The sequence below is a fragment of the Sinomicrobium endophyticum genome, assembly GCF_052983315.1.
Genome location: NZ_JBRKIS010000021.1, coordinates 57,672 through 103,622, shown reverse-complemented (window position 1 = coordinate 103,622; position 45,951 = coordinate 57,672). Strand labels below are relative to the sequence as shown.

General features: G+C 44.2%; 44 protein-coding genes (1 of these 44 cut by a window edge). 17 read left to right on the top strand and 27 right to left on the bottom strand.

Annotated elements, in window-relative coordinates; genetic code table 11:
• Together ACVBDU_RS07145 and ACVBDU_RS07140 are read left to right on the top strand one after the other, a co-directional pair.
• Positions 1-781: IS3 family transposase (locus ACVBDU_RS07145; protein WP_447178419.1), on the top strand; the 781-nt coding region annotated here is incomplete at its 5' end.
• Between the two features lie 270 nt (positions 782-1,051).
• Positions 1,052-1,390 carry a tRNA-binding protein gene (locus tag ACVBDU_RS07140; RefSeq protein ID WP_447179078.1) on the top strand — a complete coding sequence of 113 codons (339 nt, stop codon included), beginning with the start codon at positions 1,052-1,054 and terminating at the stop codon, positions 1,388-1,390.
• A gap of 42 nt (positions 1,391-1,432) precedes the next feature.
• On the opposite strand, the gene ACVBDU_RS07135 is transcribed toward ACVBDU_RS07140, so the two are convergent.
• The 3 genes from ACVBDU_RS07135 to ACVBDU_RS07125 form a co-directional block, all read right to left on the bottom strand.
• Complete coding sequence (locus tag ACVBDU_RS07135) at positions 1,433-3,943, bottom strand: M14 family zinc carboxypeptidase (RefSeq protein ID WP_447179077.1); 2,511 nt, start codon at positions 3,941-3,943, stop codon at positions 1,433-1,435.
• 98 nt (positions 3,944-4,041) lie between these two features.
• A complete protein-coding gene (locus ACVBDU_RS07130; RefSeq protein WP_447179076.1) occupies positions 4,042-4,413 on the bottom strand; it encodes a PUR family DNA/RNA-binding protein in 372 nt (123 codons plus the stop codon).
• Positions 4,414-4,495: 82 nt separating this feature from the next.
• Positions 4,496-6,253, bottom strand: a complete 1,758-nt coding sequence (locus ACVBDU_RS07125; protein WP_447179075.1) for an ABC transporter ATP-binding protein — start codon at positions 6,251-6,253, stop codon at positions 4,496-4,498.
• A 139-nt stretch (positions 6,254-6,392) separates the two neighbouring features.
• On the opposite strand from ACVBDU_RS07125, the gene ACVBDU_RS07120 reads away from it, so the two are divergent.
• The 4 genes from ACVBDU_RS07120 to yajC all read left to right on the top strand — a co-directional run bounded on the left by ACVBDU_RS07120 (position 6,393) and on the right by yajC (position 9,426).
• Positions 6,393-7,496 (top strand): Glu/Leu/Phe/Val family dehydrogenase, encoded by a 1,104-nt coding sequence (locus ACVBDU_RS07120; RefSeq protein WP_447179074.1) that lies wholly within the window; start codon positions 6,393-6,395, stop codon positions 7,494-7,496.
• A gap of 136 nt (positions 7,497-7,632) precedes the next feature.
• Positions 7,633-8,577, top strand: a complete 945-nt coding sequence (nusB, locus tag ACVBDU_RS07115) for a transcription antitermination factor NusB (protein ID WP_447179073.1) — start codon at positions 7,633-7,635, stop codon at positions 8,575-8,577.
• A gap of 65 nt (positions 8,578-8,642) precedes the next feature.
• A complete protein-coding gene (locus ACVBDU_RS07110) occupies positions 8,643-9,092 on the top strand; it encodes a DUF1573 domain-containing protein (protein WP_447179072.1) in 450 nt (149 codons plus the stop codon).
• A 19-nt stretch (positions 9,093-9,111) separates the two neighbouring features.
• Positions 9,112-9,426, top strand: coding sequence for a preprotein translocase subunit YajC (gene yajC, locus ACVBDU_RS07105; RefSeq protein ID WP_447179071.1), 315 nt, complete (start codon positions 9,112-9,114; stop codon positions 9,424-9,426).
• A gap of 206 nt (positions 9,427-9,632) precedes the next feature.
• Here the strand turns inward: yajC and pepT are convergent, their stop codons facing one another.
• On the bottom strand, positions 9,633-10,865 hold the full coding sequence (pepT, locus tag ACVBDU_RS07100; protein ID WP_447179070.1) for a peptidase T: 1,233 nt from the start codon (positions 10,863-10,865) through the stop codon (positions 9,633-9,635).
• A 228-nt stretch (positions 10,866-11,093) separates the two neighbouring features.
• Positions 11,094-11,252 carry a hypothetical protein gene (locus ACVBDU_RS07095; protein WP_447179069.1) on the bottom strand — a complete coding sequence of 53 codons (159 nt, stop codon included), beginning with the start codon at positions 11,250-11,252 and terminating at the stop codon, positions 11,094-11,096.
• A gap of 48 nt (positions 11,253-11,300) precedes the next feature.
• On the opposite strand from ACVBDU_RS07095, the gene ACVBDU_RS07090 reads away from it, so the two are divergent.
• Positions 11,301-11,921: an NUDIX hydrolase gene (locus ACVBDU_RS07090; protein WP_447179068.1), complete on the top strand. Its 621-nt coding sequence runs from the start codon at positions 11,301-11,303 to the stop codon at positions 11,919-11,921.
• A gap of 222 nt (positions 11,922-12,143) precedes the next feature.
• Here ACVBDU_RS07090 and ACVBDU_RS07085 read toward each other — a convergent pair whose 3' ends face one another.
• From ACVBDU_RS07085 to ACVBDU_RS07070, 4 genes are all read right to left on the bottom strand, one after another.
• Complete coding sequence (locus ACVBDU_RS07085; protein WP_447179067.1) at positions 12,144-14,546, bottom strand: TonB-dependent receptor; 2,403 nt, start codon at positions 14,544-14,546, stop codon at positions 12,144-12,146.
• Positions 14,547-14,951: 405 nt separating this feature from the next.
• Positions 14,952-15,536 carry a uracil-DNA glycosylase family protein gene (locus ACVBDU_RS07080; protein ID WP_447179066.1) on the bottom strand — a complete coding sequence of 195 codons (585 nt, stop codon included), beginning with the start codon at positions 15,534-15,536 and terminating at the stop codon, positions 14,952-14,954.
• Positions 15,537-15,545: 9 nt separating this feature from the next.
• Positions 15,546-16,055: a GNAT family N-acetyltransferase gene (locus ACVBDU_RS07075; protein ID WP_447179065.1), complete on the bottom strand. Its 510-nt coding sequence runs from the start codon at positions 16,053-16,055 to the stop codon at positions 15,546-15,548.
• Positions 16,052-16,564 (bottom strand): YdeI/OmpD-associated family protein, encoded by a 513-nt coding sequence (locus tag ACVBDU_RS07070; RefSeq protein ID WP_447179064.1) that lies wholly within the window; start codon positions 16,562-16,564, stop codon positions 16,052-16,054. The genes ACVBDU_RS07075 and ACVBDU_RS07070 overlap by 4 nt, the downstream gene beginning before the upstream one ends.
• A 288-nt stretch (positions 16,565-16,852) precedes the next feature.
• Here ACVBDU_RS07070 and ACVBDU_RS07065 point away from each other — a divergent pair, with 288 nt between their 5' ends.
• The 6 genes from ACVBDU_RS07065 (at position 16,853) to ACVBDU_RS07040 (ending at position 22,766) form a co-directional block, all read left to right on the top strand.
• Positions 16,853-17,278 carry an OsmC family protein gene (locus ACVBDU_RS07065; RefSeq protein WP_447179063.1) on the top strand — a complete coding sequence of 142 codons (426 nt, stop codon included), beginning with the start codon at positions 16,853-16,855 and terminating at the stop codon, positions 17,276-17,278.
• A gap of 182 nt (positions 17,279-17,460) precedes the next feature.
• On the top strand, positions 17,461-18,591 hold the full coding sequence (locus tag ACVBDU_RS07060) for an adenylate kinase (protein WP_447179062.1): 1,131 nt from the start codon (positions 17,461-17,463) through the stop codon (positions 18,589-18,591).
• Positions 18,592-18,741: 150 nt separating this feature from the next.
• Positions 18,742-19,752, top strand: a complete 1,011-nt coding sequence (gene obgE / locus ACVBDU_RS07055) for a GTPase ObgE (RefSeq protein WP_447179061.1) — start codon at positions 18,742-18,744, stop codon at positions 19,750-19,752.
• A 51-nt stretch (positions 19,753-19,803) separates the two neighbouring features.
• The gene (locus ACVBDU_RS07050) at positions 19,804-20,388 is read left to right on the top strand and encodes an ASCH domain-containing protein (protein ID WP_447179060.1); all 585 of its coding nucleotides are present in this window, start codon (positions 19,804-19,806) and stop codon (positions 20,386-20,388) included.
• Positions 20,389-20,710: 322 nt separating this feature from the next.
• On the top strand, positions 20,711-22,105 hold the full coding sequence (locus ACVBDU_RS07045; RefSeq protein WP_447179059.1) for a Gfo/Idh/MocA family oxidoreductase: 1,395 nt from the start codon (positions 20,711-20,713) through the stop codon (positions 22,103-22,105).
• Positions 22,106-22,241: 136 nt separating this feature from the next.
• On the top strand, positions 22,242-22,766 hold the full coding sequence (locus ACVBDU_RS07040; RefSeq protein ID WP_447179058.1) for a DUF4136 domain-containing protein: 525 nt from the start codon (positions 22,242-22,244) through the stop codon (positions 22,764-22,766).
• 148 nt (positions 22,767-22,914) lie between these two features.
• Here ACVBDU_RS07040 and ACVBDU_RS07035 read toward each other — a convergent pair whose 3' ends face one another.
• The 3 genes from ACVBDU_RS07035 to sucC form a co-directional block, all read right to left on the bottom strand.
• Positions 22,915-23,343, bottom strand: a complete 429-nt coding sequence (locus ACVBDU_RS07035) for an Hsp20/alpha crystallin family protein (RefSeq protein ID WP_447179057.1) — start codon at positions 23,341-23,343, stop codon at positions 22,915-22,917.
• A 158-nt stretch (positions 23,344-23,501) separates the two neighbouring features.
• Positions 23,502-23,903, bottom strand: a complete 402-nt coding sequence (locus tag ACVBDU_RS07030) for a TerB family tellurite resistance protein (RefSeq protein WP_447179056.1) — start codon at positions 23,901-23,903, stop codon at positions 23,502-23,504.
• Between the two features lie 240 nt (positions 23,904-24,143).
• Entirely contained in the window at positions 24,144-25,337 is a 1,194-nt protein-coding gene (sucC, locus tag ACVBDU_RS07025; protein ID WP_447179055.1) for an ADP-forming succinate--CoA ligase subunit beta, read from the bottom strand.
• Between the two features lie 410 nt (positions 25,338-25,747).
• On the opposite strand from sucC, the gene lysA reads away from it, so the two are divergent.
• Positions 25,748-27,004, top strand: coding sequence for a diaminopimelate decarboxylase (gene lysA / locus ACVBDU_RS07020; RefSeq protein WP_447179054.1), 1,257 nt, complete (start codon positions 25,748-25,750; stop codon positions 27,002-27,004).
• A 116-nt stretch (positions 27,005-27,120) separates the two neighbouring features.
• On the opposite strand, the gene ACVBDU_RS07015 is transcribed toward lysA, so the two are convergent.
• The 11 genes from ACVBDU_RS07015 to ACVBDU_RS06965 form a co-directional block, all read right to left on the bottom strand.
• The gene (locus ACVBDU_RS07015; RefSeq protein WP_447179053.1) at positions 27,121-28,200 is read right to left on the bottom strand and encodes a transporter family protein; all 1,080 of its coding nucleotides are present in this window, start codon (positions 28,198-28,200) and stop codon (positions 27,121-27,123) included.
• Positions 28,178-29,218: a cytochrome-c peroxidase gene (locus ACVBDU_RS07010; RefSeq protein ID WP_447179052.1), complete on the bottom strand. Its 1,041-nt coding sequence runs from the start codon at positions 29,216-29,218 to the stop codon at positions 28,178-28,180. The genes ACVBDU_RS07015 and ACVBDU_RS07010 overlap by 23 nt, the downstream gene beginning before the upstream one ends.
• 59 nt (positions 29,219-29,277) lie before the next feature.
• The gene (locus ACVBDU_RS07005; RefSeq protein WP_447179051.1) at positions 29,278-30,081 is read right to left on the bottom strand and encodes an MbnP family protein; all 804 of its coding nucleotides are present in this window, start codon (positions 30,079-30,081) and stop codon (positions 29,278-29,280) included.
• A gap of 84 nt (positions 30,082-30,165) precedes the next feature.
• Positions 30,166-30,543 (bottom strand): hypothetical protein, encoded by a 378-nt coding sequence (locus ACVBDU_RS07000; RefSeq protein ID WP_447179050.1) that lies wholly within the window; start codon positions 30,541-30,543, stop codon positions 30,166-30,168.
• A 22-nt stretch (positions 30,544-30,565) separates the two neighbouring features.
• Positions 30,566-31,000, bottom strand: coding sequence for a hypothetical protein (locus tag ACVBDU_RS06995; RefSeq protein ID WP_447179049.1), 435 nt, complete (start codon positions 30,998-31,000; stop codon positions 30,566-30,568).
• Positions 31,001-31,149: 149 nt separating this feature from the next.
• Positions 31,150-31,512, bottom strand: coding sequence for a hypothetical protein (locus tag ACVBDU_RS06990; protein WP_447179048.1), 363 nt, complete (start codon positions 31,510-31,512; stop codon positions 31,150-31,152).
• A gap of 75 nt (positions 31,513-31,587) precedes the next feature.
• Positions 31,588-32,115, bottom strand: a complete 528-nt coding sequence (locus ACVBDU_RS06985) for a TrmH family RNA methyltransferase (protein WP_447179047.1) — start codon at positions 32,113-32,115, stop codon at positions 31,588-31,590.
• Positions 32,099-32,740 carry a DUF4159 domain-containing protein gene (locus ACVBDU_RS06980; protein WP_447179046.1) on the bottom strand — a complete coding sequence of 214 codons (642 nt, stop codon included), beginning with the start codon at positions 32,738-32,740 and terminating at the stop codon, positions 32,099-32,101. Before ACVBDU_RS06980 ends, ACVBDU_RS06985 begins: the two co-directional genes overlap by 17 nt.
• Before the next feature lie 65 nt (positions 32,741-32,805).
• Positions 32,806-33,513: a 16S rRNA (uracil(1498)-N(3))-methyltransferase gene (locus ACVBDU_RS06975; protein ID WP_447179045.1), complete on the bottom strand. Its 708-nt coding sequence runs from the start codon at positions 33,511-33,513 to the stop codon at positions 32,806-32,808.
• Positions 33,514-33,948: 435 nt separating this feature from the next.
• Positions 33,949-34,470 (bottom strand): hypothetical protein, encoded by a 522-nt coding sequence (locus tag ACVBDU_RS06970; RefSeq protein WP_447179044.1) that lies wholly within the window; start codon positions 34,468-34,470, stop codon positions 33,949-33,951.
• 18 nt (positions 34,471-34,488) lie between these two features.
• Entirely contained in the window at positions 34,489-34,863 is a 375-nt protein-coding gene (locus ACVBDU_RS06965) for a DUF983 domain-containing protein (RefSeq protein ID WP_447179043.1), read from the bottom strand.
• Between the two features lie 135 nt (positions 34,864-34,998).
• Between ACVBDU_RS06965 and ACVBDU_RS06960 the strand changes: the two genes are divergently transcribed.
• The gene (locus ACVBDU_RS06960; protein ID WP_447179042.1) at positions 34,999-35,874 is read left to right on the top strand and encodes an AraC family transcriptional regulator; all 876 of its coding nucleotides are present in this window, start codon (positions 34,999-35,001) and stop codon (positions 35,872-35,874) included.
• A 102-nt stretch (positions 35,875-35,976) separates the two neighbouring features.
• Here ACVBDU_RS06960 and ACVBDU_RS06955 read toward each other — a convergent pair whose 3' ends face one another.
• Both ACVBDU_RS06955 and tsaD read right to left on the bottom strand, forming a co-directional pair.
• Positions 35,977-36,165 (bottom strand): hypothetical protein, encoded by a 189-nt coding sequence (locus ACVBDU_RS06955; RefSeq protein ID WP_447179041.1) that lies wholly within the window; start codon positions 36,163-36,165, stop codon positions 35,977-35,979.
• 251 nt (positions 36,166-36,416) lie between these two features.
• On the bottom strand, positions 36,417-37,439 hold the full coding sequence (gene tsaD / locus ACVBDU_RS06950) for a tRNA (adenosine(37)-N6)-threonylcarbamoyltransferase complex transferase subunit TsaD (RefSeq protein WP_447179079.1): 1,023 nt from the start codon (positions 37,437-37,439) through the stop codon (positions 36,417-36,419).
• Positions 37,440-37,602: 163 nt separating this feature from the next.
• Here tsaD and ACVBDU_RS06945 point away from each other — a divergent pair, with 163 nt between their 5' ends.
• Positions 37,603-42,039 carry a translocation/assembly module TamB domain-containing protein gene (locus ACVBDU_RS06945; protein WP_447179040.1) on the top strand — a complete coding sequence of 1,479 codons (4,437 nt, stop codon included), beginning with the start codon at positions 37,603-37,605 and terminating at the stop codon, positions 42,037-42,039.
• A 79-nt stretch (positions 42,040-42,118) separates the two neighbouring features.
• Here ACVBDU_RS06945 and ACVBDU_RS06940 read toward each other — a convergent pair whose 3' ends face one another.
• Both ACVBDU_RS06940 and ACVBDU_RS06935 read right to left on the bottom strand, forming a co-directional pair.
• Positions 42,119-43,951, bottom strand: a complete 1,833-nt coding sequence (locus ACVBDU_RS06940; RefSeq protein WP_447179039.1) for a sodium:solute symporter family protein — start codon at positions 43,949-43,951, stop codon at positions 42,119-42,121.
• Between the two features lie 172 nt (positions 43,952-44,123).
• Entirely contained in the window at positions 44,124-44,846 is a 723-nt protein-coding gene (locus ACVBDU_RS06935) for a LytR/AlgR family response regulator transcription factor (RefSeq protein WP_447179038.1), read from the bottom strand.
• A gap of 500 nt (positions 44,847-45,346) precedes the next feature.
• On the opposite strand from ACVBDU_RS06935, the gene nagB reads away from it, so the two are divergent.
• Positions 45,347-45,951: the beginning of a glucosamine-6-phosphate deaminase gene (gene nagB, locus ACVBDU_RS06930; RefSeq protein ID WP_447179037.1), read on the top strand. It continues 1,330 nt past the right edge of the window; only the first 605 of its 1,935 coding nucleotides appear in the window; it begins with the start codon at positions 45,347-45,349; its stop codon lies beyond the right edge, outside the window.

The window sequence follows — 45,951 nt, the reverse complement described above, 5'->3', positions numbered from 1 at the left end:
CCACCAGGAACAACTCCGGGTTAGGAATAGTGTTCTGGAAGGCGCAAGGGAGCTTCGTAAGGGCCATCCTCGGCTGGGTTGTAGGAAGCTCTATGCGGAGCTCAAGCCTACCGGGATGGGTCGGGACAAGACCGAGGCCTTATTGCTGAGTCATGGCTTTAGGTTAAAGCGCAAGCGCAACCGTTACCGTACCACTTATGGGGGGAAGCATTGGTATCCTAATCGGATCACTGATTTACAACTAACCGGGATCAACCAGCTTTGGGTGAGTGATATTACCTATATCGCTGTATCGGCTAAGAAGCCTTATTACCTGACCTTGATCCTGGATGTGTACAGTAGGAAAATCAAAGGCTGGAGTTTGTCAGCCACCCTGACCGCAGAGGATACTATAGTTGTAGCTTATAGGGAAGCCCTGGCCACGACTGCTAAAACCGAACGGAAACAACTCATATTTCATTCGGATAAAGGCAGCCAATACGTTTATAAGCGATTAGCTGAGTTACATACAGAAAATCAGGTACAGCCTAGCATGGGCGGTAAAGCCTGGGAGAATGCTCATGCAGAATCTTTAAACGGCATATTAAAAAATGAATATATCGATTTTGACCACTCCCATATCAGTTTAAAACAAGGGAGAATATTGATAAAAAAAATCGTAGAAAAGTACAATTATCAACGTCCACATGGTTCACTAAAAAATATGAAACCTGTAGAATTTGAAACCTTTGTTCAGGGGTTAACCCCTGAACAAAAACCGAGATTTAAGATTAATTATTAACCAGAAAAAAGGCAACCATATTCAGGCATGCCCAAACTTGTAACCTGTAACCTGCAACCTGTAACTAACAACCTGTAACCTGCAACCTGTAACAAAGAAACAATCCTTCCGGCTCCATCCCGATATCGGGATTCCTCAACCCCGAACCGCAAGACTGTTACCGCTCCTCTCATTGCTCATTTATAATGGTTTATCCTCCGGCGAGCGTTAAATCCTTTGGAATTGGGTATTTCTTGTATTAAGTTTGGTGTTTTTTAAAATACACTGACAATGGAAGAAATATCCTGGAATGATTTTGAAAAGGTAGAAATGCGGGTAGGGACTATCGTGGAAGTAAACGATTTTCCAAAAGCCCGGAGACCCGCGTATCAATTGGTCATAGACTTCGGAGAGACCATTGGCCGGAAAAAATCATCGGCACAGATCACCAGACGATATACAAAAGAAGAATTGCTGGACCGGCAGGTAATAGCCGTAGTTAATTTCCCCAAAAAACAGATTGCCAATTTTATGAGCGAGTGCCTTGTGATAGGCGCTGTCGGGGGAGAAGGGGACGTGGTATTGCTTGCACCCGATTTTAAAGTAGAGAACGGGCAGAGAATCGCCTGATGGTATTCCTCCGCCCGTAATAATTTTTTCGGAACCTTTCGTTTACATGAACTTATGGAAGTAAACAGCATTCATAAGTAATTTGTTGGTGCCAAACCAGAAAGCCCGGAAATTGGTGTTGTCGGTAAACAGTATGATTTTTCCTTTGCCCGACTGCTGTACTTTAAACGGCACCGAACCCTTCAGTTGCCCGAGGTTCTCTTCGGAGATATACCCGCTTACCAGGGGGGTATCTGTGTATTGTATAGGATTGTTATAGCTTTGCTTGTCCGGTTCCATAAAAATATTGGTGTTGCGGAACAGGGATATGCTGTTGTTTTTATACCCAAAATTTATAGGATGCGACCGGTCGGTATCCGCCTTGAATATAGCGCCGCCCGTCACCTGTGCCCCGCGAAAATCCCGTTGTTCCTCGTAGGAAACATTTTTGGCGGTGATATCTGTTTTTCGGAATTCGGCAGTTATAAATTCATTGCTTTTCAGCCAGTTTATAGCATTTCTGTAAGCGATAAGTGTACCGCCGTTTTTTACCCATTCCTGTAATTTTCCCTTAATGTTATTGTTCAGGCTGCCCCAGGTGTTAGTAAGGATAAAGACATTGTATTTATCCAGGTCTGCGCGGCTGAAATAACTTTCGTCTATTTTGGTGATGGGAATATCGTATCGCTGGTCGAACAGGTGCCATATTTCCCCCGCATCATAGGGAGAGATGCCATTACCGGTCAGGATAGCTACTTTAGGCATTTCCAGGGTGCCGAACTGCCCGCTGCCGAGATCTGTGCCTGTTGCGGAACCGGTAGATACCCCGTGGATATCTATATGCGACGCTTCGGCTACCTTCTGTAAAAACGTGTAGAGTTCATCGTTGCTTATATCCTGGTTGTGTACCGGGATCATAATGGTTCCGTAATCATATTCTTTACCTTCTATAGAAAAAATGCTTCTGCCCGCTTTTGCACGGATACCTTTCCGCAATATTTGATAAAGGGCTTTCGGGGTATAGTATTCGTGCCATTCGAACAGGTAAGCGTAATTGCTTTTGGCGGTAACACTGCCTTTTCGCAGGTGGAGATCGGTTACTTCTTCACCTCCGCGGGAAGCGTTTACTTCCGTATAATCCACATCAAATGCCAGGGGAAAGGTCCAGGATGAAATGTCGTAAAAGAGGCTGTCCGCAAATTCGGTGCGGGTCTCAAACATGGCATCTATGATCTTCATGTTCTTTTGGTTGCGGGGAACGACATAGCTGAACCCTTTTTTGTACGCTTTTCCTTTTTCCGTAAAATCTTCGGCTACATCATATACCCTGATCCGTTGTTTTTTAAGTATTTCCGCAAGGTGATAGGTCTTCGCCGCATCCTTTTCATTGCCGAAAACAATAGCTTTTCCTTTGCTTTTAGCTGCTTCTGCACGGGTATCCCCATAAAAATCGCGTTGGTAGTCCAGGAGTTTCTTTCGCATGTTTTGGGCGGCTTCCAGGGTAGAAAGGGCGGTGGTAAACTGGTTTCTTATGGTAAAGGGAAAGGTGAGGAGGCCATTGTCGCTTTCCTGTACATGACCCCGGGAACTGCCCTGCTCGAAGAGGATACCGATACTTCCGTTTATATCCGGGAAGGTAGAACCTTTTCCGTAATAAAAATCATCGTAGTTCTCTTCCGAAAAATAAAGGGACCCGATATTGTCTAATGCCTTCACATGGAATTGCGCGATTTCCCTGGTCAGTTCCTGGTTCATTTTCGGGGTTAAAGGATGTACCCTTGTCGGTTCTCCGGGCTGAAAGAAGAACGTGGAATTGGTTCCCATTTCATGATGGTCGGTAAGTATATTAGGCAGCCATCGGTGAAAGCTCTCTATCCGGGCACGGCTTTCCGGCAATTGTACGGGGAGCCAGTCGCGGTTCATATCAAACCAGTAGTGATTGGTCCTTCCTCCCGGCCATACTTCGTGGTATTCCCTTTCGTTATTGTCCGGGTTCAGGTTTTTGCTCCGGTTTGTATTGGCCCAGTAAGCAAAACGTTGTACCCCGTCCGGGTTGAGTGCGGGGTCCAGGAGTACTACGACATTGTTAAGCAGTTCATCCATTTCCGTTCCCTGTCCCGCCGCAAGATAGTAGGCCACCGCAAGTGCCGCATTGGAGCCGCTGGGTTCGTTGCCGTGTATGGAAAACCCCTGGTAGACCACTACAGGCATATTGTCCGTGTTGAGGTCTCCACTGCCTGCTTCCGTAAGTCTGATATGCTGTTGCCGTATGTTTTCGATGTTCCGGTGATTTTGCGGGGAGGTAATTATAAGGAGCGGAAGGGGCCGCCCTTCGTAAGTAGCTCCCCTGTCTTCCATAGTGATGCGATCGGAAGCCCGGGCGAGCGTTTTCATGTATTCGATGAGCTTGTCGTGAGTTACGTGCCATTCGCCTACCTCGTGCCCGATAACACTTTGCGGCGTAGGGATATCTGTATGATAAGAGATGTTTTGAGGTAGATAATAATCCAGGTTAACAGGTTGCTGCGCGTAGGCAAAATGCACAAGCAGGAAGAGTAGCGCTGATTTTTTCATGATTATTGTGGTTAGTTGGGAATAAACGAGTTCAATATAAAAAAAAACCGCTCCTTTTTGCGGGAACGGTTATAGATTTTAAAAAAAAGTTTTAACGTTTATATGTCGTCAAAACTAAGATCCGTAAAAGTTTCGTTGGCAGAAGCTTCTCCGTTGGACTCAACTTCTTCTTTTTTGAAGTCCTTTTGGTGACGTTCGGAAATTACTTCTTGTCCTTTTTCGTCTATAACGTAATCGGTCATTTCCCCAAGTATATCTCTAAAAGCATCGAAATCTTCCTTGTACAGATAAATTTTGTGCTTTTTGTAGTGGAAAGAACCATCGTCATGGGTGAATTTTTTACTCTCCGTAATGGTTAGGTAGTAATCTCCTGCTTTGGTCTCCCTTACATCAAAGAAATAAGTTCTCCTTCCGGCTCGTAATACTTTTGAGAATATTTCATCTTTCTCTAGTAAATCTTTTTCACTCATAATCCCTCTAATCTTAAAAATTAGTTGTATAGTTAAACAGAACCAAAAATGTGAAAAAAAATGAAATGAAGCAACAAAAAACTTACATTTCTTTTTCCGAAAGCTGGCTCAGGTACAGGTCTTTGTAATATCCTTCCGTATTTATAAGTTGATTATGAGTGCCTTGCTGAACAACCGAACCGTTCTCCAGAATAATGATTTTGTCGGCATTCCTGGCCGAGGAGATTCTATGGCTTACAATAATGGTTGTTTTTTGTCTTGAAACTTTGTGCAGGTGTTTCAAAATCTTTTCTTCGGTTTCGGTATCTACCGCCGAAAGGCAATCGTCAAACAAAAATATTTCCGGGTCTTTGATAAGTGCCCTGGCTATGGACACCCGCTGTTTTTGTCCGCCACTGAGTGTAATACCCCTTTCGCCCAGTACCGTATCGTATTTTTTGGCAAACTTTACAATGTTTTTATGTACCACCGCCCGTTTGGCGGCATCGATAACCTGCTCGTCGGTAGCATCTGCCTTACCGAACCTGATATTGTTTTTTATACTGTCCGAAAAGAGAAAAGCTTCCTGGGGTACGGCCCCGATGGATTTTCTCAGGTCGTACAGGTTGAGTTCCTTTATCGGGGTGTCGTCAATACGTATTTCTCCTTCGGGCACATCATACAATCTGCCGATGAGGTCCAGTATGGTCGATTTTCCGGAACCCGTTTTGCCGATAATGGCCAGGGTTTCTCCCCGGTCCAGCGTAAAGGACAGGTTGTTCAGTGCGGTTATATTGGTGTCTTCATAGGTAAAAGATACATTCCGGAATTCGATCTTTCCCCGGATAGGGGTAGGCTCCGGGTTGTTGTTTTGTATTTGAGGTTCCGTCTTCAGGAACTCGTTGATCCGTTTTTGAGAAGCTTCCGCCCGCTGTACCGTTGAGGTTACCCAGCCTACAATGGCCACCGGCCAGGTAAGCATGGCAATGTAAATGATAAACTCCGCGATGATCCCCACGGTTTCTATCTCCCCGTTTATGTACTGGTTGCCACCAACATATATGGCAATGGTACTGCTTATACCGATAAGGAGCGTCATCAGCGGCATAAACCATGCCTCTACTCCGGCCAGGTCCATACTTTTTTTCCTTCCGTCTTCAGCCAGGGTTTCGGATTCCCGGTTAATCCTGGGTTCTATGTTATACGCCTTTATTACAAAGATTCCCGAGAAAGTTTCCTGCGAAAATGTAGACAAGGTAGACAAGTATTGCTGTACTACGGTACTTTTCTTGTGAATAACCCTGCTGATCCTGTAAATAAGGAAGGAAAGAAAAGGGAGTGGTATCAGGCAGTAAAAAGCCATGGTTGGCGATTTGTAAAACATAATAGGGATCACACATACGAAGAGCGTCAGGGTCTGTATACTGTACATCACCGCCGGCCCTGCATACATACGTACCTGGTTGACATCTTCGCTGATACGGTTCATCAGGTCTCCCGTCCGGTTCTTTTTGTAAAAGTTGAGCGATAATTTTTCGTAATGCCGGAATATCTCGTTTTTCAGATCGTACTCGATATAACGGGATATGTTAATGATAGTCTGCCGCATCAGGAAAGTGAAAAAAGCCGATAACAATGTAGAACCTATAATGACGAGAATATAGGTAAACAAAGTAGATTGTAAGGCTGCTTTATCCGCATTTTCGACGGATAGAAAATCCTCCACAGCAGAGATGGATTTACTGATATAAGGTGGCATGACCAGTGAAAATATCCTGGCTATGATAGTGATTATGATGCCGATAAGGAGTTTTACCTTATATTTTTTAAAGTATTTGTTAATGTATTTTAATTCCTTCATAAAATAGCGAAAAGAACAGTTGTTTTATTAAATCGTCATTTTGAAACGGGTTTTTTTAAGATATTGTCAATTTATTCGTATTTTTGTGTATTGATTTTATCAAATATTCAAAAATAAAAAACTCTAATTCCAAAGAATAATGACGACAGATCTCTTACATCCCGATGAACTTAAAAAAGTTGACCCGGTTTTTGGTCAACTTTCTTTTGACGATCACGAACAGATCGTATTCTGTAATGACAAAGATACAGGATTAAAAGCAATTATCGGTATCCATAACACGGTATTGGGACCGGCGCTTGGCGGAACGCGGATGTGGAACTATAACACGGAGTGGGAAGCGTTGAATGATGTACTCCGTCTTTCCCGCGGCATGACGTTTAAATCTGCCGTTACCGGGTTAAACCTGGGGGGTGGAAAAGCGGTTATAATAGGAGATGCCAAAACACAGAAAACACCGGAACTGATGCGGAGGTTCGGTGAATTTGTGAACTCTCTCGGAGGTAAATATATTACCGCAGAAGATGTGGGCATGGAAACTTCCGATATGGACCTGGTAAGGGATGTAACTCCTTATGTGACCGGTGTATCCGAGTCCAGGGGAGGAGCGGGAAACCCTTCGCCGATCACGGCATACGGTGTTTATATGGGAATGAAAGCTGCCGCTGCATTCCAATTCGGTTCGGATAAGCTGGAGGGCAGGCAGGTCCTTGTACAAGGTATAGGGCATGTGGGAGAGTCTCTCGTAGAGCACCTGACCAAAGAAGGCGCTAAAGTATTTATAAGCGACATCAATGAAGACCGTTTGCAGGAAGTGAGCAAAAAATACGGGGCCGTAGTATATGCCGGAGATGACCTGTATACCGCCAATGTGGATATTTATGCGCCGTGTGCCCTCGGAGCAACCATAAATGACGATACCGTATATAAGATAAATGCTAAAGTTATAGCCGGTGCGGCCAACAACCAGCTGGCGGATGAGAACAGGCACGGCGCCATACTTCGGGAGAGAGGCATTGCCTACGCCCCCGACTTTCTTATCAATGCAGGCGGTATCATTAACGTTTACGCCGAACTGGAAGGGTACGGAAAAGAGGAGATCCGGAGAAAAACCGAGAATATCTATAATACCACAGGTGAAATTTTTGCACATTCCGATAAAAACGGATGTACGACACACCAGTCTGCGTTGCGTGTGGCACAGGCCAGAATAGACGCGAGAAAGCAGGAAAAAAACGCATAAATTCTATCACGCAAATCAAAATTCCAATATGGTAACATAAAAAACTTGGAATTTGCGAGCGGAAAACCTTATTTTTGCAGGGCGAAAGAATATTTCTTTCGCCTTAATTTTTTTAAAGGCAATAAGTTCTTTTCATATGTTAACAAGACGACATATTCGGGTTAAGGTAATGCAGTCCATTTACGCGCTGACCCAAGCCGAAAAAACCGACCTGGACAAGGAAGAAAAATTTCTGTCCATGAGCATGGAGAATATGTATAACCTTTACCTGGTGCTCCTGAGCCTTATGGTAGAAATGCAGAAAATGGGGGCTTACAGGTTAACTGCCTCCGGGAAAAAATACCTTGCCACGGAAGAAGAAAAAAATCCTAACCGGAAATTCGTAGACAATAAGGTGCTGAACCTTCTGGGGAACAATGTCCTACTTGCAGACGAGCTGAAAAACCGGAAGATCAATAACTGGTACCTGGACGAAGAATATGTGAAAGTACTGTTCAGGGAGATGGAAGAGAGCGATTTTTATGCGAAATACCTGTCTACCCGCACCTCTTCCTTTAAAGAAGACAAAGAATTTTTGCAGGATCTCTACAAAGAAGTAATAGCCCCCAACGATAAACTCTACGACTATATAGAAGATTTTAACCTTACCTGGGTTGACGATCTCCCGTTGGTGAATACCTTTATCCTGAAACTGATCCGCAAAGTAAAACCTGAGGATAGCGAAAGCTATTTTCTTCCCCGGCTTTATAAAGACCAGGAAGACCGCATGTTCTCCAGGGAACTTTTCCGTAAAACCGTACTCAATGAAGAAGTGCTTCAGAAGGAAATATCCGGTAAAACCCCCAACTGGGATACCGATCGGATCGCGGAAGTGGACGAGGTTTTACTGAAGATGGCTATCTGTGAATTCCTGAAATTTCCTTCCATTCCCATTAAAGTAACCATCAATGAATACCTGGAGATCGCTAAGGAATACTCCACTCCAAAAAGCAGTATCTTCATAAACGGAATACTGGATAAAATGGTTAAGGATTTCGAATCCAGGAATAAATTGAACAAAGTGGGGAGGGGATTAATGTAATAATCCTTATTTTTATGCCCGTAAACAAAAAAATAATTAGTTAATCCGAAAAATAACAGTGTGATATGAAAAAAGTTTTGTTGGCCATAGCACTTGTGGCAGCTGTTTTTACTTCCTGTAAACAAGATGCTGCCAGTAAAGTAAAAGCAGAAAACGTAGCTCAGGCAGCCGTAAGAGATAAAGCTGCAAGTAAACTCCCTGTTCTGGAATTCGATAAAAAAGAACACGATTTCGGTACTATTCAGCGTGGAACAGCCGTAGAAACCGTATTTAAACTTACCAATACCGGAGATGCACCCCTGGTGATAACCAATGCAACAAGCAGTTGCGGATGCACTATCCCGGAATATCCTAAAGACAAACCCATAGCACCGGGTGAAAGCGCGGAATTACTGGTTAAGTATAACGGTTCCGGTATCAACAAGGTAACCAAAACGGTTACTATAACCACCAATACCGAAAAAGGAAGCGAACAGGTAAGGATTATGGCTTTGGTAGAAGAGCCGGCAAAATAGGAAAATTTTAAATTTATATATGGAATCAATCAGTAGTCTGGCCCCCTTTTTATTAATGTTTGTGGTGATCTATTTTTTTATGATCCGTCCGCAGATGAAACGTCAGAAACAAGAAAAGAAATTTGCTGCAGAACTTAAAAAGGGAGACAAAGTAGTAACTAAAAGCGGTATGCACGGAAAAGTTGTTGAATTGAATGACAGCGATAATTCCTGTGTTGTAGAAACCCTGGCGGGAAAAATAAAATTTGAAAGATCAGCCATTTCCATGGAAATGAGTTCAAAACTGAATGCCCCGGTAGTGGACAAAAATACTGCTAAAGACAATAAGAAGTAAGCCTTAAGAGCTTTTATAACGTAAAAAGCCACTTTTTTTGAAGGTGGCTTTTTTTATTTCGGTAAAGTATCTGTTTTTGGGATGAGATTGAAGATTAAAACCCTGTAATTTTCCTGCGGTTATTTTGAGTTCTATAAATTTTCGCCACTGATACACGGATAATTTTTAGAAAACTAATCTTGTTATCAGTGTATCAGTGGCTATATCTATGCCCGGTATTTCTCCGATGTCAGTTCGGCAATCTTTACAATAACCTCCACGGCTTTCTGCATGCTTTGTACGGGAACGTATTCGTATTTACCGTGAAAATTGTGTCCGCCGGCAAATATGTTGGGGCAGGGAAGTCCCATATACGACAGTTGCGAACCGTCCGTACCGCCCCGTATCGGTTTTATAAAAGGCTCTATCCCCACATCTTTCATAGCCTGCTCCGCGATGTCCACGATGTGGAAAACAGGCTCTATCTTTTCCCGCATATTGTAGTACTGGTCTTTGATTTGCAGTGTTATGGCATTACCGTGTTTAAAGTTCAGCTCGTTGGCTATTTTTTGCAGAAGTTCCTTCCGTGCTTCGAACTTGTCAAAATCATGGTCCCTTACAATACCTTCCAGTACCGTGTTTTCCACATCGCCCTTTATGCTGTAGAAGTGGAAGAAGCCCTCCGTACCTTCCGTGCGTTGCGGCACCTCGTTGGGCGGTAGCATATTGGCAAACTTATTGGCAATAAGCAGGGAGTTTACCATCTTTCCCTTTGCATAACCGGGATGCACACTTTTTCCCTGTATCTTTATAGTAACCCCCGCAGCGTTAAAGTTTTCGTATTCCAGTTCTCCGATCTGGCTGCCATCCATGGTATAGGCCCATTCCGCCCCGAACTTTTCCACATCAAATTTGCTTGCTCCCCGGCCGATTTCCTCGTCGGGCGTGAAGCCTATGCGTATTTTTCCGTGTTTAATTTCCGGGTGGTTGACGAGGTATTCCATTGCCGTGACAATCTCCGTAATACCGGCTTTATCATCTGCCCCAAGCAAGGTAGTGCCATCCGTTACAATAAGGGTCTGCCCTTTGTATTGCAACAGGTCCTCAAAATAGCGGGGCGAGAGTACAATATTTTCCTCTTCGTTTAAGACAATATCCTTTCCGTTATATTTCTCTATCACCCGTGGCCTTACATTCGTACCGTTAAAATCCGGGGAAGTGTCCATATGGGAAATAAAACCGATCACAGGTACTTCATGGTCCGTATTGGAAGGAAGCGTAGCCATGACATAGCCGTTTTCGTCTACGGAAACATCCTGCATGCCGATGTCTTTGAGCTCTTCTGCAAGCTTGTTTGCCAGTATCCATTGCTTGGCCGTGCTGGGCGTGGTCTCCGATGTGGGGTCAGATTGCGTATCTATCGTGACATAGCTTATAAAGCGGTCTATAATGTTTTGCATGCGGAAATTTTTTACGAAAGTACTACGAATAGAGATAATTTTAAAATTTTGTTTTGCACCTTGCAGTACATTCGTTTAACGACAAATTTCCTTGGATGTTTTGTAGGAAATGGAGTATTTTTATGAAAAGGGATTTGAAATTTTTATAAAAAATCCCTTTTTTAGCTAAAGAGGCAAAAAGGTATGAGTCCCGGTATATATCGGGATGGAGTTGGAGGGATTTTTTTGTTACAGGTTACAAGTTGCAGGTTCATCAAAACAAAGTGAGGTGGCTGAGTGACAGCCGCAGGCTGTTGTATCGAAGCCACCGGGGTTATAGTTTTTTTTAATACGTTTGCCCTGTTTACCTATTTCACTTTTTAACTCCTTAACTGCTTTTTTTTGCATACACCGAAAAAATTAAATAAATCCGAATAGATAAAACCTCTGAAAAATATGCATCGTGACATTCTTAACCTTTTAAAAAGAATACAAGCTATTACAGATACCGGTCTTTTATACGCCAAAGATGCGTATGATATAGAACGATACGAAGAACTCCATGAAATTAATAAAGAGTTATGGCAGCAATACACCGGCCATACAGCCCAAGATCTCGGCATCATGTTTCCCGCGGTAAAAGATTATCCTACCGCCAAGGTAGACGTACGGGGATTGGCATTATCGCCCGAAAAGGAAATACTGCTGGTTCGGGAGAGTGCCGACGGTAAATGGGCGTTGCCCGGAGGGTGGGCGGACATCGGCTTTACGGCCTCGGAAACCATCGTAAAGGAATTTAAAGAAGAAACAGGCCTGAATGTGAAACCCGAAAGATTGCTGGCTGTCATGGACAAAAAAATGCACCCGCATCCCCCGCAGCCTTTTTATGTGTACAAAATGGTGTTCCACTGCAAAATACTGTCCGGGAAAATAACAAAGAGCTTTGATGTACTGGATGTAAACTATTTTAAAATAGATAAACTGCCGGAACTGTCGGAAGACCGGATACTGAAAAGCCAGATAGAAATGCTGTACACCAAAGTGACTTCCGGGGATCACGTGCCTTATTTTGATTGAGTGGGGGAATGGATGAGTTTTGGAGTAGGGGAGTTGTTTAGGTAGTGTGGAAACTGAGTTATTGGGGTAATGAGTTACTGAGTTATTTAGGCGGCGTGGGGACTTGGTTAAAAATCAACTTTATACATAACCTAATAACCTGTCCCATTACCCTAACCCCAAAAACAAAGGGCGCAACATGCTACGATGCTGCGCCCTTTGCGGTTAAAAAAAATCTGTCAACTACATAAGTCCTCCGCCTTCTTTGGTGTTGTCGTCCCTGTTCTTCCGTTGTATCTGCCTGTTCTTTCCGCTTCCGAAACGATAGGAGAGTCCCAGGTAAACCGAATTGCTTTCCCAGGTAAACTTTCCGGTTTGTACAAAAGGCCTTTCACTGTCAAAAGCAAACCGCATGGTGTTGAATATGTCATTGACGTTGAGACTAAGTGTTCCTTTGCCGTCTGCAAAGGCATAACGTGCACCTGTATTTACAAAATACATGGGCTTGGCATCAAATTGCAGCGACTTGTTCCTGCCCCGGTAGAACCCGAAGAGGGAAAGAGTGAGCTTTTTGGTTACCGTAAAGTTATTGTTCATCCTGAAGTTGTAAGCTGTATTGTCTACTTCCATATATTCCGTACCTACGTAGCCTTTTTGTGTCTGGGAGAACAGGTCGAAACTGGTGTTGAAGTTCCACCACTTTACAGGCTTGTAGTTTCCGGAGATTTCCAGTCCGTAAGATGAATTGTCATCAAAATTGTCATAAGTGAGGATAAGCCTGTTTTCATCCAACGGGTCCACATACAGTGCATGGTTTATTTCGTCTTCTATCCTGCGATAGAAAACCCCGGCGGTGATACTTCCTTCCTTCAATCGCCTGGTGTAATTGGCCTCTACGGAATTGGTAAACTGTGGCTCCAGGCTTTCGTTACCGAATTCTGATATTAACGGCGTACTCCATTTTCGTATAGGGTTCACCTGCCCTATACCCGGACGGTCCACCCTACGGCTGAAGCTCACCTGGTACTGGTTCTTTTCAGTTGGTGAATACGTTACATAAGCCGACGGATATAGTTGTGTGTATTTGTCCGTAAACGCTCTTACCGTATTGGTATCTGCTTTTACTTCTACATTTTCAATACGCGCGCCCACCTGGTAAGACCATTTATCGAAATTCTGCCCGAATGTAGCATAAGCAGAGTAGATGTCCATTCCATAGTCAAAAGCAGTACTGGGAGTAGGGATTAGTTCACCATCCGCATTAAAAGACATTCCGGTGGAATTGAAGTCCAGGTTGGTCTCAAATACCCTGGCCTCTGCACCAAGCTCCAGTTTGGATTTTTCCGACAAGGGGTTTATGTAGTCCAGGTTTATCGTTGTTTGTTCCCTCTCTGTGTCTGTATTGTCTATATAATCAGGGAATTGTGAAGGTCCTTGAAAACGGTTGTCAATGCTTCCGTCATTTGAAAAACGGTTGTAGTCCACTTCCAGTTCTATATTATGCCCTTCCTTGGCAAAGTCCCGTTTATAATCAAAATTGTATTGCTGGCTATGGTTGGAACTGTTATCGTTCAAGGATTGAAAAAGATTGTTTGCTTCGTCATCATGATAGAAAATATTCGTTGTTCCGGCTCCTTTACCGTCAAAAGTATTCTGGTTCGTAAAGAAAGAAATGGTGTTCTTGTCATTGAGGTAAAAATCCATTCCTACCTTGTAGAGATGCGATTTGTTATTGTTGCGAAAAGAGAACTTCTGCTCCAGGTTTTGTTCGTTTCGAAACAGCCTTCCTTTATTGTTGTACTTCCCTATATTGTTGCCATAACTACCGTATACATTGAATTTTCCGTTCCTGTAATTCAGGTCTACGGAAGAATTAAACTTGGCATCCTCCGCTTCGGTAAGCCCCAGGTTAACGTTTCCGTTAAACCCGATATTGGCGTTTTTGTGTAACACGATGTTGATAATCCCGCTCATACCTTCCGGGTTGTACTTGGCAGACGGATTGGTGATAAGTTCAATCTTTTTGATGGAAGTGGACGGAATTTGTTTCAGTAACTGGGCAATAGGTACGTTAGACAGTTTGCCGTCTACCATAACCCTTACGTTCTGGTTACCGCGGAGCGACAGGTTGCCGTCCTGGTCTACATTTACCGAAGGGATGTTGTTCATGATCTCCGAAGCCGTAGCCCCGGCCGTGGTCAGGTCTTTTCCTACATTAATGACCTTACGGTCTATTTTTTGTTCAATCGTAGAACGTTCGGCTACCACATCTACCCCTTCCAGTTCGGCCACATTTTCTTCGAGAGGAATGGTTCCCAGGTTTACTTTATGGCTGTCCGAAGGGATATTTACCTGTTTATGATACGTCTTGTAACCGATATACTGTACCTCGAAGATCATCTGCCCGTCCGGAAGCCCTTTCAGTTCAAAGGTCCCGTCATCCTGCGTAATGCCCCCGGTGAGTATTTCGTTGTCTGCGGCAGACCGCGCTACTACCGTTGCATACGGTATAGGCTCCTGCAGGCCCTCGTCTATGACCTTACCCGTAATGATCCCGGTTTTGGAAAAGGAGGTGGGAGTTGTGGATGCTTGTGCGGTGAGTGCATAGGAAATCAGTAATGCACACCAAGTGAATACGTGTCTCATTAGTAGTTTTAAGTTTTTTGATTGATGATGAATGTTACACCGTTTTTGCCTCCGGTGTGTGATAAAGAGACGAGGAAAGGGTAGATCTGTTACAAAGAGAGTGTGGTTTTAACAGTTTTTAACAGTGGGGGAGTTCTTTGAATGATCAGACAGCTTTTACACTGACACTTTGCGAACCTCCGTGCAAACTTTTGTGAATCCTCTGTGTAATAATATAATAGAAACAGGCTATTACACAAAGAGACACAGAGGAATACGCAGAGATACACAAAGTCAGGCTTGTTTTGAAATACCCAAACTGGTGCTCGTTTGCAACGAGTACCCATTGTCCCCGGCATTTGCGTATTGTTATAGTTCCGATAGCCCGGTAACCGGGTAAACCTGTGATGATGATGCCGATTCCCGTTACCCCGCGGATAGAATACCATAGCGGTTCAGTTCACGTCGTAACCTGGGAATAACCAGTTCATCAAACCAGGGATTTTTGGCCCTCCATATGTTGTTTCGCGGGGAGGGATGGGGTAGAACAAAGTACTTAGGAAGATATTCTTCGAAGTTTTTTACCGTTTCGGTCAGGGTCTTTTTTCTTTGTTCCTGCAGGTAATATTGCTGGGCATAGGTGCCGATAAGCAGGGTGAGTTTTACTTCCTTCATCTGTTCCCACAGGGCATGGTGCCATAAGGGGGCACATTCTTTTCGAGGGGGCAGGTCGCCGGACTTCCCTTTGCCGGGATAGCAGAATCCCATGGGGATAAGGGCTATTTCCTCCGGGTTGTAAAAAGTGTCGCGGCTTACCTGCATCCATTGGCGGAGGTTATCGCCGCTTTTATCGTCCCACGGAATACCGCTTTGGTGCACCACGGCGCCGGGAGCCTGGCCTATGACCATTATTTTACTGTCCGGATGTGCGGATACTACGGGATTGGTGCCGAATTCCAGGTGGGGAGCGCATACGTTGCAGTTTTTTATGTCCCGAAGCAGGTGTTTCATGTTATATTGTTATTCAGGCTTTCGCTTAGACAAGTGTTTCCCGGATGGAGACTTCTTTTTCACCGGGAATTCATAAACATCCAGAAAGCGCCTGGAAACTTTGCTCGGTTCCCGGCGGATTACCGAACCTCCCATTTTGTCGTAAAACCCTTTGGCATTGGGATCGGAGGAAAGGGATACCGATTTGCCGTTCTGTTGCTTTATGTGTTGGAGTATCTGCTCGAAGATCCGGGTGCCGTAGCCTTTCCGGATGTAATCGGGCAGCAGCCAGAAATGATCTACCTCCCAATGGTCATTGCCTTGGTGTACCAATCCGTAAAAACCTATAAATCCGTCCGGGTTTTCTACTTTAACCACTTCATTCCGGGTAATGTATTCCGGGGTAATGGTAAGGTCTTCCCGCCAGAGAGCCATAAGTCGGTCCGCATATCCCCAGTGTTTTTTAGAGCTCATGGCGGTGCGCGTAAGGAGTTCGTGGTCTGCCGGTGTGGCTTTTACGTATTTCAGTGTACGGGTCATGTAATACGATGTATGAGGTTGTCCATCATTTTTACGATCCTTTCCGCCCGGGCATCTTCTTGTTTGACTTCGTATATCCATTGCATCCATTGCCGTTTTCGGTCTTCCGGCAAATGTTGAAAGTTCCGGTAGGTTTCCGGGGGCTCGTTTTTGAAACAGTCCAGGATATCTTCCGGAATTTCCAGGGGAGTGCCTTCGGAAAACTCCGGGGTATTTTCTTGAGTTAAGGGTTCTTCCGGGTATAGCTTCAGGTATACGTAATCGCCTTCACCCTTACCGATAGTTTTACGGATGGTTGCATTTACAGGGAGGAACAACACGCCGTTTCCCTTTGGCATCAGGGTTTTTCCGCTGAGCGGGTGCCCGTCTATTTCGCCATACACCCGGAGCATCCCGAAATAACGGTCTCTCCGCTGGTTGATCTCGGGGATGGCGGCATAGGTCCACCCTCCTTTGCCCGGAAATTTTTCCAGCAGGTATTTTTTATCCACCAGGGGTCTGGGTGCCATGTGTTACGATTTTAAAAATTGCTTTGGAGGTATAAATGTATGGATTCCTCCGGAATTACGGGGTGTTTTTTCTCAAAGTCCTGTTAATGTTATGGAGGTCGGAAGTGTAGTAATAAGTTTGTCTGGTAATTGGATTACCGGTGTTAACAGGATGTGTAGCTTGCTGTCTCCGGGGGCACTGACGGGACGGATAAAACGACTGAAAACTCAGCTACTCTGTTCCTTTCAACGTAAAAATTTTATGTATCTTGTAGAATACTGTTATGAGAAACTTAAACGTAAAAAACTATGGCAAAAAATAATGGAGCAACAGCGTGTAATGGATTGGATAACTATTATACCAAAGCCACAATCGGTAAACATTCTTTTTATATAGACGAACCGGAAAAAGTGGGTGGTAAAGATAAAAAACCTTCCCCGACGGATTATGTACTGGGTGCGCTGGCTTCATGTACGGCTATTACCATGCGTATGTATGCCCAGCGAAAAGGATGGGAACCGGGTATCATAAAAGTGCATGCAACCTTTGCCCCGGTAATGACGCCCGACGGCATAAAACAACGCATAAAAAAGGAAGTAGCATTTGAAAAAGAACTACCACCGGAACAGGCAGATCGGTTACTGGAAATCGGGGAAAAATGCCCGGTGAGCAAGATGCTTAAAACGGAAGTAGAGATGCTGATGGAACAGACCGGGTATACAAATGAGGGATGATGTAGCCTGGTATGCACGGAGAGCGAAATGGTGGTTATTTATGTTTTTTACACAAAAAGATGTTATAAAAAAACCTCTCTGTTAAAATACCCGGATGCTAAAGTGTTGATCTAAGAACGTAAATCGTATATTTGTCCCTTTGTAATTACAACAAGCTGTTTTTTTTGAAAGATATTTTTTGAATGGGAATTATTAAGCTTCACGATAAATACTTTAAACCATTTATATCTTCTGCGGAAATTGACAGGGCTGTAGGGCAACTGGCACAAAGCGTGAGTGCGGATATGCCCGGCGAAGTACCTGTGTTTGTAGCCATACTGAACGGGGCTTTTATGTTTGCAGCGGATTTTTTAAAGAAATACCCGGAGGATTGTGAGATATCTTTTGTTAAATTGGCATCGTACAGCGGAACTGCCTCTACCGGGGCGGTAAAGCAACTGGTAGGTCTGGGAGAAAGCCTGGAAGGACGGAACGTTGTGGTGCTCGAAGATATTGTGGATACCGGGAATACCCTGGTGGAAATACACCGGATCTTTTCGGATATGAAGGTGAAAAGCCTGAAAATAGCCACTTTGTTCTATAAGCCGGAAGCGTATAAACAACAATTGAATATAGATTATATAGGGATGGAACTCCCCAATAAGTTTATCGTAGGTTATGGCCTGGATTACGATGGACTGGGAAGAAACCTGTCCGAAGTGTATCAACTAAAAGAAAAGGACATGATAAATTTAGTTCTCTTTGGAAAACCCGGAGCGGGGAAAGGAACACAAGCAACTTTTTTAAAGGAGAAATACAACCTGGTACATATTTCCACCGGAGATGTTTTTCGTTACAACATGAAGAACGAGACCGAATTGGGGAAACTGGCCAAGACATATATAGACAAAGGAGAATTGGTGCCCGATGAGATAACTATAAACATGCTGCAGGCCGAAGTGGAGAAAAATGAAGATGCCCGCGGATTTATCTTTGACGGTTTTCCGAGAACCACGGCCCAGGCAGAAGCTCTGGATAAACTGTTACAGAGTAAAGGTATGGAAGTCAGTGCTACCATTGCCCTGGAAGCGGATGATGAGGTGCTTATAGAACGTCTCCTGGAACGCGGAAAGGTAAGCGGAAGAAGTGACGACCAGGACGAAAGCAAAATAAGGAACCGCTTTGAAGAGTACAATGAAAAAACAGCCCCGTTGATCAGTTATTACAAACAGCAGGGTAATTTTTACAGTGTAAACGGTATCGGTTCCATAGAAGAGATCACAGCGCGTCTTTCGGAGGTTATTGAAAGCCTGGAAATCGTAAGCAGTAAATAATTTACAGGAGATATAAAGGCGATATTACCTGAGAAATATATTGTGGAGACGCACCCTCGTGCGTCTCTGTACTTGTAAAATACCGGCAGGCTGTATCACCTGCTGTAATGCAGGCATAAGACACTATACACAAACCATAGCAATAAGAAGATGACGGAGGGGAATTTTGTAGATTATGTAAAAATATATGTGACTTCCGGGAACGGAGGTAAAGGGTCTACCCACCTTCACCGGGAGAAGTATGTTCCGAAAGGAGGGCCGGATGGCGGAGACGGTGGCCGCGGAGGACATATTATTCTCCGGGGCGATAAAAATCTCTGGACGCTTTTTCACTTTAAGTTTAAAAAACACTTCCGGGCCGGCCACGGCGAACACGGCAGTAAAAACCGTAGTACCGGGGCAGACGGGGAGGATATTTATATGGATGTACCCCTGGGGACCGTAGTGAAAGATACGGAGAGCGGGGAAGTACTGTTTGAGATCGCCGAACATGGCGAGGAGAAGATAATAGTAAAAGGAGGTAAAGGCGGACAGGGAAACTGGCATTTTAAAACATCTACCAACCAGACGCCCCGTTATGCGCAACCCGGATTGGAAGGGGAGGAGAAGAATATTACCCTGGAAATGAAAGTCCTTGCCGATGTGGGACTTGTCGGTTTTCCGAATGCAGGTAAATCTACCTTGCTTTCTGTGGTTACCGCAGCCAAACCCAAGATAGCCGATTATGAGTTTACCACACTGAAACCCAACCTGGGGATCGTACAAAACAGGGATTATCAGACCTTTGTTATGGCGGATATTCCGGGGATCATAGAAGGTGCGGCGGAAGGTAAAGGGCTCGGGCATTATTTCCTGAGACATATCGAACGGAACTCTGCCTTGCTGTTCCTGATACCTGCGGACAGTAAGGATATTAAAAAAGAATACGACATTCTGCTGGACGAGCTTCGCCGTTATAATCCGGAAATGCTGGACAAAGACCGCTTTATTGCCATCTCCAAGTCCGATATGCTGGACGAAGAACTGAAGTCCGAGATGAAAAAGGAACTGGGGAAAGCCCTTGGCGGTGTACCCTATATGTTTATATCTTCCGTGGCACAACAGGGAATACAGGAGTTGAAAGACAGGCTGTGGGAAATGTTGAACAGGGAAGAAGCCTGAGTAGTTGGATATGGGGGAGACTCCAAATAGTCTAACAATTAATATGCGGATATGCTTTTCAAAAACATACACCTTGAAGGTATCCGGTCCGGGGAGATTACCCTGGCTTTTCGCAAATGGAAAAAGCCTGCCGTAAAAAACGGTACTGTACTCAAGACTGCCGTTGGCCAGGTGGCCATCACCGGTATATCCCCCGTAAATGAAGAAGAACTCACCGAAGACGATGCCCTGAAGTCCGGTTTTGAGGATGTACCGGCTTTAAAAAAAGAACTTCAAAAAAGACCTTCCGGGGAGTTGTACAGGATAAATGTCCGCTATCATTCCCCCGATCCGCGGATAGCCCTACGGGAGCAAACAAAACTCGGGAATGAAGCGTTCCGGGAACTCCGGGAAAAATTAGAAAGGCTGGACACCTATAGCAAACAGGGTAACTGGACCCTGGATATTCTAACGGCTATACAGGAATTCCCCAAATTGAAAGCTGCCGACCTTGCCCTGAAAACAGGAAAGGAAAAGGAATGGCTGAAACCGAATATCCGCAAACTGAAAAACCTCGGACTTACCGTAAGTCATAATCCGGGATATACCCTGTCTCCGCTCGGGGCCGTATTTCTGCAAAAGTATAAGGAGGAATAAAGAACCCGGAATACCGGGATGAGTTTCTATAAACATTTACTTTGTTCAGTTATTAGGTTGATGAGTTAATAGGATATCGACTAAATAACCCAATAATTATATCCATTTCCCCGCCGGCCGGCCGGGCAGGATTATCACTTCCCAGCCTCCGGACTTGCAGTCCGGAGTGATTTAGCTACTTCAACCCCGAACCCGATCATGGTTTATTCGGATAAATTCTATATGTCTGTACTACAGTTTGTTTTGTCGTTATTATTAAAATGTTTTTAGTACATTTATAGTAATTGACCATAGAAACATTAATAAAAAAGGGACTTAAATTATGGAAACTACAAGGCGAAAGTTTATACAGTCGGTAAGTTTGCTGGCTGCCGGAATGGCCATGCCCGTATCGGCATTCAGCTTCGGAACTTCAAAGAAATTGCGGATTGTTCTGGTCGGGACCGGGGTCCGGGGGATCAGCTTCTGGGGGAAAAGACTGGCAGAACAATATTCGGATATTCTTGAATTTGCAGGGCTTTGCGATATTAATCCCGGAAGACTGGAATTCGGGCGAAGGCATATCGGCGTAACCTGCCCTACGTTTTCCGATTTTGAAAAAATGATCCGGGAAACCAAACCCGATCTCGTTATCGTAACCACAAAAGACTCCACCCATCACGAGTTTATTATCAAAGGACTGGACATGGGGTGCGATGTGCTCACCGAAAAACCGCTTACTACGGACGAGGACAAATGCCAGGCTATTATTGATGCCGAGCGAAGGTCCGGAAAAAAGCTTATCGTAGGATTTAATTACCGGTGGAGCCCGTATAATACCAGGATCAAGGAATTACTGGCTGATAATTCCATCGGAAAAATAACTTCGGTAGATTTTCATTGGTATCTGAATACCTACCACGGGGCTTCCTATTTCAGGAGATGGCACGGATTAAAAGAAGAAGGGGGGACGTTGTGGGTACACAAGGCTACGCACCATTTCGACCTGTTGAACTGGTGGATAGATTCTGAACCGTCCGAAGTCTTTGCCTACGGCGACCTGGAGCATTACGGCGCAAACGGCCCTTTCCGGGGGGATAAATGCAGGACCTGCGGACATAAATCCGAATGCGACTATTACTGGGACATTACCGAAAACGATCATATGATGAGGCTTTATGTGGACCATGAAAAACACGATGGATATATCCGTGACAACTGCCTGTTCCGTAACGAAATAGATATTTACGATAAAATGTCGGCCCAGGTGAAATATAAGAACAATACCGTACTGAACTATTCACTTACCACGTATTCGCCCTTTGAGGGCTGGCGGGTTGCTTTTAACGGAACAGAAGGAAGACTGGAAGCCTGGCAGGACATCCCTTACCAGAATGGAGAAACCGTGGACCAGAGCGAAATGCATGCCAGGGAGATGGACCAGTCCGGGGAAGAGGACCAGGATCAGGAGCCTGTTATAGTGCATAAATTATGGAAGGATTTTAAAACTGTAAAAGTTGCTATGGAAAGAGGAGGTCACGGCGGAGGGGATAAGCGGTTACAGGACAAAATGTTTAAAAGCCCCGATATGCCGGATCCCTATGGCAGGGCGGCAGGCCTGAGAGACGGGGTGATGTCGGTGTTGATAGGTATTGCGGCCAGAAAAAGCATAGAAACAGGCCGTCCTGTGAAAATAGGGGAATTGACAGACCTGGAGCCCAGGATAAAAAGAGTATAAGAGAGAGTATCCCCGGGGGCTTGCTGCTTTTTGACGGGAAAAGAGGGTGGTTTCCGGCTTCTTTGGTGAAATCTTTTTGTCCGGTTTCCCGAAGGAAGTCGAAGGATTTCCTTAATTTTGAGAAAAGCAATATACTATGCGACTCCTCAAAATTTTTCTTCTGGCCCTGCTTTTCGGGGCGTGTTCCGCGGCAAAGGTGGATTATGACCGGAATACGGACTTTTCTGTATACAAAACATTTGATTTCTATCCGGATATGAAATCCGGGCTTAATCAGCTGGATGAAAAACGGGTCACCGCCCGCACGGAAGCCTTTCTGAAAGGAAAGGGAATCGTGAGATCGGATAGTCCGGATATGTATATTAATATCTTTACCAAGCAATATGAAACGCCTTATAACAGTTCTGTGGGGATCGGAATAGGTAGCGGCGGAAGAGGTGGGGGCTTCGGTATATCCGGAGGTATTCCCATACGCTCCAATTCCATGACACAGGAGGTTACTTTCGATCTTATAGATGCGCAAAAGGACGAACTTTTCTGGCAGGGTGTGGTGGAGGCCAAAATGGGAAATAATACCAGTCCGGAGATGAGAGAACAGACCTATCGTAAGGTTGTGGAGAAGGTGTTCAGTAAATATCCCCCCGGGAGAAAGCAGAACTAAACCCCATAGTTGCGAACGAAGTAAAAGACTGATTTAAACCAAAAATGAAGTGATAATCGGATGATATATATAGGAAAAAAATCCCTGCGATAACACAGGGATTTTTTCATTAAAACCAATTAACTAACTAAACTAACTCCATCTGATATTATGAAATTTCGATAACTTTCTTAGGCTTCGGAAGGGCTTCTTCACGCTTTGGAAGGGTAAGTTTCAAAATACCGTTCTCGTAGGCAGCGTTGATATCCTCTTCGTTTATGCTGTCCGGAAGGTTGAATGACCTGCGGAAAGCGTAGTGACGAAATTCCCTTCGGGTGTATTGGTCGTTATCCTCTTTCTTTTCTTCCTTGTGTTCGGAAGAGATGGTTAGGACCTTGTCGTCCACTTCAATGTTAAAATCTTCTTTGCTCTTTCCGGGAACCACCAGTTCCAGGATAAAATCTTTGTCGGTTTCCTGAATGTTCACGGCCGGAACATGTGTATTGTGATTTTGAATTCCGCCTAACCAGTCGGGTTTTAAAAATTCATCAAAGATGGATGGAAACCACACGTCGTTATTTCTTTTTACAAGACTCATAATGCTGTTATTTTTAAGGTTGAACTTTTTTGTTTTCAACTTACTTATAACAAAATGAATTCCATTTCCGAAAACAGGACATAATGGCATTTTTCAATGTATTATTACTGACAAAACGGCATTGTTGATATTCCGTGGATTTTAAGTCCGGTGGCGGTTTAATTGTAATATGTTTTGAAAACCTGTATCAGGATGTCCGGCGGGATGATCTTATCGGGGTATTGATGCATGATTTCGAGCACCTTGTTCGTGGCCAGCGGGTTTAATCCCATGTGGATACCGAGGTCTTTTATTTTTTCGATTTCCTGCGGAGAAGAGGACCGGTCGACATTCATAAGGAGTACCAGGCGGTGGAATTGCAGAATGCGTTCGGACTCCGGTTTAAGCGGTACACTTTCCACTTTTGTGGTGAACAGGTTGTCCAGGGTTTTCTTTTCTACACCCAGTTGTTCGGCTACGGTGAGGAGAAAGCGATATTCGATGTCTTTGATATTACCATCGGATTTGGCCAGGGCGATCATATCGGCCAGCAGGCTCAGTTTTTCTTTTTCGGTATTCATGGAAGGTTGGAATTGTGACGGGGTGTATTGGTTAGAATTATTGTTTCGGGTTAGGTGACAAAATTAGTCAGTATGCCAATGAGATAATGGGGTAATGAGGCAATGTGCCAATTGGCTGATTATTTTTTACAGTCATTATCTCATTGATATATTAATCTATATATAAAACAAAAACTCCCGGAAATTATTTTCCCGGGAGCTTGAATTTTATCATTTATAATGTTTGATCCTTGTGGGACCTTAGCTCAACACTTCTTTTACTTTGTCGGCAGCTTCCTGGAACTGAACAGCAGAGTGTACCGCAAGTCCGGAGTTGTCGATGAGTTCTTTGGCTATTTCGGCATTGGTGCCCTGCAAACGAACAATGATCGGCACTTTAATGGCATCTCCCATGTTCTTGTAAGCGTCCACGATACCCTGGGCTACACGGTCGCAACGAACGATACCCCCGAATATGTTGATAAGGATAGCTTTTACGTTAGGATCTTTCAGGATAAGACGAAAAGCGGTTTCTACACGTTTGGCATCTGCCGTACCTCCTACATCGAGGAAGTTGGCGGGTTCACCGCCGGCTTGTTTGATAAGGTCCATAGTGGCCATGGCAAGTCCGGCACCGTTTACCATACATCCTACGTTACCGTCAAGGTCTACGTAGTTAAGTCCTACGGCTTTGGCCTCTACTTCAATAGGGTTTTCCTCACGAAGGTCACGCATTTCCACGTAGTCTTTGTGGCGGAACAAGGCATTGTCATCCAGGGTAACCTTGGCATCTACTGCCATGATCTTATCGTCGGATGTCTTTAATACCGGGTTTATTTCAAACAGGGAAGCGTCGGATTTGACGTAAGCAGTGTAAAGAGAACTAACGAACTTCACCATTTCCTTGAATGCATTACCGCTCAGTCCGAGGTTGAAGGCAATCCTTCTGGCCTGGAAAGGCATAAGGCCTACTGTAGGGTCTACTTCTTCGGTGAAGATGAGGTGCGGGGTTTTTTCCGCTACTTCTTCGATATCCATACCGCCTTCGGTAGAGTACATGATCATGTTCCTCCCTTTGGCGCGGTCCAGCAATACGGACATATAGAACTCGGAAGTTTCACTGTCTCCGGGATAATATACGTCTTCGGCAATTAATACCTGGTGTACCTTTTTTCCTTCTGCGGAAGTCTGGGGTGTAACCAGGTTCATACCGATGATCTGCTCGGAAATTTCTTCTACCTGTTTCAGGTCTTTGGCCAGTTTAACACCGCCTCCCTTACCGCGTCCTCCTGCGTGTACCTGGGCTTTGATAACGTGCCATCCGGTTCCTGTTTCCTGAGTAAGTTGCTTGGCGGCAGCAACGGCTTCCTGGGGATTATGAGCTACGATGCCCCGTTGTATCCTTACACCGAAACCTGCCAGTATTTCTTTTCCCTGATATTCGTGTAAATTCATAACAAAGATTTCATTTGTTTGTATTTATTTGCTTTTTATAGGTCGGATGGAATGCCGGGTGACTTATGAGTCGGTTAGCGTGATAATTTCACTAACAGGCATTTCAATTAGACAAGGGACAAAAATAGCAAACCTGGCATAATTACCCTAGCTTAAACACATTTTTTTGTATTCCCCGTAAAATAGCTTTATTTTGTCCGGAATGTATTAAAAAACTGATTTTCAACGGAGAGTATTTCCGATTTCGGAAGGCATCTGTTTGGAAGTGCGCCACGTGGGATAATAGTCAATATTATCACAAAATGTTTGTTTTTTATTTCAAGTTTAAGTTTTTTCCTTTCAACTAGGGCTAATACCTTATATTTGTGGACTTAAACAGAGGAATCGTACACTAACACACAAATTTGAACATGAATAATCAGGATTTATTACATATTGCCCGGGAATTCGGTAATCCGGTCTATGTATACGATGCGGAAAAAATCATATCGCAGTATCAAAGGCTTACAGGTGCATTCAATAAAGTGAAAAACCTGAAAATAAACTATGCGGCAAAAGCCCTTTCCAATATTTCGGTACTGAAACTGCTCAATAACCTGGGCAGCGGACTGGATACGGTCTCCGTACAGGAAGTGCAACTGGGATTGCAGGCAGGATTTAAACCGGAGGATATAATCTTTACACCGAACGGGGTTTCTTTGGAAGAGATCGAGGAAGTGGCCGCTCTCGGGGTGCAGATTAACATTGATAACCTCTCCATACTGGAGCAATTCGGCACCAAGCATGCGGATATACCCGTATGTATCCGGATCAACCCGCATGTGATGGCGGGGGGAAATACGAATATTTCCGTGGGACATATCGACTCCAAATTCGGGATCAGTATTCACCAGATGCCGCACCTGTTGCGTATCGTAGAAAATACGAAAATGCACATCAACGGTATTCACATGCATACCGGGAGTGATATTCTGGATATAGAGGTGTTCCTCTATGCATCGGAAATCCTTTTTGAAACCGCAAAACAATTCAAAAATCTCGAATTCATCGACTTCGGAAGTGGTTTTAAAGTACCGTACAAAGAAGGGGATATCGAGACGAATATAGAAGAGCTGGGTAAAAAACTAACCAGGAGATTCAACGATTTTTGCAAGGAATACGGTAAAGACCTGACCCTGGCTTTCGAACCCGGAAAATTCCTGGTAAGCCAGGCCGGATATTTTCTTGCCAAGGTAAACGTGGTGAAACAAACTACTTCCACGGTTTTTGCCAGTATAGATACCGGGTTTAACCACCTGATCCGCCCTATGCTTTACGGTGCGCATCACGAGATCGTAAATATTTCCAATCCGGAAGGAAGAGACCGTTTTTATTCGGTGGTGGGGTATATCTGTGAAACGGATACTTTTGCCAACAACCGGAGGATAGCACAAATAACCGAAGGGGATATCCTGTGCTTTAAAAATGCCGGGGCGTATTGTTTTACGATGGCCAGCAATTACAATTCGCGTTTCCGTCCCGCGGAGGTGCTTTGGTACAAAGGCCAGGCACACCTGATACGCAAAAGGGAAACCTTCGAAGACCTGGTAAGGAACCAGGTAGAAGTAGACCTGCCGCTTTCCGGGAGCAAAAAAGAAAAACAGGAAGCTGTTGCGGTAAAAGACTGAGTGTAAAAAAGCGGATAGGATGCCGCAAAATAAAATATCTGTCGTTTCGGGCAGCAAGGGAAATCCGTTTTCTTTGCTGCCCGACGTGCAGATAGATGTACTCTGATTTTTTTGTTCTAAATATTGAAATTCACATAGACCGATAGGCGGTTTTTAACTTCTACCTTACCATTATTGAGGTTTTGATTGATGGGGAGCATCCCCATAACGCCTAAAGCCCATTTTTTATAAGCAGCTTCCAGGCCCCATTTTCCGAAAAACACATCTCCTTTGGTATTGGCAACGGGTTGTCCGTATTGTTCATTTTCCGCATAGACCTCTCCCGCAATGCCCAGGATAGGAGTAACAGCTACATTGTCCGGAATGGTAAACGAACGGAATATCTGTATACCGTAATTGAACTGGTTCCCGAACTGGTAGTGATCGTTATTTTCGGTCTTGAAGGTGTAATTGACCATGGCACTGGCTCCCCAGTTATCGAGGGTTACGGCATAATCTGTCCCTATAACATAATCCCAGCTGCCCGTACCGGCCTGGAAACCGGGGTTTACACTTCCTTCGTTATTCGATTTATCATAATTCCCCGTAGGAAGTTTGATACCACCTCCGACTTGCAAAGTATGGCGAAGTTTTCCGTTTACTCCCATGGTATCTGCCGGTTTCAGGAGTTTATAAAATCCCATTACCGTCATATCTCCCAAACCGGTGAGGTGTTGATCGGAATTGTCGGCAAAGGTACGGTTGTGAAAATGGTACGGCACCATAGCGTGAACCACCACGCGCTGTCCTACCGGGACCCTTCCCCAGGCCTGTATGGTGTTAAAGTTTTCATCTACCCAGGGCGAATTATTAAAAATACCGTCCCTGGAGCGATATTGCTGGGTAATATACCTCAGGCCGATGAAATTATTGTCCAGCCCGGTACTGTATCCCATACTGCCCCCATTGCCGCTGCATCCGCATACATCACACATAAAAAAAGTTTTAGCGGGGCGAAATGCGGTACGGAAAGGAGAGGGAATACTGTCCGAAGGAGTGTCGGCCCTCATGCATATTGTACTGCCCAGGAAGAAAAGGAAAAAAAGGAAGTACGCCTCCCTCGGAATTAAAAGACGTGCAGATAATCGTTGGTCTCCTTTTTCCTGTTTTCCCCGTATTTGTTTCCGGTGTCGCTTAATATTCTGAAAATCGTTCATCGTTTAAATAATTGTCATCTGTTAATGTCTGTAAAAATGCTATGAGCACGGATTTTTCTTCGGAGGTAAGCGGAATACCCGGGGTATCGCCGTTTTGGAGAATAGGATCGAGATTATCCGATTCCCTGATACCGTTACTGTAAAAATTGAGTACGGATTCCAGGCTCCCGAAACGTCCGTCGTGCATATAGGGCCTGGTAACTCCTACGTTGCGCAGGCTGGGTACTTTAAATGTATACCGGTCAGATTCCCTGCCGCTTACTTCCATCCGCCCTATGTCGTCGAGGGCAGGATTGGGAGGTAGTCCGTTATTGCGGAAAGAATTGTCCGTAAACAGGTCTGTGGCATGACAGCCCGCACACTTTTGCTGAAACAGTTCCAGTCCCTGCTTTTCTTCTTCGGTAAAATCCCCTCCCTGCTCACCTCTTTTATATTTGTCGTACCGCGAGTTGGAAGAAATCATCATTACCATAAACTGGGACAGGGCTTTAAAGAAATTCTCGTTGTTTATTTCACCATTCTCAAATGCGAGAGCAAATAATTCCCGGTATTCTTTGTCCGCTCTTATTTTACCGATGACGCTGGAGACCGTTTCTCCCATTTCCACCTCGTTGGTTATGGGTATAATGGGGAAGAGGTCCAGGTGAGAGGTGGCGCCGTCCCAGGCAAACTCTGTCATAAACGCGGCATTTTGAATGGCCGGGGTGTTTCTCGTACCTTCCTTGTCATCAATGCCGTGGCTGAACTGGTGCCCGTGATGGGTAAAAGCAAAACGTTGTTCATGGCAAAAACCACAGGAAATAAACCCGTTAGCGGACAATTTGCCATCGTAAAAGAGTTTTTTACCCAGTTCAAATCCTTTTTCCGTCGGTGGGTTGGCGGAGATATCGTACTGCAATTCCGGGAAGTTGGACGGTATGGTGAACGTCAATGGTTCGTTGATAGCCTGATATTCGTCATTGTCCGAACTACAGGCTGTTATAGCAAGAACCGGGATTAGCATCAGTAATCTTTTCATCTGTATCTTCTTTAGAGAGAAAAGAAAACCCTGGGGTCGGGCTTTCTTCTCTTTGATTGTTAATGATGATTACCTGAGCCGTTATGTACGTGATCTACAGAGAACATCTCTGTTGCATTTTCGGCGATTTTCGGCGATTTTTCTTCACTGATCATAATAACCGGTTCTTCGGAAAGCAGCATTTTATCGGAACCGTTCAATATTTTATCCGCGTCTACGGATAAGTGGATAAGCGGGTTCATTTCTTCGCTTACTATCGCCTGAGTGCTGAGGTTCAGGGTGACTTCGCGATAATTGTCCAGGCTGGAGCCATGGCTTCCCATATGGATTTTGAATTCCGCGGGTTCCGTTACGGTGGACGAAATAAAGGTGCCTTCGAAATTCAGGAATTTATAACCGGCCTGCCAGGACCACATCATTTCTTCCTGCTCCGCTTCTTCCAGGAAATTTCCCTGTCCTTCGGCTCCCTGGAGGTATTTTTCCTGGTCTACACCGATACCGAATTGCAGTTTTGTATAATTCCCCGCGGGAATTCCGGTAAGAGTGATTTCGGTTTTTTCACTTTCCTCGCTGATCACAAAATAACTGTCGTCTTTGGGATATACGAAAGTGTTTCCCCGGTCATCTGTCAGTGTAAAGTTACTCACAATATAGTTCAGCCTGTCGATAGTAAGGGTTTCGTTATTTCCGTTGGTATATGCGGAAGTATGAAGTATAAGGTCATCGCCTGCCATACCGTTATCGAATTCTATGGATACTTGTCCTTCTCCTGTTAGTGATGCGGAGTCGTCATCAGAGGAACATGAGGTGTAAAGGCCGGCAAGGGCAATAAATAAAAGAGATTTGAATGTATTGGATCGCATTTTTATTTAATTTAAGTTGAAAAACAGGTGTACCTGTCCCTGTTATCATTCCAGGGGAAGATACTTTTATGTGTTAACCGATATTCAGGATAATGCGATCGGTGGTTTCAGGGGGCGGCTTACCGGTAAGAAAAAATAAATGGTATCACATGGGAAAAAAGCATTCCCCGGTTTGTAAACGGAATTGTTCCGGATGATGGGAAACGGGTTGTCCTTTTCGATATAAAGCAAGGGTAATTCCGTTTTTTTAGGAGCTTCGGTCCCTTCTTTATCATTGCTGTCTACGACTTCTTTTGCGATGGCCCCCATGAGATAACACTTTCCGTAGCACTGCATTTTCGGACGTTCCTTATTAATGCAGAGTACGTTGGCAATGTAATCGTAGTTCACCACGTATTCCAGTACGGGAAACAGTGGTTTAAAACACACCAGGAATGCTAATATGAAAAGGGAGTTTTTCAAGAAACCGGTTTAAGGAGGTGAATTATTTCTCGTTCAGCAGCTTTTCGGCTTTTTCAATACTTTGATTAATAAGCTCGCGAAGCTCGTAAACTTCATTTTTTTCTTCCTCGAGGATATTCACTTTAGCGGTAATTTCTTCCCGGGTTTTGTCTTTCGGGTTGAATTCGCCATAGGGGAATTTTTCACTGAAATCCTTCATCCAGTCCATCATGGCTTTGTAGGACATTTCCAGGCTGTCCAGGATACCGGAATGCGTATTGACGGAATCCGCTTCTTGTTTCAATTTTTTGGACAGTGAATTCAGTTTTCCCATTTCGGGCATAATTTCATCATGTACGGCGATTACTTCGTCAAAAAGCTTGTGGTATGCTTCTGCTTCTTCGGACGGTTTGGTGTTGCAAGCGACAACTGTAGTGAAAACCGTAATTAGTATTGTGTATAGTCTGAAAGATCTCATTGCTTGTAATTTTAAATTTCGAATGAACGGAAATCTCCCGTGTATGCCGGTTCGGGCCTTACATAGTATTGCAATGCGGCCTGTTCCGGTATTTTACGGGGAAATCCTGAAAATAATGGAATATTAGTTTCCGTAAAGGAAAAAGAAATTTAAAGCAATGAAATAGGTGGTTTCAGCGGACTGTCGCCGGAGAGGGAAGTATAATTAACGGAGGGAAAATAAGTGTTTACGGTGTAAACAGGGGTAGAAGAGGAAATGGTCGCTACTTCTTCCGTATTCCGGAAGAATAAAAGCTGTTGTTCGAACTTCAGGGTTGGCTTGTCTTTCCGGTCGGTTTCGACTTCCTTTACCGCTTTCATCAGGTAACATTTACCGTAGCACTCCATCTTGGGCTTGTCTTTGTTGATACAAAGCACCCTGGAAATATAATCGTAATTAGCCGCATATTCCAGGAAAGGAAAGGCCGGTCTGAAACAGATAAGTAATGCTAATATGAGAAAAGCGTGTTTCACACGGCAAAAATAACTAAATGTTGCAATCCTGTCGAGTCTATTCCTGTTAAAATAAAAGGATTTCAGAGAAATTATTTATGTTTTTATCTGCCTGGTAATTTCGTACAAGGCAATTCCCGTAGCCTGAACCACATTCATGCTACTATTACTGCCAAACATATCTATGTGGATACAATGGTCGGAATTCTCAATAATAATGGGGGATACCCCCAGGTTTTCATTACCGATGATCAGCGCAATTTTCTGGAGACCGCAGAAATCGAAACGGCTTACCGGCAAACTGTTCTCCGTAATTTCCAGGGCGATCAGGGTGTATTTTTCCTCTTTTAACCGGGCAATAGTGTTTTCGGTATCCTCGTCATAGGAGTAGGGTACGTATTTGTCTGCTGCACGGGCAGTTTTTTTCATTCTGGGGGAAAATTCGGGCGGACGGCTGCCGCAGAAGCGTATTTCCCGTACGCCGAAGGCTTCGGCAATGCGAAACAGTCCGCCTATATTGGCCGGGCCGGTAACGGTATCGCAAACGATGGTGAGGGGAAATTCTTTCTTTTGGAACGGGTTATTGCTGTGGGTAAGCTGCATGGTTTTAATTCTCAAATACATATTGTACGATGTTCGCTCCCATTTGCAGGGCCTTTTGTCGTACTTCTTCCGGGTCGTTGTGTACTTCGGGGTCTTCCCATCCGTCTCCGAGGTCGGATTCGACAGTGAAGAGGAAGACCAGCCTTCCTTCGTGAAAGTATCCGAAAGCCTGCGGGGGGTTATTGTCGTGTTCATGTATTTTCGGAAGTCCGTCCGGAAACGGAAACTTCTGGTGATAAACGGGATGATTGGCAGGGATCTCCGTCCATTCCTTATCCGGAAATACTTTTTTCATTTCCTTTTCCAGGTAAGGGCGCATACCGTAGTTGTCATCTACATGCAGGAACCCACCGGAGAGGAGGTAATTTCTCAGGTTCTCCGCTTCCCCTTCCGTAAAAAAAACATTGCCGTGCCCGGTCATGTGCAGGAAAGGATACTGGAATATGTCTATGTTGCCTACCTCTACGGTTTGTGGTTTTCCGCTGATCCTGGTCCCCAGTTGCTGATTACAGAATGCTATAAGGTTCGGCAGGGAGGTGGGATTGGCATACCAGTCTCCGCCACCACCGTATTTGAGTACGGCAATTTGCTGGGCGGATGCCAGGTGGAAGAAAAAAAGAAGGATTGGTATTACTATTTTTTTCATATGGTATCTTTTTTATGCCCGGATGAAACGCAGGCCCCTGTGTCCTTACGGATCCGTTAACGGGCTTACTGGTTGATGAGGGCAACGGTATGGCAGGCTACGACAGCCGCGGTTTCCGTACGGAGCCGGGTGTTTCCCAAAGATACGGGGATATATCCTTTATTGAGGGCAAGAGCGATCTCTTTTATGGAAAAATCGCCCTCGGGGCCGATGAGGACGGTTACTTTTTGTTCCGGAACAACTTTTTCTTTTAACCGGTGTCTTTCCCCGTCCTCTTCGCAATGGGCTATAAAAAGTTGTCCGTCAGCTTCCTGTTGCAGAAGAGATTCCAGCGGAACGGGAGGATTTAGTTTTGGCAGATACGCGGAAAGGGATTGTTTCATGGCCGATTGAACAATTTTTTCCAGTCTTTCGGTTTTCACCACGGTTCTTTCGGAATGTTCACAGATAACCGGGGTAATTTCGTCAATACCTATTTCTGTCGCTTTTTCCAGGAACCATTCATACCGATCGTTCATTTTGGTCGGGGCTACGGCCAGGTGTATGTAATAATTCCGGGGTTCCTGCCGGCTCTTTTCCGTAATACGGGCAGTACAATGCCGGATATCCGCCAGGGTAATCTCCGCCTGGAATATCCAGCCTTTACCGTTAGTGAGATATATGCTGTCTCCTTCCGACTTTCGCAGTACCCTTACAATATGCCTGCTTTCTTCCTTGTCAAACGTAAACTGTTTTTTCTCCCCGGTAATGTCCGGACTGTAAAATAGATTCATAAATGCAAACTGTGCTGGTTTGTGCGAATATATAAATTATTGGTTATTCTCCGTATGGAGAAGCAATAGCTTATTATTTTATGGTTTTACAGGGAGCCCGGACGTTTTTTTAAGAACCCCCGTCTACCAGTTTTTTTCATAAGATGATATAAAAAAAGCCCCAGGGTAGGCATTCTCACTATAATATTGAAAAAAGGAGAATACGTGGCCAAGAGCATTATGTATACAAATATAATAAAAAATAATTTATGCTATGAAACTGAGGTTGAGGTAAAAAGTAAAAACATCTTGAAATTCAAACAGTTTGTCACTAGTTGTTTTTTTACCTTTGGAGTTCGGAGTTGATAAGGTTAGAAACCCGGAAAATCTGTTTTGCCACGGATACAAGGATTCGTGTATCCGTGGCTAAAATGAATAGAAATTAGAGGTTTTAACCTAAACCATATTTTTAATAAAAAGAACCTGCTCCACAGATGCATTACCCATTTGGGCATCTCCGGTTTTAAAAGATTCAAAACCGGCATTGCGTATGATCTTCTGTGCAGTGTCTTCAGCCTTGAAGGTGCGGATAATTAAAGCATCGTGTTTCTTTTGCCGGGTGATCTCTTCCAGGCGTTGAAGGAGTTCCGCAAGGCCTTTCCCCTCCGTGTTGTGCAGTATTTTATGTGCCAGCAGAGGTTTGTCACTGTCTTCCGGCTTTTCTTCTCCGGGCAGGGAAGCTATCAGTTCGGCCGAGGCAACCGGAATGGATTCTTCAAAGGCCATAAGCATTTGTTTGGAAAAGTCATTATGGCTTTTCACCAGGGGTTCCAGTGTATAAGTTTCGTCCAGGTGCTTCCTGATGTCCGGATATTTCTTGTGATCCTTGAACAGTCTTTTATAATGTTCTTTGGTATTTTCTATAATCCAGTTTGCATAATCTTCGGTAAGGACTACATATTTTACTTGGATGGGCATGTTTTTGCTTTTTTGCGGTTATATTTCAATATGTTCCGTCACTTTCTTTTTTCGGAACATGTACAGCCATATGGTACGTGATAAACGAAAGTTAAAGGTGCTGGATACCAGTGCCATTGCTATTATAATAAAAAAAATATAGATATTTCCCAAACCTATGATAAATTTACCGAGAACCAGAACGGCTATCATCTCCGCCATGGTAAGAGCATAACTTACATACATAGCCCCGAAAAAGTAACCGGGCTCCCGGATGAATTTATAGCCGCAGTTATGGCATTTCCGGTACATTTTAGGCATGCGGAAATAAAAAGGATTTCCTTTGGACTCAAAAATGTCTCCTTTTTCACAATTTGGACATTTCTCTTTTAGAATGTGCCGGATGTCTGACATGATCTCCTCGGTTTAAAAATTCAGAACAAAGTTGGTCAATAAGTAAATATCGGGAGTTATACTATTCTCGCTTTAATTTGTACTTTTGGGACATTGTGTATGGCATAACCCTGGTTTTGGAAATAGATAAAAGATATGAAAAACATACAGGTGTTACACATAGAAGAGTTCGGGAAGCAGGAAGAGTATCCCTTTTTTTACAGCAATACTTTCCGGGAACATTCCGGTAGTTTTCACGAAACCATAACAGTTCCGCACAAGCACAATTTTTTTGTTATGGTGCTGTTTACCCGGGGGCATGGTGTGCATGAAATTGACTTTAATTCGTATGCAATAAAGCCCGGAAGTGTCTTTTTAATGTACCCGGGGCAGACCCATTACTGGAAATTTTCGGAGGATGCGGATGGTTATGTGGTGTTCCATACCCAGGAATTTTATGAGATGCATTATACAAACCGTTCCATACACGGCTTCCCGTTTTATTACTCCACACAGAATCCGCCCTGTTTATACCTGGATAAAGCGGATATGCTAAAAACGGAAACCGTTTTCCGTGAAATTCACTCCGAATATGAAGGTGAGGATTTTATGAAAATGCAGCGTATAGCAAGTTTGCTGGACCTGTTGTATATAAACCTGAGCCGTCTCTATCTCCGGAGTAACACCACCGAAAGCCCGGTATCCGTAACCTATATGCGTAAGATCAGGCAATTGGAGCAGTTAATAGAAATGCACTATATGGCTGAAAAACTACCCTCGGCCTATGCGGATATGATGCACATCAGTCCGAAACACCTCAATCGTATGGTAAAAACCTCTCTCCGGAAAACCACATCCGATCTCATTGCGGAACGGGTGATCCTGGAAGCTAAAAGATTGCTGGTACATTCACAAAATTCGTTTACGGAAATAGCCAGGGCATTGGGATATGAAGATTACGCTTATTTTTCGCGCCTGTTCAAACAGAAAACCGGGCTAACACCATCCGGTTTTGTACATAAATATGAATAGATGGCTTTAACCCGGGATTTTTATTGAAACCGAATAAATGGTTTATGTCTTCTATTGATCCGGAATTCAACGTCGTGAAATTTGACTTTCGAACGCCGTCATTTACAATGGCAGAAGTTGACACTCCAGTTCGGCACACTGCAGTCCGTATTCGGAGCATGTGGCGGGCGGGCAATCGCCCCACGGATCATCGCATATAACAGGTACGATACATTGTTTTTTTCCACCGGTGATGGCTCTTTGCTGCTCTTTGTCCAATGGAGTGCCCAGATTCAGGATGTGTTTTTTCATGGTAAAAAAATTTTAGTTGATTAATGTGTTATCCCGGACCTTTATGGACACCCGGGATTTGTGTCCGTAAAACTTAAGGATATACATATGATACCGGAAGTGGATGTTCGGAGCTCCATGTATAAACAGAATTAAGATTCGGGGTGTATTAATAAATATGTAAGATACAAAAAAATATTAAACCCGGATTTAAATCTGTTGAAAAGAATACTTAAAGGGATGTAAATCCCATTTGGATATTATTGCAGGGCTTATACTTTAAACCGGGCTTTTGCGGTAACGGTTTGTTCGGAAAAATCCTTTTCCAGGTATTTCAGGTACCCGGTAATACCGATCATCGCGGCGTTATCGGTGGTGTATTCGAATTTCGGGATAAAGGTTTTCCAGCCGTATTTTTTTTCAGCTTCTTTCAGGGCGAGCCGTATACCGGAATTGGCGGAAACCCCGCCACCTATGGCAACCTGTTTTATTCCGGTTTCCTTGCTGGCTTTTTTGAGTTTGTCCATCAGTATATTCACAATGGTGTACTGAATAGAAGCGCAAATATCTTTCAGGTTTTCTTCTGTAAAACCGGGATTTTCAGCCGTGTGCTTCTGTATAAAATACAATATGGAAGTCTTGAGTCCGCTGAAGCTGAAATTTAACCCGTCTACTTTCGGTTTCGGAAACCGGAAAGCTTTCGGATCACCTTCTCCGGCATATTTATCTATAAGCGGTCCGCCCGGGTAGGGAAGTCCCAGTATTTTGGCGCTTTTGTCAAAAGCTTCTCCCACGGCATCATCAATAGTCTGACCGATAACGGTCATGTCGAAATAATTATCCACACGAATGATCTGTGTGTGCCCGCCACTGATGGTCATAGCCAGGAACGGAAAAGAAGGCTTGTCAAAACCGTCTTCCTCTATAAAATGGGCGAGAATATGCGCCTGCATGTGATTTACTTCTATAAGCGGAATATTTAACCCCAGTGCCAGGGACTTGGCAAAGGATGTTCCCACGAGCAAGGAACCCAGTAAGCCGGGACCACTGGTAAAAGCTATGGCGGATAACTCTTTTTTACCGATATTTGCTTTGTCAAGGGCCATATGTACAACCGGAACAATGTTTTGCTGATGTGCCCTGGACGCGAGTTCCGGAACAACACCGCCGTATTCCTCGTGAATTTTTTGAGTGGCAACAACATTGCTCAGGACTTTCCCGTTAAGGAGAACGGCGGCAGAAGTGTCGTCGCAGGAAGATTCTATGGCCAGGATGTATGTTTTTTGCTCTTTCATCAGCACTTTTGGAATAAAAATTGTTGCGTGCAAAGGTAGGTATTTTGTTCGTTGTTTCCTTAACCGATCCGATCACCGGCGATAACCGTAATCCGTATTTCATAACCTGTTAATCCAGTTAGGGCGTATCAGAAAATTCAGGAAAATAGTAGTCAGGACCTTTTTGATCCTGTTTGTATTACTGGTAATGGTGAGCATTTTTTTAGCGCTCCCCCCGGTACAGACAGGTATTGCCAACAGGGTGACCAGGGCCATTAACGAAGATTTCGGAACCAACATAGAGGTACGCAGGGTTTACATATCTTTTTTCGGCAGTGTTAGTCTGCGCGGGGTGTATATTGAAGACCATCACCGGGATACCCTGATTTCCGTAGACCGCCTCAACACCTCCCTGCTGAGTTTTCGGAATGTGAAAAGCATGATCGACGGCAAACTGAATTTCGGGGATATGGATATGAAAGGGGTATTTTTTAACCTTCGTACCTACGCGGAAGAAGAAGATACCAACCTCGATGTTTTTGTGGAAAAACTGGACAGCCAGGATACTACGAGCACCAGCACGGAGCCTTTTTTGCTTACTACTTCTTTTATACGCCTGGAAGATGCGCGTTTCCGGGTGATGGATGATAATGCCGGGAACCCCGAAGTTCTTTATTTCAGGGAAATCCGTGCCGATCTGCAGGACTTTAAAATAGAAGGCCCTGAGGTTACTACGAAAGTAAGGCAACTCGGGTTGATCGCCGATCGCGGTATGGAAGTGCTAAGGCTGGATACCGATTTCTCCTACGGGCTTACGGAAATGCGACTGGAAAACCTTTCTGTGGAAACGCCCGAATCGGATATTAAGGGTAACCTGGCTTTCCTGTACGACCGGGAGGATTTTGCCGACTTTGTAAACAAGGTAAACGTAGAAGGAAATTTTGAAAATACCACTATTGCCTTTGATGAGGTCAATACTTTCTATAACGAATTTGGCCGGGGCAAACGGGTAACCTTTAGTTCGGAACTGGAAGGGGTGCTCAATGACCTTCGAACCAAAAATCTTCGGGTAACTACGGAGAATACAAGTATAAGCGGGGACTTTGATTTTAAAGGACTGTTCTCTTCGGATATCCCGTTCCGGATGGATGCCAATATCGGGTATCTTTCTTCCAATTACTATCAGTTGCGGGGACTATTGCCCAATATACTCGGAAATTCCTTGCCGTCTTCCCTGGAAAAACTCGGACAACTTCGTGCCCGTGGAATAGCCGTGATCACGGAGACGGCAATTAAGACCGACCTGGAGCTGGAAACCGATCTGGGAAGCAGCGTATCCGAATTACAGCTTACCGAAATAAACGATATAGACAATGCTTCCTATACCGGGACCATAACCCTGACGGATTTTGACCTGGGACAATTTATCGAAGATGACAGTTTCGGGAAAACTTCGCTGAAGATGGATGTGGACGGCAGGGGCTTTACCAAGGAAACACTGAATACGGAAGTGCGGGGAGCGGTGAGCCAAATCGTATATAATGGTTATAATTATAATGATGTGATGGTTTCCGGAGTGGTCAAAGATCAGTTGTTTGACGGTTCCCTGGTTTCCAATGATGAAAATTTTAAGATGAGTTTTGATGGTCTGGCTGATTTTTCCCTGATCGAGAACCAGTTCGATTTCCGGGCGTCCATTACCCGGGCCGACCTCCATGCCCTTAATTTTGTGTCCAGGGACAGCATATCTGTCTTTTCCGGGGATATAAGTATGAATATTACAGGTAACGACATAGATAACCTTAAAGGAGAAATCAATTTTACGAGGACAAATTACAAAAACCAGAATGACGATTATTACTTTGAGGATTTCAAGGTCATTTCCGTCATAGACGAAACAGGCCGGGTACTCACGGTGGATTCCCCGGAGATTATCAATGGTTTTATGAAAGGAAACTTCTCGTTCCGGGAACTGGGAAAAATAGTACAGAATTCCGTGGGTAGTATTTATGCTAACTACAGTCCGCATGATATAAAGCCAGGTCAGTATGTCGAGTTTAACTTTTTTATAAACAGTAAGATCATTGAGGTGTTCTACCCGGAAGTGAAACTGAGTAAAAACACCTATGTAAAAGGAGAAATGATAGCGGATGAGGGAGATTTTAAATTTAATTTCCGCTCGCCGGATATCGAGGCTTTCGGCAATGCTATTAAAAATATCGACCTGCAGATCGACAATAAAAATCCCCTGTTTAACACCTATGTTGAGATCGGAGAGATCCATACCGGCTTTTATGATATTTCCAGGTTTAACCTGATCAATACTACTATTAAAGATACATTGTTCTTCCGTACCGAATTTCAGGGGGGCGATGATTCCAAAGATGTTTATAACCTGAACTTCTACCATACCATAACTCCCGATAACAAATCGGTTGTGGGGCTAAAAAGGTCCGAGGTAGGCTTTAAAGGCAATCAGTGGTTGCTGAATAAGGATAACAATCATAAGAACCGGGTGGTGTTCAGCAAGACTTTGGATACCATTACGGTAGAAGAAGTTGTGATGAATTATGAGGAAGAGCAGGTTAACCTCCAGGGGAAAATGATCGATTCCACGTACAAAGATTTTTCGGTCCAATTTAAAAATGTTTCACTGGAGAAGGTAACTCCCGATATTGATAACCTCCACCTGAAAGGATTGATGAACGGGGAATTTTACGTATTGCAACAACGGAAAAATTTCTATCCGTCGTCCAGCCTTCGCATTGATGATTTTGCGGTAAACGACATCAACCTGGGAAATTTTGATGTGGGGATCGTAGGTAGTCAGGACCTTTCGAGTTACGGGATAGATGCCGTTATTCAAAAGGGAAACAAGAAAATACTCGATATAGTAGGAGACGTGTCTTTTGAGAACAATGCTTCGTCACTTGACGTGAAAATGTCGATGAACGACCTGGCAATAGAAGCCTTTAGTATGCTGGGGTCGGACGTTATTTCGGATCTCAGGGGACTGGTTTCCGGAAATGCCAGGCTCTCCGGGACATTCAAAAAACCGGATCTGAACGGAAAGCTGACCCTGAAAAATGCCGGGTTAAAGATACCATACCTGAACGTTAATCTGGATTTTGACCCCGAAACTACTGTTGATCTGTTCGGGCAGACCTTTCAGTTCAACAGCTTAACCCTGACCGATACGGAATACAAAACCAGGGCTTTGTTTGACGGAACCATAACCCATACGGCCTTTTCCGACTGGTATCTCGATTTTTCCCTGGACACACAAGGACAGCGTTTCCTGGCGCTCAATACCCCGGAGACCGAAGAAGAATTGTTTTACGGTACGGGGTTCATCAATGGAGAGGCGCAGATATACGGGCTTACGGATGAATTGACCATCAAGGTTTTTGCCACTACCGGAAAGGGAACATCACTGAAGATACCTTTGGATAACGAGGTAACGGTTGGGGATACCTCTTTTATCAACTTTATAGACAAGCAGGGGGAAACCAGTTTTGAGACCCGCGACAGGGAACTGGCGGACTATAAAGGGTTGGAACTGGAATTTGACCTGGATATAAACCCCGATGCCGAAGTGGAGATCGTAATTGATAAGGAACTGGGTAGTTCGCTCAGGGGAAGAGGAGCCGGAAATATACTTCTGGAGATCAATACCAACGGTAAGTTTCGTATGTGGGGGGATTTTACTACCTATAGCGGAGACTACAATTTTAAATACGGAGGCATCATAGAAAAGAAGTTCAAGGTGAAACCCGGTGGATTTATGAGTTGGAACGGGGATCCGCTCCGGGCAAATGTAGACCTCGAAGCCGTGTATAACCTGAATGCAAACCCCGCCGTGTTACTGGATAATAATTCCGTGACCCGTAAGATAGAGACCGACCTTATTATTAAACTCAACGGGGAACTTCTGCAACCGGATATTGATTTCGATATTCAGTTTCCGGGAACCAATGCCGTGATTAATTCCGAGTTGCAGTATAAACTCGATGACAAAAGCAAAAGAGAGTTACAGGCATTGTCCCTGCTCTCCCAGGGTGCTTTCATCAATAATGAGATCAATATCAGCGGTGGTGGAGTGGCAGGTAACTTTATAGAGTCCGGTTTTAGTATGCTGAACGATATTCTGAACTCCGGGGATGGTAAATTTGATATCGGGCTTTCCTATGAACTCGGAACAAGAGACCCGAACCTGGATTTTGAGACACAGGACAGGTTTGGCGTAACGGTTTCCACCCGGATAAACGAACGTATACTGATCAACGGAAAGATAGGGGTGCCTATCGGCGGTGTAGCCGAAACGGCCGTTGCCGGAGATGTGGAAGTGCAGATACTGCTCAATGAGGACGGGACACTCCGGGCAAGGATATTTAACAGGGAGAACGAAATACAGCAATGGCTTGCGGACCGCATAGGATATACCCAGGGGGCCGGTCTTTCGTACCAGGTGGATTTTAATACCTTCCGCGAGTTGCTGCAAAAAGTATTCACCAAAGAAAAAGATGCCTCACAAAAAGCTTCCGCCCCGCAGAAAGAAGCCTCTGCCGGGTCGGAAACCATGGGAAACGGTTTGATACATTTCGGCCAGAAAGGAGATTGAAGAAAGTGCGAGGTCAGAAGTACGAAGTTAGAAGTAAAGCTTAAAAAATCTTCGGACTCCTAACTTCGTGCTTCTGACTTTACAAAATATCACTTTTCATACGTTTCCATACTACGGCCAGTAACAGTCCGGAAACGATCATGGCGATAGTCAATCCTATGGCAAGCGGGTAGTTGCCGTATATCCAGTTGCCCGTAGCAAACATACAGCAATAAACCAATATACATCCCAGGATCATGGCCAGTATACCGGAAGGAACCGACCATTTTTCCCTGCTGTCCATAATATTGACATCCTCTGCCCGTGCCTGGTCCAGTATTCTTTTCCATCCCGGTCCGCCCGGCTGTGTCTTTTGATAGAAACTGTACAGTACTTCCTTTTTTTCCGGTTTGGTAGCAAACGTAACCAGAAGCCATATGATGGTGGTTATAAATACTATTGCCGGCAAGGTGGCCCAGGAAGGGAATACTCCCGCTACAAATGTACCGCTCCTTTCTGTGTAACCGAAAAAATAATCTTTCAGAGGAGAAAGGGTCAATACCAGGCTGGTAATAGCTGCTGCAAACATTACGGATATTTCGCTCCATGCATTGATCCGCCACCAGAACCAGCGCAGTATGTAAACCAGCCCGGTTCCCGCGCCGAACATAAGAAGAATGTCAAATAATTGTTTGGCATTGGTCAGCAGGAGGGCCATTGCGGCACTGGCAACCATTAATAACACTGTGGAAAGACGCCCCACGTTTACCAGTTCTTTTTCCGATGCGTTTTTGCGCACGGTCTGCTTGTAAAAATCATTTACGATATAGGAAGATCCCCAGTTGAGCTGCGTAGAAATGGTACTCATATAAGCAGCGCCCAAAGAGGCCAGTACAAGTCCGAGAAGCCCGCTGGGAAGTTTGGTCAGCATGGCAGAGTACGCCAGGTCGTGTCCCAGTTTGCTCTCCTCAATTCCGGGAAAAGCTTCGTGTATGCTTGCTATGTCCGGAAACACTACCAGAGATGCCAGTGCAACCAGTATCCAGGGCCATGGCCTTACACCATAATGCATGATGTTAAAGAAAAAAGTAGATGCTATGGCATGGTTTTCGTTTTTTGCGGCCAGCATACGCTGCGCGATATATCCGCCTCCGCCCGGTTCTGATCCCGGGTACCAGGAACTCCACCATTGTACCGCCAGTGGGATGATAAGAATGGATATAAGTGCTTCCGTATCTGAAAAGTCCGGTAGGATAGATAATTTGCCTACTACATTTTCATGAGTCATCAACTTGGTAATGCCTCCTACTTCCGGGATGTTTACCAGGTAATAAGCAGCTCCTACTGCGCCGATAATAGCGGTGAAAAACAAGATAAAATCCGTATAGACAACACCTTTAAAACCTCCTATGGCACTGAATATAACAGTGATTACTCCACCTATAAGCACTGTCTGTATAGGAGAGAGTCCCAGCATAATACCTCCTATTTTTATCGCCGCGAGGTTTACCGCGGCCAGGGTGATGATGTTAAAAAAGAGCCCCAGGTATATGGAGCGGAAACCCCGTAGGAACTTTGCCGGCTTTCCGCCATACCGCAGCTCGTAAAACTCCATATCTGTCAATACATTGGATTTGCGCCATAGTTTGGCATAGATAAATACGGTAGACAAGCCGGTCAGTAAAAATGCCCACCAGGCCCAGTTGCCCGAAACCCCGTTCGTACGCACAATGTCTGTCACCAGGTTGGGAGTATCCGTGGAAAACGTTGTGGCTACCATAGAAAAACCTAACAGCCACCAGGGCATGCTACGGCCGGAGAGAAAGTATTCTGTGGTGTTCTTGCCCGAACTCCTGGATACGACAATACCGATGGTCAGGGTTATGGCAAAAAAACCGAAGATAAGGGAGTAATCTAAGAATGATAGTTCCATGAAAGTTATAGTTAGTAATTTGTTTTATGGTTTTATTTATTATCTGGTTAAAAGTTAAAATCCTGTTCCCGGTAATATTCCGATTCAGAGCGATTGGTTTTCTGAAAATTATTTATGTATTCGTGGCTAAACGGGCTTTGGGTTGACCATATCAAAATCTTCGCTCTCATGATCATATCTGGTCCTGGTTATCCTTAAAAATGCTCTCTTTAGCCTGTTTTATATAGTTTCTTCCGATAGGAATGCGCTTGTGGTTTATTTCTATGATATTCCCTTCTACCGCTTTTACCTTATCAATGGCTATCGTATAAGATCGGTGTACACGTATAAAGTTTGCGGAGGGGAGTTCTTCCGTGATATTGGTCAGGGATTTGTGAACAATGTATTCATCTATTGTGGTTACCACCTTTATATAATCTTTAAGGCTTTCGATAAACAAGATATCGTTGAGGTTGACTTTTACCATTTTTTTATCTACCTTTAAGAACATATGTGGCTCCGGTTGTGTCTTTGTGTTTACGAGCCCACCACGTTTTATAGAGATTTCTTTGGCAAGTTTGTTGATCGTTTTTGCAAAACGATGAAAGGGGATGGGTTTTACCAGGTAGTCAAACACGTCCAGCTCATAGCTCTCCACGGCGTATTCGCGGTAGGCGGTGGTGATGACAATAAATGCGTCGAAGCTGATGTTCTTGATGAAATCCAGCCCGCTCATCTTTGGCATATTGATATCGAGGAAAATGACGTCTATATCATTATTCTCCAACGAAGCCATGGCTTCGATCGGATTATTGTGGCAGGCGGTGATTTCCAGATTCTGAAACTCCCCTGCATGAGATAACAGTACGCTTGCTGCAAGAGGTTCGTCATCTATAATGATACATTTAATTTTCATCTATACCCTGGTTTAGAAAAAGCGGCATATTACCGGTGCCATTTTGTTACCTGGTTTATGGCCAGAATTTTGAAAAATTGACAAAAACATCTCAAAAAGAGCCAAAAAATAGATGTATTTTTACTAAAAACAAAATATTTTAAAATAATTTTTTATAAGCTTAAATTACTGATATTTACTAATATGTGAAATGATGTAATTGATGAGTTTTTTAGTGTTGTTCAGCTAATTTTTTTTCGTTCTGTAATATTTAGTTCTAAATTTTTGCACTGAAAATTTCGTACCGTCCCGGGTTCACAGAAGCCTTTGCAGGTAAGGGGAAGGAACGGTCCGGAAGTTGTAAGGGGCAGTCGTTTTTTGGGCCGGAAGTAATATCTTTAAGTCCGGAAAATAACGCTATTCGTGACATAGTTGAGTGCGCTGGTCGAAAAAGTTTTAGCATATGGACCATATTGAATAGTTTAGTTTCGAAAAAATAAATCACATTCATACCGTTAGTTATGCATCGATATTTAGTACAAGCTAATGATATTAGCCACAAGGAAGTGGGGAAATTCGAAGAGACCCGTTACGAGAGATTCCACAATGAGGTCTTTGAAAACTCCCACCAGGCTTCTGTTCTTGTTGCCGAAGAAATAGCGCAACTTATTAAGGACAAAGAGGAAAAGGGAGAAAACTGCGTGCTGGGCCTTGCTACGGGGTCTTCACCTATAAAAGTATATGAAGAACTCGTGCGTATGCACCATGAGGAAGGACTGAGTTTTGCTAATGTAATTACTTTTAACCTGGATGAGTACTATCCTATGAATAAGGATAATCACCAGAGTTATCATTACTTTATGCATCAGCATTTGTTTGATCATATCGATATAAAACCGGAAAATGTGCACATTCCGGACGGTAGGGTTTCCCTCGAAGAGATCCACCAGTATTGCATCGATTATGAAATGAAGATCAAGGAATACGGCGGACTCGATTTTCAACTACTGGGCATAGGACGTACAGGGCATGTAGGGTTTAACGAACCGGGATCGCATTACAATTCCGGGACCAGGATCATTACCCTGGATCACCTTACCCGGGGAGATGCCGCGTCGGATTTCAA

Bases quoted from the DNA above. Each gene is read 5' to 3' on its own strand.
- ACVBDU_RS07140 (WP_447179078.1), top strand. From the start codon at position 1,052: ATGGAAGAAATATCCTGGAATGATTTTGAAAAGGTAGAAATGCGGGTA.
- ACVBDU_RS07135 (WP_447179077.1), bottom strand. From the start codon at position 3,943: ATGAAAAAATCAGCGCTACTCTTCCTGCTTGTGCATTTTGCCTACGCG.
- ACVBDU_RS07130 (WP_447179076.1), bottom strand. From the start codon at position 4,413: ATGAGTGAAAAAGATTTACTAGAGAAAGATGAAATATTCTCAAAAGTA.
- ACVBDU_RS07125 (WP_447179075.1), bottom strand. From the start codon at position 6,253: ATGAAGGAATTAAAATACATTAACAAATACTTTAAAAAATATAAGGTA.
- ACVBDU_RS07120 (WP_447179074.1), top strand. From the start codon at position 6,393: ATGACGACAGATCTCTTACATCCCGATGAACTTAAAAAAGTTGACCCG.
- nusB (WP_447179073.1), top strand. From the start codon at position 7,633: ATGTTAACAAGACGACATATTCGGGTTAAGGTAATGCAGTCCATTTAC.
- ACVBDU_RS07110 (WP_447179072.1), top strand. From the start codon at position 8,643: ATGAAAAAAGTTTTGTTGGCCATAGCACTTGTGGCAGCTGTTTTTACT.
- yajC (WP_447179071.1), top strand. From the start codon at position 9,112: ATGGAATCAATCAGTAGTCTGGCCCCCTTTTTATTAATGTTTGTGGTG.
- pepT (WP_447179070.1), bottom strand. From the start codon at position 10,865: ATGCAAAACATTATAGACCGCTTTATAAGCTATGTCACGATAGATACG.
- ACVBDU_RS07095 (WP_447179069.1), bottom strand. From the start codon at position 11,252: ATGCAAAAAAAAGCAGTTAAGGAGTTAAAAAGTGAAATAGGTAAACAG.
- ACVBDU_RS07090 (WP_447179068.1), top strand. From the start codon at position 11,301: ATGCATCGTGACATTCTTAACCTTTTAAAAAGAATACAAGCTATTACA.
- ACVBDU_RS07085 (WP_447179067.1), bottom strand. From the start codon at position 14,546: ATGAGACACGTATTCACTTGGTGTGCATTACTGATTTCCTATGCACTC.
- ACVBDU_RS07080 (WP_447179066.1), bottom strand. From the start codon at position 15,536: ATGAAACACCTGCTTCGGGACATAAAAAACTGCAACGTATGCGCTCCC.
- ACVBDU_RS07075 (WP_447179065.1), bottom strand. From the start codon at position 16,055: ATGACCCGTACACTGAAATACGTAAAAGCCACACCGGCAGACCACGAA.
- ACVBDU_RS07070 (WP_447179064.1), bottom strand. From the start codon at position 16,564: ATGGCACCCAGACCCCTGGTGGATAAAAAATACCTGCTGGAAAAATTT.
- ACVBDU_RS07065 (WP_447179063.1), top strand. From the start codon at position 16,853: ATGGCAAAAAATAATGGAGCAACAGCGTGTAATGGATTGGATAACTAT.
- ACVBDU_RS07060 (WP_447179062.1), top strand. From the start codon at position 17,461: ATGGGAATTATTAAGCTTCACGATAAATACTTTAAACCATTTATATCT.
- obgE (WP_447179061.1), top strand. From the start codon at position 18,742: ATGACGGAGGGGAATTTTGTAGATTATGTAAAAATATATGTGACTTCC.
- ACVBDU_RS07050 (WP_447179060.1), top strand. From the start codon at position 19,804: ATGCTTTTCAAAAACATACACCTTGAAGGTATCCGGTCCGGGGAGATT.
- ACVBDU_RS07045 (WP_447179059.1), top strand. From the start codon at position 20,711: ATGGAAACTACAAGGCGAAAGTTTATACAGTCGGTAAGTTTGCTGGCT.
- ACVBDU_RS07040 (WP_447179058.1), top strand. From the start codon at position 22,242: ATGCGACTCCTCAAAATTTTTCTTCTGGCCCTGCTTTTCGGGGCGTGT.
- ACVBDU_RS07035 (WP_447179057.1), bottom strand. From the start codon at position 23,343: ATGAGTCTTGTAAAAAGAAATAACGACGTGTGGTTTCCATCCATCTTT.
- ACVBDU_RS07030 (WP_447179056.1), bottom strand. From the start codon at position 23,903: ATGAATACCGAAAAAGAAAAACTGAGCCTGCTGGCCGATATGATCGCC.
- sucC (WP_447179055.1), bottom strand. From the start codon at position 25,337: ATGAATTTACACGAATATCAGGGAAAAGAAATACTGGCAGGTTTCGGT.
- lysA (WP_447179054.1), top strand. From the start codon at position 25,748: ATGAATAATCAGGATTTATTACATATTGCCCGGGAATTCGGTAATCCG.
- ACVBDU_RS07015 (WP_447179053.1), bottom strand. From the start codon at position 28,200: ATGAACGATTTTCAGAATATTAAGCGACACCGGAAACAAATACGGGGA.
- ACVBDU_RS07010 (WP_447179052.1), bottom strand. From the start codon at position 29,218: ATGAAAAGATTACTGATGCTAATCCCGGTTCTTGCTATAACAGCCTGT.
- ACVBDU_RS07005 (WP_447179051.1), bottom strand. From the start codon at position 30,081: ATGCGATCCAATACATTCAAATCTCTTTTATTTATTGCCCTTGCCGGC.
- ACVBDU_RS06995 (WP_447179049.1), bottom strand. From the start codon at position 31,000: ATGAGATCTTTCAGACTATACACAATACTAATTACGGTTTTCACTACA.
- ACVBDU_RS06985 (WP_447179047.1), bottom strand. From the start codon at position 32,115: ATGTATTTGAGAATTAAAACCATGCAGCTTACCCACAGCAATAACCCG.
- ACVBDU_RS06980 (WP_447179046.1), bottom strand. From the start codon at position 32,740: ATGAAAAAAATAGTAATACCAATCCTTCTTTTTTTCTTCCACCTGGCA.
- ACVBDU_RS06975 (WP_447179045.1), bottom strand. From the start codon at position 33,513: ATGAATCTATTTTACAGTCCGGACATTACCGGGGAGAAAAAACAGTTT.
- ACVBDU_RS06970 (WP_447179044.1), bottom strand. From the start codon at position 34,470: ATGCCCATCCAAGTAAAATATGTAGTCCTTACCGAAGATTATGCAAAC.
- ACVBDU_RS06965 (WP_447179043.1), bottom strand. From the start codon at position 34,863: ATGTCAGACATCCGGCACATTCTAAAAGAGAAATGTCCAAATTGTGAA.
- ACVBDU_RS06960 (WP_447179042.1), top strand. From the start codon at position 34,999: ATGAAAAACATACAGGTGTTACACATAGAAGAGTTCGGGAAGCAGGAA.
- ACVBDU_RS06955 (WP_447179041.1), bottom strand. From the start codon at position 36,165: ATGAAAAAACACATCCTGAATCTGGGCACTCCATTGGACAAAGAGCAG.
- tsaD (WP_447179079.1), bottom strand. From the start codon at position 37,439: ATGAAAGAGCAAAAAACATACATCCTGGCCATAGAATCTTCCTGCGAC.
- ACVBDU_RS06940 (WP_447179039.1), bottom strand. From the start codon at position 43,951: ATGGAACTATCATTCTTAGATTACTCCCTTATCTTCGGTTTTTTTGCC.
- ACVBDU_RS06935 (WP_447179038.1), bottom strand. From the start codon at position 44,846: ATGAAAATTAAATGTATCATTATAGATGACGAACCTCTTGCAGCAAGC.